General features: G+C 64.0%; 50 protein-coding genes (1 of these 50 running past the window's edge). 24 read left to right on the top strand and 26 right to left on the bottom strand.

Annotated features, from left to right (window positions below):
• Positions 1-1,485, top strand: partial view of a hydantoinase/oxoprolinase N-terminal domain-containing protein gene (locus tag NKH30_RS14185; RefSeq protein ID WP_352702080.1) — the 3' portion only. The gene continues 543 nt to the left of window position 1, outside the view; only the last 1,485 of its 2,028 coding nucleotides appear in the window; its start codon lies off the left edge, out of view; the stop codon is at positions 1,483-1,485.
• A gap of 128 nt (positions 1,486-1,613) precedes the next feature.
• A complete protein-coding gene (locus NKH30_RS14180) occupies positions 1,614-3,785 on the top strand; it encodes a malate synthase G (protein WP_352995890.1) in 2,172 nt (723 codons plus the stop codon).
• A 252-nt stretch (positions 3,786-4,037) separates the two neighbouring features.
• Here NKH30_RS14180 and NKH30_RS14175 read toward each other — a convergent pair whose 3' ends face one another.
• The 4 genes from NKH30_RS14175 to NKH30_RS14160 all read right to left on the bottom strand — a co-directional run bounded on the left by NKH30_RS14175 (position 4,038) and on the right by NKH30_RS14160 (position 8,283).
• Positions 4,038-5,567, bottom strand: a complete 1,530-nt coding sequence (locus tag NKH30_RS14175) for a YifB family Mg chelatase-like AAA ATPase (protein ID WP_352995888.1) — start codon at positions 5,565-5,567, stop codon at positions 4,038-4,040.
• 166 nt (positions 5,568-5,733) lie between these two features.
• Positions 5,734-6,675 (bottom strand): glutathione synthase, encoded by a 942-nt coding sequence (gshB, locus tag NKH30_RS14170; RefSeq protein WP_352491152.1) that lies wholly within the window; start codon positions 6,673-6,675, stop codon positions 5,734-5,736.
• Positions 6,676-6,892: 217 nt separating this feature from the next.
• Complete coding sequence (locus NKH30_RS14165) at positions 6,893-7,267, bottom strand: GtrA family protein (protein WP_352771437.1); 375 nt, start codon at positions 7,265-7,267, stop codon at positions 6,893-6,895.
• 8 nt (positions 7,268-7,275) lie between these two features.
• Positions 7,276-8,283: a glycosyltransferase gene (locus tag NKH30_RS14160; RefSeq protein ID WP_352472814.1), complete on the bottom strand. Its 1,008-nt coding sequence runs from the start codon at positions 8,281-8,283 to the stop codon at positions 7,276-7,278.
• 129 nt (positions 8,284-8,412) lie between these two features.
• Between NKH30_RS14160 and NKH30_RS14155 the strand changes: the two genes are divergently transcribed.
• From NKH30_RS14155 to NKH30_RS14130, 6 genes are all read left to right on the top strand, one after another.
• Complete coding sequence (locus NKH30_RS14155; RefSeq protein ID WP_352995885.1) at positions 8,413-10,215, top strand: GtrA family protein; 1,803 nt, start codon at positions 8,413-8,415, stop codon at positions 10,213-10,215.
• Between the two features lie 132 nt (positions 10,216-10,347).
• On the top strand, positions 10,348-11,115 hold the full coding sequence (locus tag NKH30_RS14150) for an SDR family NAD(P)-dependent oxidoreductase (protein WP_352995883.1): 768 nt from the start codon (positions 10,348-10,350) through the stop codon (positions 11,113-11,115).
• Positions 11,115-12,065 carry a 2-dehydro-3-deoxygalactonokinase gene (locus tag NKH30_RS14145; protein ID WP_502911474.1) on the top strand — a complete coding sequence of 317 codons (951 nt, stop codon included), beginning with the start codon at positions 11,115-11,117 and terminating at the stop codon, positions 12,063-12,065. The genes NKH30_RS14150 and NKH30_RS14145 overlap by 1 nt, the downstream gene beginning before the upstream one ends.
• On the top strand, positions 12,062-12,700 hold the full coding sequence (locus NKH30_RS14140) for a 2-dehydro-3-deoxy-6-phosphogalactonate aldolase (protein ID WP_352472811.1): 639 nt from the start codon (positions 12,062-12,064) through the stop codon (positions 12,698-12,700). Before NKH30_RS14145 ends, NKH30_RS14140 begins: the two co-directional genes overlap by 4 nt.
• Positions 12,700-13,581, top strand: a complete 882-nt coding sequence (locus tag NKH30_RS14135) for an SMP-30/gluconolactonase/LRE family protein (RefSeq protein ID WP_352449619.1) — start codon at positions 12,700-12,702, stop codon at positions 13,579-13,581. Before NKH30_RS14140 ends, NKH30_RS14135 begins: the two co-directional genes overlap by 1 nt.
• A 270-nt stretch (positions 13,582-13,851) precedes the next feature.
• On the top strand, positions 13,852-14,910 hold the full coding sequence (locus NKH30_RS14130; protein WP_352995879.1) for a D-alanine--D-alanine ligase family protein: 1,059 nt from the start codon (positions 13,852-13,854) through the stop codon (positions 14,908-14,910).
• On the opposite strand, the gene NKH30_RS14125 is transcribed toward NKH30_RS14130, so the two are convergent.
• The 6 genes from NKH30_RS14125 to dnaK form a co-directional block, all read right to left on the bottom strand.
• Positions 14,907-15,194, bottom strand: a complete 288-nt coding sequence (locus NKH30_RS14125) for a DUF1330 domain-containing protein (protein ID WP_023679856.1) — start codon at positions 15,192-15,194, stop codon at positions 14,907-14,909. The genes NKH30_RS14130 and NKH30_RS14125 overlap by 4 nt on opposite strands.
• Positions 15,195-15,364: 170 nt before the next feature.
• Positions 15,365-16,078, bottom strand: a complete 714-nt coding sequence (gene pyrF / locus NKH30_RS14120; RefSeq protein ID WP_352995877.1) for an orotidine-5'-phosphate decarboxylase — start codon at positions 16,076-16,078, stop codon at positions 15,365-15,367.
• A complete protein-coding gene (locus NKH30_RS14115) occupies positions 16,075-16,671 on the bottom strand; it encodes an NADPH-dependent FMN reductase (protein ID WP_352995875.1) in 597 nt (198 codons plus the stop codon). The genes pyrF and NKH30_RS14115 overlap by 4 nt, the downstream gene beginning before the upstream one ends.
• 60 nt (positions 16,672-16,731) lie before the next feature.
• Entirely contained in the window at positions 16,732-17,337 is a 606-nt protein-coding gene (pmtA, locus tag NKH30_RS14110; RefSeq protein WP_023679853.1) for a phospholipid N-methyltransferase PmtA, read from the bottom strand.
• 116 nt (positions 17,338-17,453) lie between these two features.
• On the bottom strand, positions 17,454-18,584 hold the full coding sequence (gene dnaJ / locus NKH30_RS14105) for a molecular chaperone DnaJ (RefSeq protein ID WP_023679852.1): 1,131 nt from the start codon (positions 18,582-18,584) through the stop codon (positions 17,454-17,456).
• A gap of 214 nt (positions 18,585-18,798) precedes the next feature.
• Positions 18,799-20,715, bottom strand: a complete 1,917-nt coding sequence (gene dnaK, locus NKH30_RS14100) for a molecular chaperone DnaK (protein ID WP_023679851.1) — start codon at positions 20,713-20,715, stop codon at positions 18,799-18,801.
• Between the two features lie 570 nt (positions 20,716-21,285).
• Between dnaK and NKH30_RS14095 the strand changes: the two genes are divergently transcribed.
• From NKH30_RS14095 to NKH30_RS14080, 4 genes are all read left to right on the top strand, one after another.
• On the top strand, positions 21,286-23,247 hold the full coding sequence (locus NKH30_RS14095) for a hypothetical protein (protein WP_352995873.1): 1,962 nt from the start codon (positions 21,286-21,288) through the stop codon (positions 23,245-23,247).
• Between the two features lie 10 nt (positions 23,248-23,257).
• Entirely contained in the window at positions 23,258-26,929 is a 3,672-nt protein-coding gene (locus tag NKH30_RS14090; protein ID WP_352995871.1) for a DUF7929 domain-containing protein, read from the top strand.
• 220 nt (positions 26,930-27,149) lie between these two features.
• A complete protein-coding gene (rpe, locus tag NKH30_RS14085) occupies positions 27,150-27,827 on the top strand; it encodes a ribulose-phosphate 3-epimerase (RefSeq protein WP_352472804.1) in 678 nt (225 codons plus the stop codon).
• A 40-nt stretch (positions 27,828-27,867) separates the two neighbouring features.
• Complete coding sequence (locus tag NKH30_RS14080; protein ID WP_352979564.1) at positions 27,868-29,391, top strand: malonate--CoA ligase; 1,524 nt, start codon at positions 27,868-27,870, stop codon at positions 29,389-29,391.
• 2 nt (positions 29,392-29,393) lie between these two features.
• Here NKH30_RS14080 and nagA read toward each other — a convergent pair whose 3' ends face one another.
• Genes nagA through NKH30_RS14060 form a run of 4 tightly spaced genes read right to left on the bottom strand, consistent with a single transcriptional unit; the run spans position 29,394 to position 33,251 of the window.
• On the bottom strand, positions 29,394-30,566 hold the full coding sequence (nagA, locus tag NKH30_RS14075; protein WP_352771457.1) for an N-acetylglucosamine-6-phosphate deacetylase: 1,173 nt from the start codon (positions 30,564-30,566) through the stop codon (positions 29,394-29,396).
• Positions 30,563-31,594, bottom strand: coding sequence for an SIS domain-containing protein (locus NKH30_RS14070; protein ID WP_352614239.1), 1,032 nt, complete (start codon positions 31,592-31,594; stop codon positions 30,563-30,565). Before NKH30_RS14070 ends, nagA begins: the two co-directional genes overlap by 4 nt.
• The gene (locus NKH30_RS14065; RefSeq protein WP_352472800.1) at positions 31,591-32,373 is read right to left on the bottom strand and encodes a GntR family transcriptional regulator; all 783 of its coding nucleotides are present in this window, start codon (positions 32,371-32,373) and stop codon (positions 31,591-31,593) included. Before NKH30_RS14065 ends, NKH30_RS14070 begins: the two co-directional genes overlap by 4 nt.
• Entirely contained in the window at positions 32,370-33,251 is an 882-nt protein-coding gene (locus NKH30_RS14060; RefSeq protein WP_352995869.1) for a glucosamine kinase nucleotide-binding domain-containing protein, read from the bottom strand. Before NKH30_RS14060 ends, NKH30_RS14065 begins: the two co-directional genes overlap by 4 nt.
• Before the next feature lie 199 nt (positions 33,252-33,450).
• Here NKH30_RS14060 and NKH30_RS14055 point away from each other — a divergent pair, with 199 nt between their 5' ends.
• The 7 genes from NKH30_RS14055 (at position 33,451) to NKH30_RS14025 (ending at position 40,221) form a co-directional block, all read left to right on the top strand.
• Positions 33,451-34,410 (top strand): N-acetylmuramic acid 6-phosphate etherase, encoded by a 960-nt coding sequence (locus NKH30_RS14055; RefSeq protein ID WP_352771461.1) that lies wholly within the window; start codon positions 33,451-33,453, stop codon positions 34,408-34,410.
• Between the two features lie 2 nt (positions 34,411-34,412).
• Positions 34,413-35,672 carry an ABC transporter substrate-binding protein gene (locus NKH30_RS14050; RefSeq protein WP_352449606.1) on the top strand — a complete coding sequence of 420 codons (1,260 nt, stop codon included), beginning with the start codon at positions 34,413-34,415 and terminating at the stop codon, positions 35,670-35,672.
• A gap of 238 nt (positions 35,673-35,910) precedes the next feature.
• Positions 35,911-36,834, top strand: coding sequence for a carbohydrate ABC transporter permease (locus NKH30_RS14045; protein ID WP_023718922.1), 924 nt, complete (start codon positions 35,911-35,913; stop codon positions 36,832-36,834).
• Between the two features lie 12 nt (positions 36,835-36,846).
• Complete coding sequence (locus tag NKH30_RS14040; RefSeq protein ID WP_023718923.1) at positions 36,847-37,686, top strand: carbohydrate ABC transporter permease; 840 nt, start codon at positions 36,847-36,849, stop codon at positions 37,684-37,686.
• Positions 37,683-38,150 carry a DUF4304 domain-containing protein gene (locus NKH30_RS14035; protein ID WP_352614241.1) on the top strand — a complete coding sequence of 156 codons (468 nt, stop codon included), beginning with the start codon at positions 37,683-37,685 and terminating at the stop codon, positions 38,148-38,150. Before NKH30_RS14040 ends, NKH30_RS14035 begins: the two co-directional genes overlap by 4 nt.
• A gap of 1 nt (position 38,151) precedes the next feature.
• The gene (locus tag NKH30_RS14030) at positions 38,152-39,207 is read left to right on the top strand and encodes a Gfo/Idh/MocA family protein (protein ID WP_352995866.1); all 1,056 of its coding nucleotides are present in this window, start codon (positions 38,152-38,154) and stop codon (positions 39,205-39,207) included.
• A 15-nt stretch (positions 39,208-39,222) separates the two neighbouring features.
• Entirely contained in the window at positions 39,223-40,221 is a 999-nt protein-coding gene (locus NKH30_RS14025) for an ABC transporter ATP-binding protein (protein WP_352971564.1), read from the top strand.
• 209 nt (positions 40,222-40,430) lie between these two features.
• On the opposite strand, the gene NKH30_RS14020 is transcribed toward NKH30_RS14025, so the two are convergent.
• The 5 genes from NKH30_RS14020 to NKH30_RS14000 all read right to left on the bottom strand — a co-directional run bounded on the left by NKH30_RS14020 (position 40,431) and on the right by NKH30_RS14000 (position 46,778).
• Positions 40,431-41,276 carry a fumarylacetoacetate hydrolase family protein gene (locus tag NKH30_RS14020; RefSeq protein ID WP_352995864.1) on the bottom strand — a complete coding sequence of 282 codons (846 nt, stop codon included), beginning with the start codon at positions 41,274-41,276 and terminating at the stop codon, positions 40,431-40,433.
• 166 nt (positions 41,277-41,442) lie between these two features.
• Positions 41,443-42,174, bottom strand: coding sequence for an SDR family oxidoreductase (locus tag NKH30_RS14015; RefSeq protein WP_352995862.1), 732 nt, complete (start codon positions 42,172-42,174; stop codon positions 41,443-41,445).
• Positions 42,175-42,352: 178 nt separating this feature from the next.
• Positions 42,353-44,725, bottom strand: coding sequence for an aldehyde dehydrogenase family protein (locus NKH30_RS14010; protein WP_352995860.1), 2,373 nt, complete (start codon positions 44,723-44,725; stop codon positions 42,353-42,355).
• A gap of 13 nt (positions 44,726-44,738) precedes the next feature.
• Positions 44,739-45,788, bottom strand: coding sequence for a deoxyribose-phosphate aldolase (deoC, locus tag NKH30_RS14005; RefSeq protein ID WP_352995858.1), 1,050 nt, complete (start codon positions 45,786-45,788; stop codon positions 44,739-44,741).
• A 162-nt stretch (positions 45,789-45,950) separates the two neighbouring features.
• On the bottom strand, positions 45,951-46,778 hold the full coding sequence (locus tag NKH30_RS14000; RefSeq protein ID WP_352771472.1) for a ferredoxin--NADP reductase: 828 nt from the start codon (positions 46,776-46,778) through the stop codon (positions 45,951-45,953).
• Between the two features lie 218 nt (positions 46,779-46,996).
• Between NKH30_RS14000 and NKH30_RS13995 the strand changes: the two genes are divergently transcribed.
• The 3 genes from NKH30_RS13995 to NKH30_RS13985 are packed head-to-tail and all read left to right on the top strand — an operon-like array spanning position 46,997 to position 51,513.
• Positions 46,997-49,081, top strand: coding sequence for a hydantoinase/oxoprolinase family protein (locus NKH30_RS13995; protein ID WP_352995856.1), 2,085 nt, complete (start codon positions 46,997-46,999; stop codon positions 49,079-49,081).
• 1 nt (position 49,082) lies between these two features.
• Positions 49,083-50,798: a hydantoinase B/oxoprolinase family protein gene (locus NKH30_RS13990; RefSeq protein WP_352995854.1), complete on the top strand. Its 1,716-nt coding sequence runs from the start codon at positions 49,083-49,085 to the stop codon at positions 50,796-50,798.
• Complete coding sequence (locus NKH30_RS13985; protein WP_352995852.1) at positions 50,770-51,513, top strand: hypothetical protein; 744 nt, start codon at positions 50,770-50,772, stop codon at positions 51,511-51,513. The genes NKH30_RS13990 and NKH30_RS13985 overlap by 29 nt, the downstream gene beginning before the upstream one ends.
• A gap of 27 nt (positions 51,514-51,540) precedes the next feature.
• On the opposite strand, the gene NKH30_RS13980 is transcribed toward NKH30_RS13985, so the two are convergent.
• The 4 genes from NKH30_RS13980 to NKH30_RS13965 form a co-directional block, all read right to left on the bottom strand.
• Entirely contained in the window at positions 51,541-52,197 is a 657-nt protein-coding gene (locus NKH30_RS13980; RefSeq protein WP_352820853.1) for a methionine ABC transporter permease, read from the bottom strand.
• Entirely contained in the window at positions 52,178-53,275 is a 1,098-nt protein-coding gene (locus NKH30_RS13975) for a methionine ABC transporter ATP-binding protein (protein ID WP_502911466.1), read from the bottom strand. Before NKH30_RS13975 ends, NKH30_RS13980 begins: the two co-directional genes overlap by 20 nt.
• A gap of 101 nt (positions 53,276-53,376) precedes the next feature.
• The gene (locus tag NKH30_RS13970) at positions 53,377-54,225 is read right to left on the bottom strand and encodes a MetQ/NlpA family lipoprotein (RefSeq protein ID WP_352995850.1); all 849 of its coding nucleotides are present in this window, start codon (positions 54,223-54,225) and stop codon (positions 53,377-53,379) included.
• A gap of 319 nt (positions 54,226-54,544) precedes the next feature.
• Positions 54,545-54,844 (bottom strand): DUF1236 domain-containing protein, encoded by a 300-nt coding sequence (locus tag NKH30_RS13965; protein WP_352473090.1) that lies wholly within the window; start codon positions 54,842-54,844, stop codon positions 54,545-54,547.
• 205 nt (positions 54,845-55,049) lie between these two features.
• On the opposite strand from NKH30_RS13965, the gene NKH30_RS13960 reads away from it, so the two are divergent.
• A complete protein-coding gene (locus tag NKH30_RS13960) occupies positions 55,050-55,835 on the top strand; it encodes a DUF1236 domain-containing protein (RefSeq protein WP_352814090.1) in 786 nt (261 codons plus the stop codon).
• Between the two features lie 105 nt (positions 55,836-55,940).
• Here the strand turns inward: NKH30_RS13960 and NKH30_RS13955 are convergent, their stop codons facing one another.
• Both NKH30_RS13955 and NKH30_RS13950 read right to left on the bottom strand, forming a co-directional pair.
• Positions 55,941-56,183: a polymerase gene (locus tag NKH30_RS13955; protein WP_352473088.1), complete on the bottom strand. Its 243-nt coding sequence runs from the start codon at positions 56,181-56,183 to the stop codon at positions 55,941-55,943.
• A gap of 247 nt (positions 56,184-56,430) precedes the next feature.
• Entirely contained in the window at positions 56,431-56,985 is a 555-nt protein-coding gene (locus NKH30_RS13950; protein ID WP_352473087.1) for a DUF4142 domain-containing protein, read from the bottom strand.
• A 236-nt stretch (positions 56,986-57,221) separates the two neighbouring features.
• Between NKH30_RS13950 and NKH30_RS13945 the strand changes: the two genes are divergently transcribed.
• Positions 57,222-57,389 (top strand): hypothetical protein, encoded by a 168-nt coding sequence (locus NKH30_RS13945; RefSeq protein WP_352995848.1) that lies wholly within the window; start codon positions 57,222-57,224, stop codon positions 57,387-57,389.
• Between the two features lie 52 nt (positions 57,390-57,441).
• Here the strand turns inward: NKH30_RS13945 and NKH30_RS13940 are convergent.
• The coding region (locus NKH30_RS13940) for a transposase domain-containing protein (protein WP_352995847.1) at positions 57,442-57,671 on the bottom strand (230 nt) is incomplete at its 5' end.

Here is a 57,671-nt window from a genome sequence, read left to right as displayed (position 1 = left end):
CCGGTCACCGCCAGCCACGAACTGTCGGCCAAGCTCGGCGGCCCGCGCCGGGCGCTGACGACATTGCTCAACGCCAGGCTGATCTCGATGATCGACCGGCTGGTCGCGGCAACGGAAGGCTTTTTGGCCGCGCGCAACATTGCCGCCCCGCTGATGGTGGTGCGCGGCGACGGCGCTCTGGTCTCGGCTGCCTTTGCCCGCCAGCGGCCGATCGAGACCATCCTGTCCGGCCCGGCCGCCAGCCTCGTCGGTGCCCGCCACATGACCGGCCTCGACGATGCCGTGGTCTCCGATATCGGCGGCACCACCACCGATGTCGCCGTGCTCGACAAGGGCCGGCCGCGGCTTGATCCGGAAGGCGCCACCGTCGGCGGTTTCCGCACCATGGTCGAGGCCGTCGCCATGCGCACTTTTGGGCTCGGCGGCGATTCCGAAGTGGCGCTGGAGGACGGCGCGCTCAGCCCGAAGATCCTGCTCGGCCCGCGCCGCCTGGTGCCGCTGGCGCTGGCCGGCTTGATGCATGGCGAGGCCGTCACATCAGAGCTCGAACGCCAGCTGCGCGCGCCCAACCCCGGCCGCATGGATGGTCGGCTGGCGGTGCGCACCGGCGTGCCGGAGCGGCTGGCGGCCGGACTGACCGGTGCCGAAGCCAAGCTTTACGAGCTGATCGGTGCTGTGCCGCAGGCTCTAGACAGATTGCTGACCTCGAACGCCCAGAACGCCACCTTGAACCGGCTGGTGTCGCGCGGGCTGGTGCATGTCGCCGGCTTCACGCCGTCGGATGCGGCGCATGTGCTGGGCAGGCAGGCCAATTGGGATGCGGCCGCGGCGCGTCTGGGTGCCGAGCTGTTCGCGCGCAGGCGCGACGGCCGCGGCCAGTTCATCGCCGCCTCGCCGGAGGCGATCTCGGAACGGGTGCTGACCGCGCTGACCCGCCTGTCGGCCGAAGTCATCCTCGAAACCGCCTTTGCCGAGGACGGGCTGGATGGCGCTGCGACCGTCGCCCATGCCCTGGTCCAGCGCGCCGTCGACGCGCATCCCGGCATCGCCCGCTTGAGCGTCGCGCTCGACCGTCCGGTGATCGGCCTCGGCGCCTCGGCGCCGCTGCATTATGCCGGTCTGGCCGAGCTGGTCGGCAATCGATGCGTGGTGCCGCAGGATACCGATGTCGCCAACGCGCTCGGCGCCGTCGTCGGCCAGGTCCGGGTATCGGCCGAGGCGCGGGTCAGCCAGCCCAAGGAAGGGCTATTCCGCGTCGCCTCAGGCGAAAGCGTGCGCGATTTCAACGACGAGGCGGCGGCAATCGCCGCGGCGGAGAAGGATGTGCGGGCGATTGCCGCCGGGCGGGCGAAGGACGCCGGCACCGACAGCGCCGAGATCGAAATCGCCAGCGAATACCGCGTCTCCACCGTAGAGGGCCAGCGCATGTTCATCGAGGCGCACGTCGTGGCGGTGGCGTCGGGACGGCCAAGGATTGCGGTGTGAGCGCGTAATCGCCCTCCTCAAGGGGGAGATCGGCAGCGAAAACGCCCTACCTTCACCCTGAGCTGAATTGACCCTGCCACCGTGACATGCCAAAGGCCCGGCCTAGCCTTTCGTCTGGAGAAGCCCTGATGACCGATCGCGTCGAGATCGCCGGATTGCGGATTGCCCGCGAGCTTCATGATTTCGTCGTGAACGAGGCGCTGCCGGGCACCGGCATTGAAGCGGAGGCATTCTGGAGCGGTTTTTCGGCGATCGTCCATGATCTCTCGCCAAAAAATCGGGCGCTGCTCGAAAAGCGCGATGCCATGCAGGACAAACTCGACCGCTGGTATCGCGACAATGGCGCGCCCGTCGACATGGAGGCCTACACGAGCTTCCTGCGCGAGATCGGCTATCTCCTGCCCGAGGGGCCGGCGTTCAGCGTGACCACCGAAAATGTCGACCCGGAAATCGCTTTGGTTGCCGGGCCGCAGTTGGTGGTGCCGGTGATGAACGCGCGTTATGCGCTGAATGCTGCCAATGCGCGCTGGGGCTCGCTGTACGATGCGCTCTACGGAACCGACGTCATCCCGGAGACGGACGGCGCCGAGCGAGGCAACAAATTCAATCCGGCGCGCGGCGCCAAGGTCGTCGCCTGGGTGAAAAGCTTCTTCGACGAGGCGGTGCCGCTCACGACAGGCAAATGGGCCGGCGTCAACGGGCTTTCGGTCGCCAACGGCATGTTGCGGCTCGGCGAGGGTGCCGGCGCCACCACGCTTGCCGACCTCAGACAGTTTGCCGGCTATCGCGGCGATGCCGCCGACCCTGAAGCCGTGCTGCTCACCAAGAACGGCCTGCACATCGAAATCGTCATCGACCGCAACAACCAGATCGGCCGCACCGATCCGGCCGGCATTGCCGATGTCGTGCTGGAATCGGCACTGACCACCATCCAGGACTGCGAGGATTCGATCGCCGCAGTGGATGCGCAGGACAAGGTGCTGGTCTACCGCAACTGGCTCGGCCTGATGAAGGGCGACTTGGCGGAGGAGATCACCAAGGCCGGCAAGAGCTTTGTCCGCAGGCTCAACCCCGACCGCACCTATACCGCGCCCGATGGCGGCACGCTGACCTTGCCCGGCCGCTCGCTGATGCTGGTCAGGAATGTCGGCCACCTTATGACCAATCCGGCGATATCGGACCGCGACGGCAACGAGGTGCCGGAAGGCATCATGGATGCGGCGCTGACGGCGCTGATCGCGCTGCATGACATCGGCGTGAACGGGCGCCGCGCCAATTCTCGCGCCGGCTCGATGTACATCGTAAAGCCCAAGATGCACGGGCCCGACGAAGTTGCCTTCGCCGTCGAGATTTTCGACCGCGTCGAGGCGCTGCTCGGCGTGCCCAAAAACACCATCAAGATGGGCATCATGGACGAGGAGCGGCGCACCACCGTCAACCTCAAGGAGGCGATCCGCGCCGCGAAAGAACGCGTCGTCTTCATCAACACCGGCTTCCTCGACCGCACCGGCGACGAGATCCACACCTCAATGGAGGCCGGCCCGATGATCCGCAAGGGCGACATGAAGCAGGCCGCCTGGATTGCCGCCTACGAAGCCTGGAACGTCGACATCGGGCTGGAATGTGGGTTGGCCGGCCACGCCCAGATAGGCAAGGGCATGTGGGCGATGCCCGACCTTATGGCGGCGATGCTGGCCGAGAAAATCGCGCATCCCAAGGCCGGCGCCAACACCGCCTGGGTGCCGTCGCCGACGGCGGCGACACTGCACGCCACGCACTACCACAAGGTCGATGTCCACGCCGTCCAGGCGGCGCTGAAGAGCCGGCCCAAGGCGAAACTGGACGACATCCTGTCGGTGCCGGTAGCAAGGCGGCCGGACTGGTCGCCTGAAGACGTCCAGAAGGAACTCGACAACAATGCGCAAGGCATTCTGGGCTATGTCGTGCGCTGGATCGACCAGGGCGTCGGCTGTTCGAAAGTGCCTGACATAAACGACGTCGGCCTGATGGAGGACCGCGCCACGCTGCGCATCTCCTCGCAGCACATCGCCAACTGGCTGCATCACGGCGTCTGCACCCCCGAGCAGGTCATGGAGACGATGAAACGCATGGCGGCGATCGTCGACCGCCAGAACCAAGGCGATCTGCTCTACCGGCCGATGGCGCCGGATTTCGACAAGTCCATCGCCTTCCTCGCCGCCTGCGACCTGGTCTTCAAAGGCCGCATCCAGCCCAACGGCTACACCGAGCCAGTGCTGCACGCACGGCGGCTGGAGCTGAAGGCGCGGGATAACGGCTGAACCGAAAGCAACGATGCACGCCGGCCAAGGGTAAGCGCCGGCGTCCCCCTCCCCCTTGAGGGGTGGGTGGGCCGAAGGGCCGGGTGGGGTCGCCAATGCAGTGCGCCAACCCAATTCTGACGGTGCGCCTTAGGAGGAACATCGCAACGCTCCGCACCTCGGCCGGTTTCGAAATGCGACAGGCCGAGCGTCTCACCGGCGACCCCACCCGGCCGCTTCGCGGCCACCCTCCCCTCAACGGGGAGGGGAACGTCACGCCGCCTGCGCCATCCGTTCCGAGCTCATGCGGTAGGAAATCGCTTCGGCCAGATGGATGCGGCCGACCGTCTCGCTGGCCTCGAGATCGGCCAGGGTCCGCGCCACCTTCAAGACGCGGTGATAGGCTCGTGCGGAAAAGCCGAGCTTTTCGCTGGCGTCCCTGAGCAGCGACAGGCCGGCGGCATCGGGCATGGCGATCTCCTCGATGACTGACGGCGAGCAATGGGCGTTGGTGGTGGCGGTCGCGCCGAGCCGCTCGAAGCGCTCGCGCTGGATCGTACGGGCGCGGGCAACACGTAGTGCGACGGCGGCACTTTTCTCGGCCCGGTCCGGCCGGATCAGATCGCTGGCCGAGACCGCCGGCACCTCGATCCTGAGATCGATACGGTCGAGCAGCGGGCCGGAAATGCGCGCCTGGTAGTCGGTGCGGCAGCGATCGCCGCGCAGGCAGCGATAGCCCGGCTCGCCGGCCATGCCGCAACGGCACGGGTTCATCGCCGCGACCAGCTGGATACGCGCCGGATAGGTGACGCGATGATTGGCGCGCGCAATCATGCAGTCGCCGGTCTCGAGCGGCTGGCGCAGTGCATCGAGCGCCTGCGGCGAGAATTCGGGGAACTCGTCGAGGAACAGCACGCCGTGATGGGCAAGCGAGGCCTCGCCCGGCCGCACGCGCAGACCGCCGCCGACCATCGCCGCCATCGAGGCCGAATGATGCGGCGCGCGGAACGGCCGCCGGTCGGTGAGTTTTCCTTCGCGGAGTTCGCCGGCCACCGAGGCGATCATCGAGACTTCGAGCAATTCCTTGGGCGCCAGCGGCGGCAGGATCGACGGCAGCCGCTGCGCCAGCATCGACTTTCCCGACCCCGGCGGTCCGACCATCAAAAGATTGTGGCCGCCGGCGGCCGCCACCTCCAGCGCCCGCTTGGCGGTCTCCTGGCCCTTGATGTCGGCGAGGTCGGGCAGGTCGCGCGCCGCGGCATGGATGCCGGCTTCCGGCCGCGACAGAACCTGCGTACCGCGAAAATGATTGGCGATGGCGATCAGGCTGCGCGGCGCCAATATGTCGAAATCCTTGCCGGCCCAGGCCGCTTCCGGCCCGCAGGCGAACGGGCAGATCAAGCCCTTGCCTTCGGCGTTGGCACCGATTGCCGCCGGCAGCGCGCCGGCCACCGCGGCAATGGTTCCGTCGAGCGACAATTCGCCAAGCACGACATAGCCGGCCAGCATGTCGCCCGGAATGGCGCCGAGCGCCGCCATCAGCCCGAGCGCGATCGGCAGATCGTAGTGGCTGCCTTCCTTGGGCAGGTCGGCGGGCGCCAGATTGACGGTGACCTTCTTCGACGGCATCGACAGGCCGGATGCATGCAGCGCTGCCTGCACCCGCTCGCGGCTTTCGGCGACAGCCTTGTCGGCCAGCCCGACGATGTGCATGTTGACCTTGCCCGGCGCGATCATCACCTGCACGTCGACCGGCACGGCCTCGATGCCCTGGAAAGCAACCGTGCGAACCCGCGCCACCATGTCTTCACCCGGATGCAGGCTTTGCCCCAAGCCTTTGCGATCATGCCGCGAACGGCGTCACCGGAGACAACCACAGATTTCCGGCGAAGGCAAGAACATTTGGGGAACAGCTGAGCGCCACGGCTGCAATGGTCCGGAACGCGGCCGCTTCCAGAAGCAATGTACGCTAGTTGCGCTTCTCCTCCACGGCATCCCAGAACAGGCTGGCGATGTCGGCGCCGCCGAAGCGCTGCACTTCGCGTATGCCGGTCGGTGAGGTCACGTTGATCTCGGTCATGTAGTCGCCGATGACGTCGATGCCGACGAGGATGAAGCCGCGCTCCTTCAGCGCGGGGCCGATGCGGGCACAGATCTCGCGTTCGCGTTCCGTCAATTCGGTCTTTTCGGCGCGGCCGCCGACATGCATGTTGGAGCGCGAATCATGCTCGGCCGGCACGCGGTTGATGGCGCCGACAGGCTCGCCGTCAATCAGGATGATGCGCTTGTCGCCACCCCGCACCTCCTTGAGGTAGCGCTGCACGATGTAGGGTTCGCGGAACAACTGGCCGAACATTTCGAGCAGCGAGGCGAGGTTGCGGTCGGCCTCGTGCAGGTGAAAGATGCCGGCGCCGCCATTGCCGTAGAGCGGCTTGACGATGATATCGCCGAACTCCTTGCGAAAGGCGGCGACCTCGAGCGGGTCCTTGGTGATCAGCGTGTCCGGCATCAGGTCGGGAAATTCGGTGACGAAGATCTTTTCCGGGCTGTTGCGCACCCAGGCCGGGTCGTTGACCACCAGCGTCTTCGGATGGATGCGCTCGAGGATATGCGTGGTGGTGATGTAGTTCATGTCGAAGGGCGGATCCTGCCGCAAAAGGATGACGTCCATCTCCGCAAGGTCGGTGCGCACCTTCTCGCCCAGCGAATAATGGTTGCCCTTCTCGTCGCGGACCTGCATCGCCTCGATACGGGCAAACACCTTGCCTTCGCGCAGCGACAGCCGGTCGGGCGTGTAGTGGAACAGCTGGTGCCCGCGCCGCTGCGCTTCCAGCGACAGCGCAAACGACGTGTCGCCGGCAATCGACACGGTAGAGATGTGGTCCATCTGGACGGCGACTTTCAGGGGCATGGGTGCTCTCCGGCGCAGTTGCAACAAACGTGCGTCCACCCGGACGCACATACGCTCCAACACTTTGAATCCATGCATCGTGCTTTCCGAAAATCGTTTCCGATTTTTCGGGCCGATGCATCGACGAGAGCGATATAAGGAAATCGGCGGCCTCTGCCAATCGGCCAAGGTCATGATGAGGCTGCGCTTCTGGCGCAGACCCCAATGCGATGTGCGTTCAGCGGTCGAAGACCAGCTTGGAATAGCCGAGGAAGGACAGCGCCATGGCAACCAGCGAGGCGACCGCAAGGGCGACGAGCGGCGGCACCATCGGCAGCGCGAACAGCATGGCGCAATAGACGAGATAATTGACGAGGCTGGTGGCGATGCCGACGCCGCCATAGCGTGCGCCCTCTTGCGCGACGCCGCGGCTGGAAGGCGAGAAGGTCAGATGGCGATTGATCAGCCAGGTGACGGACAGGGCAAAACCGATCGAGATGATGCGGGCTGCGAAGGGGCCAAGCGGCGTTGTCGCCAGCACCAGCCAAAGCGCCGCCGCGTCGGCGACGAAGCCGATGCCGCCGGCGACCATGAAGCGGGCGAGGCGTCCCATTTAGGGCTCTAAGCCGCCCGTGGGGTCTTGCGCGGTCCGGTCTTCAAAGTCGCGAGCGCACTTGCGCGTTCGCGTTCGACGCGGCCGGAAGGCATCGACAGATAGAAGATGCGCTTCTGCTCGGCCCGGCCGCGCGACACCGAATCGAGGATTACCCCGGTCACCGCCGCCAGCATCGACAGCAGCAGCAGCCCGACCGACAGCACCCACGTCGGCATGCGCGGCACAAGCCCGGTTTCGGCGAACTCGATCAGCACCGGCGCCATCAGAAACAGGCTTGATGCCAGGAAGAACACCGAAAAAGCGCCGAAGAAACGCAGCGGCTGCGTCTCCTTCATCAGCATGGCGAACATCCACAGGATCTTCGCGCCGTCGCGAAAGGTCGACAGCTTCGACGAGGAGCCTTCCGGCCGGCGGCCATAGTCGAGTCCGATCTCGCTGACCGGCAATTTGAGCTGCGAGGCGTGCACCGACATTTCGGTCTCGATCTCGAAACCGCCGGAAACGGCGGGAAAACTCTTGACGAAGCGCCTGGTGAAGGCGCGGTAACCCGAGAAGATATCGGTAAAGTCCGAGCCAAATAAACGTTTGTAGAGGCTGTTGAAGATGCGGTTGCCGAAGGCGTGGCCTGTCCTGCCGGCGTCGTTGGCGACACCGCGCCTGGTGCCCACCACCATGTCGGAGCGCTCGGTCAGCAGCGTGTTGATCAGTTGCGGCGCGTCCTCCGGCGCATAGGTGCCGTCGCCGTCGGCCATCAGGTAGATGTCGGCCTCGATGTCGGCGAACATGCGGCGCACGACATTGCCTTTGCCCTGGCGCGGCTCGCGCACCACGATGGCGCCGGCGGCGCGGGCTCGGAGCGCCGTCAGGTCGCGCGAATTGTTGTCGTAGACATAGATCGCTGCGGCAGGCAGCGTTTCGCGAAAGCGCCGCACCACTTCGCCGATCGTCAGCTCCTCATTGTAGCAAGGCAGGAGCACGGCGATGCTCGGCTCATGGCGCACTTCTTGTGGCATTTTCGTCTCCGGATGCCTTGTGAGGCCCCTGACCGCTCAAACGCCGGCCTCGCTCGGGCGGCTTTACTATTTATTGAAGCTGTTAAGGCTAGGTTTAAACCGCACCGTATTCCTTCCAAAGGTCCCGATATGAGCACAGCCGACGATGGCGCCTCCATTTGGAGGTCCGATATCGCGCTGGCGCTGCTCGCCACGGCGCTGGCGCTTGCCGTCAATGCCTTTGCCGGCTTCCCGGCACTGACCAATGCCGGCGGCGACAACGACAATCTGCTGCGCCTCGTCGAAGTTCGCGACATGCTGGCCGGCCAAAGGTGGTTCGATCTCCACCAGTACAGGATGGGCCTGGAAGGCGGTTTCGTCATGCATTGGTCGCGGCTGGTCGATGCGCCGATCGCCGCCATCATCATCGCCGTATCGGCCCTGACCGGCAGCGCGGCCTTTGCCGAGAATGTTGCGCAAGTGCTGTGGCCGGCGCTGCTCTTCTGCCTGACCGTATTTTTCACGGCTCGCGCCGCGCGCAGCTTTGCCGGTGACAGCGCCGTGCTGCCCGCTGTCGTGATCGGCGCTGCCGCACTGTATTTCCTCGGCATTTTTTCGCCTGGCGCGCTCGATCACCACAATGTCCAGCTGATGCTGAGCATGGCCAGCCTGAGCCTGTTGCTTGAAGCGCCAACGCGCAGGCCGGCGGCATTGCTCTCCGGCCTGTGCACCGGATTGATGCTGGCCGTCGGCATGGAGGTCGCGCCTTATGTGGCCACCATCGGCGCCTCTGTTGCCATGCTGTTCGCCCTCGGCGCCAATGGCGAGAGGCTGATCGCCAGGGATTTCGGCCTCGGCTTTGCCGGCGTCTCCGCTCTCGTCTTTGTCGCCACCATTGCGCCGTCGGCCTGGGGTCAGGCGCAATGCGACGCCTTCTCGACCGTGCAGTTCGTCGTCGGGTCGATTGCCGGAACCGGCCTTGCGGCGATAGCGTCGATCGAGCCGGCCGGCCGCACGCGCCGATGGCGGTTCGCCTCGCTTGGCCTGCTTGCCCTGGTATTGGCCGCTGTCATCGTCTTTTTGTTCCCACAATGCCTGGCAGCGCCCTATGCCAACCTCGATCCGCGCCTCAAGGAGCTATGGCTTGATCACATCGACGAGGCGCAGTCGCTGTTCAAGCTGCTCGCTGAAGATCCGGCCGGGGTGGTGGCGCGCTATGCCACGCCGCTCATCGCGCTCGTGCCGATGGCGCTTCGCCTTGGCCGTGGCGGCTGGCGGCGGCAGGACAGCCTTGTCGGCGCGCTGCTTGCCGTGGCCTTCATCGTCAGTGCCTGGCAGGTGCGCGGTTCGACATTCTCGATCGCCTTCGCTGTCATCCCGCTTGCCGCCTGGATTGCCAAATGGCGTCAACGGGCAGAGGTCAGCCCGTCGCGCGGCGTGGCGCTGCGCATGGCCGCCGTCTGGCTGGTTTCAGTGAATGCCGTCTGGACTGGGGCTGCCGCGGCAACCTCGGTCGCCTTCGAGGACAGCAATACCGCCGCCGATGATGGCGACGGCGCCGATGTCGCTTGCCAGCGCATGGCCTCCTTTGCGGCACTCGGCCGCCTGCCCGGCACCACCGTTCTGGCAATTTCCAATCTCGGATCGCCTATCCTGGCCTATTCCGGACATCGCGTCTTCGCCGGGCCTTATCATCGCAATGTCGCCGGCAACCTGCTGGCGCTCGATGCCTTCCTTGGGTCCGATGCCGATGCCAGGACCATCCTGGCGGATCATCACGTCGGCCTCGTCGCGCTGTGCCCCGGCAGCGCCGAAAGCAAGCTCCTCGCAGCCGAGGCGCCGGCAGGCTTTCTTGCCGGGCTGATGCGCGGCAGCGTGCCGGAATGGCTTGAGCCGGTTGCCGGGACCAGCGGAGCCGCCGTCGAATTGTACCGCGTCCGGCTGGGCAGCTGATCGATCGGCGGCCCGTGCGGCCTTTTGTCGGACATAAGTCCTGATAATCCACTCTTTCGCCCTTGCCCGCCCGACATGGCTGGATAGGATGCGCGCCGGCCGACCGAGATCATTGGACCGGGAGAGAATTTCATGATGCCATCGGCACGCTTTGCCGACCTCGAAGGCGCTTCGGTGCTGATCACCGGCGGCGGCTCCGGCATTGGTGCTGCCTTGACAGAAGGCTTTGTCCGCCAGGGGGCAAACGTCGCCTTCATCGATATTGCCGACCGTGCGAGCCTGGCGCTGGCCGATCGGTTAGAGAAGGAGCTGGGTCGGCGGCCGCTTTATCTCAAGACCGACATACGCGACATCGAGGCGTTGCGGCTATCGGCGGCTAAAGCCGCCAAGGCGCATGGCGACGTGACCGTGCTGATCAACAATGCCGCGCAGGATGACCGCCATGCCGTCGAAGACGTCACGGTGGAGTTCTGGGACAACAACCATGCCATCAACCTGCGCCCGCATTTCTTCAGCGCACAGGCGGTGGCGCCGGGCATGAAGCGGGCCGGCGGCGGCTCGATCATCAACTTCACCTCGACGTCGTTTCTCATCAACCATCCCGATATGCCGGCCTACACCGCCGCCAAGGCCGGCATCGTCGGTCTCACCAAGGGTCTTGCCGGCAAGCTCGGCGTCGACGGCATCCGTGTCAACGCGATCGCGCCCGGCTGGGTGATCACCGAGCGGCAGAGAAAGCTCTGGGTCACCGAAGAAGCGCTCGCCGCTCATGTCGCCAAACAGTGCATCAAAGAGGTGATGCAGCCGGAAGACATTGTCGGCACCGTGCTGTTCCTGGCGTCGGATGCCTCACGCATGCTGACCGCGCAGATGCTGATCGTCGATGGGGGGTTCCTGTGATCTCATCGAGCAAGGCAGCTTCCGTCGCGGCCGTCGACTGGGGCACCACCCGCATGAGGGTCTGGCTGCTCGACGGCGCCGGCAAGGTTCTCGCCGAGCGGCGCGGCGATGACGGGCTGATCACCGCCCAGGCTAAAGGATTTTCGTCCATTCTCGAAGGGCATCTGGCTGCCCTGGGTGCTCCCGAGGCGCTGCCGGTCATCATTTGCGGCATGGCCGGTTCGCGCCAGGGCTGGCTGGAGGCACCCTATGTCAGCGTGCCGGCGCCGATCGGCGCTATTCTCGCCGGCGCTGCCCGCATTCCCGGCCAGCGCCGTGATATCCGCATCGTGCCTGGCCTTGCCCAACGCCTCGCCGATGCACCTGACGTCATGCGCGGCGAGGAAACCCAGCTTGCCGGCGCCGGTTTGCCGGCAAAAGGACGCCACCTCGTCTGCATGCCTGGCACCCATTCGAAATGGGTGCTGGTCGAGGACGGCTCTGTTGCCGGTTTCGGCACCTGGCCGACCGGCGAGCTGTTTTCCGTGCTGGCCGCGCACTCGATCCTGCGCCATTCGCTGGGCGAGCCGCCGAAGCCGGTTGCCGCCGAAAATCCATTTTTCCGGGAGTGGTGCCTGAAGGCGTTGGCCGAAGGCGGTGACATCGGTTCAAGACTGTTCTCGATCCGCGCCGCCAGCCTGCTGCAGGATCTGAAGCCCGAGGATGCCGCCGCGTGCCTGTCCGGCCTGCTGATCGGCGGCGAGATCGCTTCGGCAAATCGCCGTTATGGGGCGAGTGCCGTGCCCGTCGTGCTGATCGCGTCGGGCGCACTCGGCAAGCTCTATGCCGAGGCGCTCGGCCTTGCCGGGCTCGCGGTCAGGGTGGTCGACGCCGACGAGGCGGTGCGTGCCGGTCTTGCCGAAGCCGCGCGCGAAAATGGCATGATCGCCGGAAATGGAGTTGCCGCATGACCGAAACCGCACCTTTTCCAAAGCTCGAGCGGGGTCTGGTCGCCATCCTGCGTGGCCTCAAGCCAAGCGAGGCGGTGGCGATCGGCCAGGCGATCTTCGGCGCCGGTATCGAAGCGATCGAGGTGCCGCTCAACTCTCCCGATCCTTACGCCTCCATCGCCAGCATTGTCGGAGCGCTTCCTCCAACGGCCTTGGTCGGTGCCGGCACGGTGCTCAGCGCCGCCGATGTCGACGGCCTGCACAAGGCCGGCGGGCGGCTGCTGGTCAGCCCCAATATCGATGCCGAGGTCATGGGCCGGGCCATGCACTACGGCATGGTGACGATGCCCGGCGTGTTCACGCCGACCGAGGCATTTCAAGCAATCCGGCTCGGCGCCTCGGCATTGAAATTCTTCCCGGCGAGCGTGCTTGGCGCGGCAGGCATTTCGGCGATGCGCGCGGTGCTGCCGGCCAGTGTGCTGGTCGGCGCGGTCGGCGGCGTTTCAGATAAGGATTTTGCCGGCTACAAGGCAGCCGGCGTCAGCGTCTTCGGTCTTGGCTCCAGCCTCTTCAAGCCGGGCATGAGCGTCGACGAAGTGGCAGCGCGAGCGAAAGCCGCAGTTCAGGCCTGGGACGCGGCGTTTGGAGCGGCATGATGAGCGAGACCATTGTTTCGGTTTTTTCCGACCATGTCTGCCAACTCGGCGAGGGACCAAGCTATGACCCTGCCACCGACACGCTCTACTGGTTCGACATCGTCAACGGCCAGCTCCTCGAACAGCGCCTGTCGGGCGGTGCTGTCAAAATCCACGAGCTCGGTCAGATGGCCAGCGCCATCTGCATCATCGACGACCAACGCCAGCTGATCGCCACCGAGACCGGTCTGCATGTCCGCGACGTCGCGACCGGCAAGCTGACGCTGCACACGCCGATCGAGGCCGACAATACGGTCACCCGCTCGAACGATTCACGCGTTCACCCTTGCGGCGCGCTGTGGGTCGGCACCATGGGCAAGGGCGAGGAGAAGGGTGCCGGTTCGATCTACTGGTTCTTCAAGGGCGAGCTGCGCCGGCTCTATGCCGACGTCACGGTGCCCAATTCGATCTGCTTTTCCGAGGATGGGACGATCGCCTATTACACCGACACCAGCACCGGGCTGTTGATGCGCGTCGGCTGCGATCCGGTGACCGGACTGCCGGTTGGCGAACCGAAGGTCTTCGTCGACCACCGTTCGGCCAAGGGCTATATCGATGGTTCGGTGCTCGACCGTGACGGCATATTGTGGAACGCCTGCTGGGGCGGCAGCGTCGTCGAAGCCTATGGACCCGACGGCAAGCTCGTCCGTTCGGTGGCGATGCCGGCGACGCAGCCTTCCTGTCCGGCTTTCGTCGGCAGGAATGCCGACCGGCTGGCGGTCACCTCCGCCTGGTCGGGCAAAAGCGAGAAGCAGCGCCTGCTCGACCCGCAAGCCGGCATGACATTCATGCTCGACATTCCAGTCAATGGTCGCTTCGAGCCACGCGTGCTGATTGGCTAGACCATGATCCCGAAAAGTGGGAACCGGTTTTCGGAAAAGATCATGGTCAACCAGGAAGATGGCGCCGTTGCTGTCGTGCAGGCGTCCGGCTGACGTCGGTTCCGCGAAAGCCGAATGCATTCGCCGTGCGATGCTAGAACGGTTCATCGTTTCGCGGGAACGCTGAAACGCTCTATCTCTTTGTTTTGACGCAATTCCGGACGGAAAACCGTTTCACACTTTTCCTGGAATTGCTTTAGGCAATCGTGCTGCCGGGAAATCGTTTCGATCATGTCAAGCCGCGAGCCGAAGCTGATCCTTGTCTACGAGCCAGAAAAGGCTTGCTTCGATCGCCTGGTCGCCGATAACCACGTGCCGGAGCGTGCCGCCGAAATCGCCTCCTATCTGGCGCAATCGACCGACTTCGCTGCTGAATTCGACGCACTTGCCGCCGCTTGCCAGAAGCGCGGCCTGTCATTTGCGCCGGTGGCGCTCGACGACGCCGCAAGAGTTCTCGGCGGCGAGGATCCGAAGACCACGCTAGTCTGGACGCTGACCGACGGCATTGCCTATTTCCGCGGCGGCGCGGCACCGGCTCTGGCACGGCTGAATGGCGTGAAGGCGATCGGCGCCGACGATGCGCTGTTCGCGCTCTGTCAGGACAAGTTCCGGTCCGGCGCCGTGCTCGGCGCGCTTGGCCTGCCGATGCCACGGGCGGGCCTTGCCCGTGACGGCGCCTGGCTGGTCGCGCCACCGGCCTCGCCCGCCGGCTGGTTCGTCAAGCCGAACCGGCTCGGCGCCAAGATCGGCATCTGGCCGGATTCGCACTGCCACGATCTCGGCCATGCGCTGGAGCTTAGCCGGCGCGTCTTCGCCGCCTATCGCGACGATGTCATCGTCCAGCCCTATGTCGCCGGCCGCAACGCGCGCGCCAGTTTTCTCGGATTGAGGCCGGATACCGGCGTCGAGGCGCTGGGCATCGCCTTTGTCGATTCGGGCGGCGATTTCCAGACCATGCCGGACAGCTTGGCGCTTTACGGCGATACCGGCGCAGCGGCGAAAGCTGCGGGAAAATATACCGAGCCGGTGCTGCTGCCGGTCGCCGGCAGCCAGCCTGAAGCCGATGCAAGAATCCGTCGCATCGCCGAACGCCTGATGGTCGGGCTTGGCCTGCGCGACGTCTTTTCCATCGACCTCCGGGTCGAAGCCGACGACAGCGTCCACCTCATCGAGTTCGAGGTCTGCCCCGGCCTGCCCTGCTTCGATTTCCGCGATTACTGTCGCCAGCAATGGGGCTTGAGCCTCGCCGACGCGATGGCGGAGGCAGCGGCGAACCGGCTTCTCGCCTAAATCCCCTCGACCAGCACGATTTCGCCCTCGGCCACCTTCTGGCGGATCGCGACGGCGCGCTGGTATTCGGGCGAGTGGTAGCAGTCATGCGCCGCCGCAAGCGACGGAAACTCGATGATCACGTTGCGGTCGCGGCCCGGCCCCTCGGCCTTCTCATGCGCGCCGCCACGCGCCAGGAACTTGGCGCCGAAGCGGTCGAAGGCCGGTTTGGCGGCTGCGACATAGTCCTTGTAGCCTTCCGCATCGCGCACGTCGACGCGAGCGATCCAGTATCCCTTGGGCATGGTATTTCTCCTGGTTTTTGGCCGTGCGCGGACCGATGTTGAAAGTCGCTCCGGTGAGATGGCTGGGGGTGTTTTCGAGTGCCGGAGCGGAGCGTACTTAAAGTACGTGAGCACCGGAAGCGGAGAAAACGCCGTCAGACGGCTGCAGGAGCAAGTTTCGGAATTGGTCCTCAGGCCGAGCGCATTTCATCGAGGATCGCTTCCGCCGCCGCCCGCCTGTCGGCCGCTCCGACGATCGGCCGGCCGATGACGAGATGGCTGGAGCCGTTGCGGATCGCCTGCGCCGGCGTCACCACCCGTTTCTGGTCGCCATGGTCGCTGCCCTTCGGCCGGATTCCCGGCGTCACCACGGCCAGGTCGGGGCCGACGATGCGGCGCACCGCCTCGGCTTCTTCGGCCGAGCAGACGATGCCGCCCATGCCGGCATGCAGCGCCTGCTCGGAGCGCCTCAGCACCAGTGTATGCGGATCATACTCATAGCCGGCGTCGATCACGTCCTGCTCGTCCATCGAGGTCAGCACGGTGACCCCGAGTAGGCAAAGGTCGCTGCCCCTGGCAGCCTCGACCGCCGCCTTCATCGTCTTCGGATAGGCATGGATGGTCAGCATGCTCATGCCCATCCTGGCGATGTTTTCGACCCCCTTGGCCACGGTGTTGTCGATGTCGAGCAGCTTCATGTCGAGAAAGATCCTGGTGCCGCCGCTGGCCAGCTCGCGGGCGAAGTCGAGCCCGCCGGCAAAGGCGAGCTGGTAACCGATCTTGTAGAAGGAGACGATCCCGTCGAGCTCGCGCACCGCCTTATCGGCTTCCTTCAGCGTCGGCAGGTCGAGGCCGACGATCAGCCTTTCCTGCATCGTGTCGGCATGGGCGGCGTCCGGGATCATGCCTCGATCCGCGTCGACAGCATGCGCGAGGTTTCGATCAGCGTTCGGCATAGGTGCTCCATCGATTGGCGTAGTCTCTCGTCCCGGAAGTTGCCCTCGTCGTCGAAGGCGTTGCCGCCCTCCGGCACCGAGCATTCCGGTGTCACCACCTCCATCCGGCAGCGCACCAGAACGGCGCGCAGATGGTTGATGCAGCGTATCCCTCCGAAGGGTCCGTTGGAAGACGAGCAGAGGCCGGCGACCTTGCCGGCAAGCGGCCTGAACGTCCGGCCGCCATCCTTGCGCAGCTGGCTCACCCAGTCGATGCTGTTCTTGAGCAACGGTGGAATGGAGCCGTTATATTCGGGCGTCGCGATCAGCAGCCCGTCATGGGCGGCGATCATCCGGCCGAGCTTGAAAGCATTGTCGGGAATGCCTTCTTCCTTTTCCAAATCCTGGTCGAGGATCGGCAACGGATAGTCGGCGAGCGAGATGCGGGTCACCTCGGCGCCCTGCATGGCAAGTTCCTTCTGTGCCACGTCGGCGGTCCTGCCGCTATAGGCGCCGCTGCGCACCGAACCGGCGACGACGAGAATTTTCGGGATCACAGCCATGGGTCTGCCTTGTCACCCGATGGGTATAAGACAAGTGCTATTCAAACCCAACGCTTCAATTCATGCGGCCCCGCGTCGGTAGATCCAAAGCTGCGTCGGCGGAATGTTGCGGATGACGAAATGGAAATGCTCGACCGTATAGTCGCCGCGGCCCGGCGGGATCGGCGACAGCGGCCCGTAAGTCAGCTGCACGATCGGCCGGCCGGCCGGGATACGGTCGAGCAGGCTCTCGACATAGGCGATGCGCTGGGCGACAGGGAAATTGAGCAGCGGCACCCCCGATATCACGGAATCGAAGATCAGGTCGCGCTTGTCGCCAAGCGTCGCGTCGAGATTGAAGGCGTCGCCCTCGATGACGTTGACGCCTGGATAAAGCTGGCGCAGATGGCGCACGAAATCAGTGGAATATTCGACCGCGTAGAGATTCTCAGGCTTTATGCCCTGGGCGAGGATGGCGCGTGTGATGACGCCTGTACCGGGCCCGACCTCGAGCACCGGCAGGCCGGATGTCGGATCGACGATCGAGGCCATCTTGCCTGCGGTGATGGAACTGGTCGGGACGATCGAACCGACCGCCTTCGGCTTGTCGATCCAGCCCTTGAAGAACTTCAGCTCGTCATCGAACTTTTCCGCCAGCGTCTTTCGCAGTCCGGGACTACGCGTCATCGAAAGTCCTCCTCAACGCTCCCTCGGATGCTACTTAGCAGTTACGAGGTGCAAGACAAGGCGAATCCCCGGATAAGGTGTTGATGACGCTCGGGAAGCGTTTCCAGGGATCAGCTTCAGTGCTCGCCGAACGTCTCGAAAAAGTCTTTCATGCGGGCGAAAAATCCGCTCGACTGAGGCGAATTGTCCTTTGAGGAAAGCTGCTCGAATTCCTCCAGCAATTCGCGCTGACGGCGCGAAAGGTTCTGCGGCGTCTCAACCACGGTCTGGATGTAGAGATCGCCGATATTGGGCTGGCGAAGCACAGGCATGCCCTTGCCCTTGAGGCGGAACTGGCGACCGTTCTGGGTGCCCTCCGGCACCTTCACCTTCGTCTGGGTACCGTCCAGTGTCGTCACCTCGAACGAGCCGCCAAGCGCTGCCGTCGTCATCGAGATCGGCACCTTGCAATAAAGATCGGCCCCGTCGCGCTGGAAGAATTCGTGCGGCTTGACCGCGAGGAAGATGTAGAGATCGCCCGACGGGCCGCCGCGCAGGCCGGCCTCGCCCTCATTGGCCAGCCGGATGCGGGTGCCATCCTCGATGCCGGCAGGGATGTTTACCGACAGCGAGCGCTCCTCGGTGACACGGCCCTGGCCGGCGCATTTCGGGCACGGATCCTTGATGGTCTGGCCGCGCCCCTGGCATTGCGGGCAGGTGCGCTCGATCGAGAAGAAGCCTTGCGTGGCGCGCACCTTGCCGTGGCCGTTGCACATCGAGCAGGTGACGGGCTGGGTGCCAGGCTTGGCGCCGCTGCCCGAGCATTCCGAGCAGGAAATCGAGGCTGGCACCCGAATCTGCGCGGTCTTGCCGGAAAATGCCTCTTCCAGCGTAATTTCCATATTGTAGCGCAGGTCGGCGCCGCGCTCGCGGCCGCCGGACGAGCGGCGCTGGCGCCCGCCCATCATGTCGCCGAAAATGTCTTCGAAAATGTCGGCGAAGCCGCCGGCGCCAAAGCCTTGCGCCCCGCCATTCATACCGCCGTGCTCGAAGGCGGCGTGGCCGAAGCGATCATAGGCGGCGCGCTTCTGCGGGTCCTTCAGTGTCTCGTAGGCTTCGTTGATTTCCTTGAACTTGTGCTCGCAGGCATGGTCGCCTGGGTTGCGGTCGGGATGGAACTGCATGGCGAGCTTGCGAAAAGCGCTCTTGAGCTCCTTCTCGTCGGCGCCCTTTTGCACGCCTAGCGTTTCGTAAAAATCAGCTTTCATGTTTTCCCGCAGTCCGGATAGTCAACGTCTTGAAGCATCGTTGCGTCGTTTGCCGGCACGCTGTTCCGATTTAGGTGTGATGGAGCCGCGATGCCAGTGTCTACGAGGCTTTGTCCGCATTTTTTCGGGCAGCTCAGCGTTTTTTCCGGCAAAGGGTTGCAAAAAAGCCCGGCTGTGCGCCGGGCTTTTTCCCTTACCTGTACCGTCAGGCGGTTCAGGCCGACTTCTTCTTCTCGTCGTCTTCGTCGATTTCCTCGAAGTCGGCATCGACGACGTCACTGTCCTTGGCGGCATCAGCCTTGGCGTCGGCCTCGGCGGCTTCCTTCTGCGAAGCCTCGTACATGGCCTGGCCGAGCTTCATCGAGACTTCGGCGAGCGTCTGCGTCTTGGCCTCGATCTCGGTCACATCGTCGCCTTCGGCAGCGGTCTTCAGCGCCGCGATCGCATCGGCAATCGCCGTGCGGTCGGCCTCGGAAACCTTCTCGCCGTATTCCTTCAGAGACTTCTCCGAGGAATGCACCAGCGCCTCGGCCTGGTTGCGGGCCTCGACCAGCGCGCGCCGCTTCTTGTCGGCTTCGGCATTGGCCTCGGCGTCCTTGACCATCTTCTCGATGTCGGCGTCCGAAAGGCCGCCGGACGCCTGGATGCGGATCTGGTGCTCCTTGCCGGTGCCCTTGTCCTTGGCCGAGACGTTGACGATGCCGTTGGCGTCGATGTCGAAGGTGACCTCGATCTGCGGCACGCCGCGCGGCGCAGGCGGGATGCCGACCAGATCGAACTGGCCGAGCGCCTTGTTGTCGGCGGCCATTTCACGCTCGCCCTGGAAGACGCGGATGGTCACCGCCGACTGCGAATCCTCGGCCGTGGAGAACACCTGGCTCTTCTTTGTCGGAATCGTCGTGTTGCGTTCGATCAGCCGCGTGAATACGCCGCCCAGCGTCTCGATGCCGAGCGACAACGGCGTCACGTCGAGCAGCAGCACGTCCTTGACGTCGCCCTGCAGCACGCCGGCCTGGATAGCGGCGCCTAACGCGACGACCTCATCCGGGTTGACGCCCTTGTGCGGCTCCTTGCCGAAGAACTGCTTCACGATCTCCTGGATCTTGGGCATACGGGTCATGCCGCCGACCAGGACGACTTCGTCGATTTCGCCGGCCTTCAGGCCGGCATCCTTGAGCGCCGCCTTGCAAGGATCGATCGTGCGCTGGACGAGATCCTCGACCAGGCTCTCGAACTTCGCCCGCGTCAGCTTCAGCGTCAGGTGCTTGGGGCCGGTGGCATCGGCGGTGATGAAGGGCAGGTTGATTTCGGTCTGCGTGGTGGACGACAGCTCGATCTTGGCCTTTTCAGCCGCTTCCTTGAGGCGCTGAAGGGCGAGCTTGTCGTTCCGCAGGTCGATGCCCTGTTCCTTCTTGAACTCGGCCGCCAGATATTCGACCAGACGCATGTCGAAATCCTCGCCGCCGAGGAAGGTGTCGCCATTGGTCGACTTCACCTCGAACACGCCGTCGCCGATTTCGAGCACCGAAATATCGAACGTGCCGCCGCCAAGGTCATAGACGGCAATCGTCTTGCCTTCCTTCTTGTCCAGTCCATAGGCAAGCGCGGCCGCCGTCGGCTCGTTGATGATGCGCAGCACTTCGAGGCCGGCGATCTTGCCGGCATCCTTGGTCGCCTGGCGCTGGGCGTCGTTGAAATAGGCCGGAACGGTGATGACTGCCTTCTCGACCTTCTCGCCGAGATAGGCCTCCGCCGTTTCCTTCATCTTCTGCAGGATCATCGCCGAGATCTGGCTAGGCGACTGCTTCTTGCCGCCGGCCTCGACCCAGGCGTCGCCATTGTCGCCCTTGACGATCTTGTAGGGGACAAGCTTCTTGTCCTTCTCCGTCACCGGATCGTCGTAGCGGCGGCCGATCAGGCGCTTGACCGCGAAAATGGTGTTCTCAGGATTGGTAACCGCCTGGCGCTTGGCCGGCTGGCCGACGAGGCGCTCGCCGTCGCTGTTGATGGCGACGATGGAAGGGGTCGTGCGGGCGCCTTCCGCATTCTCGATCACCTTGGATTCCTTGCCGTCCATGATGGCGACACAGGAGTTGGTTGTTCCCAGATCGATACCGATTACTTTTGCCATTTCTCTAATCTCTCCGCTAAGCAGGCTCTCAGGACCCGTACAGGCGTTCCGACGAAAGCCCCTGTTCACAAGAAATTCCGCTCCGGCAACCGGCATTCGGCGCTGGACGGCTTGGCGCGTATATAAGAACAGGCTGCGTGGCGCGCAAGCATTCTGCGCAAGGCGTTCACCATTCATCGCGGTTGATCGGATTCGGGACCGGCAGGCCCGTATTTTCCGACGGTGATCCAGCCGGCCCGGCCCCGGCCCATGAACCTTTCCGCCTCGCCCCGCGACTGACGCTCAGGTGCCGCGTGGTGCGGCCCCGGAAAGGAAAGCCCCATGACCACAGATCCAGAGGCTCCATGGTCTCCGGGAACAGCAGGAGCTCAGCGCGACCATCGCCTTCGGGACCGGGTTGATGCGCTGGGCTTTTCGCCGGTTCCGTTGACCCTGCGCGGACGCAGGCGTATCGTGACGTTGAGGAAAGCAGACAATTCGATCAGGGATGAACGTGCCGGAACGCCGCGCCTTGCCCTGATTTGCGCGCCGGGACCGGATGTTTCTCCCATGACCTGTGGGGGGAGATCCATGTCTTGCGATCACGGCGCGTTCGTGCGCTCTCGTGCCGGCCGTTTGCGCCGCGCCATCCAGGCTGCCAGCGGATTGTCGATCCTGGCGCTCGCCGCTGGGCTCTGGCTCGGTGGCTCGGCCCAGGCTCAGGAAACCCGGATCATCTATCCCGGCTCGATGGCAGTGACCGGATTCTCCGGCACCATCATTCCCAATTTCGAGGAAGGCCTGCCGCCGGGCGTCGATCCCGTCGACGAAACCTTCATCGACACGGCGCGCGCGACCTTGCGCATCTTCGACGTCTCAAGGCTGGGCGGGCCGGCGTCTGGCCAATTGGTCTTCACCCCGCCACCGTTCGAGGTCACAGCCGGGCAAATCGGCCAGGTGTTCGGCATCACCTACGACGACGGCGTGCGCGACGGCGTCCCATCGGCCATTCCAAACCTCTATGCCGGCGCCACGTCGCTGCACGGCATCCGCATAGTCACGCCAGACGGCGACGCCGACGGCCGGCCGGAGCGGCAGCGCCGCGGCACGGCTGACGCTGTCTTCATGGACGGCCAGTTCGGCACCGAAAACGGCGGCGGCCCCGGAACGATCTGGAAGATCGACGGCATCACCGGCGCCGTCTCGAAATTCGCCGATATCGACGCCAATAGCGGTCCCGGCATCGGCGACGTCACTTTCGACAATATCCACCGCCAGTTCTTCGCCAGCGATCTCGACACCGGCCTCATCCACCGCATCGACGCCAATGGCGCGCTGCTCGACACGTTCGACCACGGCATAGCCGGTCGCCCGGCGCACGGGCTTGCCGCCGTTGCCGACGACGGCTCGGTGATTGACATCCAGGGTGCTGCCTTCGACAGCGAGGACCCCGACAGCTGGGGCTACACGCAGGACGAGCGCCGCGTCTGGTCGGTCGCCTATCGTGGCGGCCGGCTCTATTATTCGGTCGGTGATAAGGCGGAGATCTGGTCGGTAGGCGTTGCCGGCGACGGCAGTTTCGCCGGCGACCCGCGCTGGGAACTGACGGTCAAGGCCGACAAGGATTACGCGGTCACCGACATCGCCTTCGACAACGAAGGCTTCATGTACCTGGCCCAGCGCGGCCCGATGGAGAACCGCTACGACTACAGCCAGTTCGCCGATTCCGGCAAGGGTGAGGTCATCCGCTACTGGCGCGAAATTCCGGACGATCCGGCGACGGAATCGGCCTGGGTGGAAGTGCCGCAGGAATATGCGGTCGGCTTCCCGCAAGACAACCGACAGTCGGCCGGCGGCCTCGACCTGCAATATGGCTACGATGCCGAAGGCAATCTCGATACCGGCGTCTGCACCGACACGCTGGTCGATACCGGCGACAAGTTGCGCGACAACCCGGAGCTTGCCGAACAACTCGCAGCCGGCGGGCCGCTCGCCGTGCACGGCGTGCAAATCAGGCCGACGTCACTGGCCAAGCCGGCCGACATGCCGCCTTTCGGCTCGTGGTTCGTCGACTTCGACAATTATTTCGAAGACCCGGAAGTCGAAGGCCATGTCGGCGACGTCGAGGTCTGGCGCCCCTGCGAAGGCCGTGCCGGCTATTACGAGCAGGTGCCGGGCGGCTATCTGCCACCGTTCTATCCGCCGGACTTTCCGCCCCCCGGCAATCTGCCTCCTTGCCTCGATGTCGAGGATGTCAGGTATTTCTGCACGCCCTCCGGCCTCGAGGCCGAACTCTATCTCCATGACCATGCCGGCTTTGGCGGCGATTCGATCAAGGCTCTGTCCAGGACGCCTGGCGTTGGGGTGACTTCACCTCTGTCGCATGCGCCCGGCGCGCCGTACACGATCGGCATCACCGGCCATTACCCTGGCGATACGGTCGATGTCGGGCTCTGCTTCTACAGGCAGTCCGATAGCGACAAGGGTGGCTACTACCCTTGCTGCAAGATGACCTTGCCGCTCAGAACCCCAGCCGTCAGCTGCGAACCGTGAGGAGGGGAAGATGAGCAATCTCGCATTTTTCCCGCCTGCGACAAGCAGCCAATCAACCGGCAAACAATCATTCGTCATCGAGACCATCGTGAAACCCCTGTCACTCGCCAGGCGCGGTGTGCGCTGGCTGATGGCGGCCGGTATCGCGGTCGCCATGCTGAGTCCGCTGCAAGGCTTCGCTGAAGACCTTGCTCCGGCCAAGACCAAGCCTGCCGATGCGGGCACTGTCATTCCCGATACCAAGCTCGATTTCGACAATCCTCGCATCGTCAATCCGGAGCCGGGCCGGGTCGTGCCCTTCTTCACCAAGAAAGGCACCCAGCGAGGCTGCGACTATGTCGTTTATTCGCTGAGCTTTGGCTTGCGCGGCAATCCGCAGGGTTTTGCCAGCCCCGGCCTCGCGGCCATGCTGAAAAAGGTCAGGCTCGATTTCAGGGACCAGCTCCCGCACGGCCTGCGCATCGTCGGCGTATATGTGACCGGCGACGGCACCGATGCGTCCGGCGGACCGCTGCCCGGTGCTGCGATCAGCAGTTCGGCTGGCCCGGACGATACCGCGACGGTGTCCGATTTCCGGATTTCCGCCAGCGATCTCGACGGCAACGGCGCTGCGAACGAGCGCGCCGTCACCTTCCAGATCACCGCCAAGATCGACCATGCGGCGTTTCCGTCGCCGACGATCGTTCACAACCAGGGCCTGGTCAAGGTTAGCCGCGAACGCGGCGCCGGCATCGAAATCCCGTCGCAGGACCCGGGCAAGCCGGACGACGGCAATTACCTCACGGGTGCAAAGACCTCGATCAAGATCGACGTCACCAACTGCAACCCGCCGCCTCCACCTCCCGGCAAGGGATGCTTCAAGGTGGAGCGAGGCACGGTTGATTGCGTGCCCGGCGGCGGCGCCTTCATCTACCACATGCCGGTCGGCCCGGAGATGGCTGGCAAATGGGTGCAGCTTTCGACGACGACACCCGGCATCCCCATCATTCCCGACACGCAATTGGTGCCGGCGGGCGGCGGTGTGCTCAATTGGAAGATCGTCGGCGCTTCACCCGGCGACGTCATCCACATCATCGTCACCGGTGTCGAAACCTATGCCGGCCCGAGGGAGGGCTGGGGCCTGTGCTGTACGCAGACTGTCGATATCGTCATCCCGCGTGATCAGCGCTGCCCACCGAAGGACAAGGAACCGGATCTGAAAGTCGAAAAGCGCGCCGACGTGCAACGTTGCACGATGGGTGGCGGCTGCGACTTCACCATCAGGGTCACCAATGTCGGCGATGCACCCTACCACGGCAAGATCGTGCTCAACGAAGTCACCCTGCCGGCTGGCTCCACCCTCGATTCAGGGCCGAACCCGCCTTGGGTCTGCGCGCCTGGAACCACCCCGATGATTTGCACTCATCCGGTGACCACGCTCAATCCGGGTGCCTCTGTCGACCTCAAGCTCGGCTTCAAGCCGGCCGCAGGCTGGCGAGGCAGCGCCTTGCGCAACTGCGCCACTTACAATTACGGCGCCAGCGGCAAGCCGCTTTTCGGCAGCCAGCAAAACGATCGCGGCTGTGCTTCGATCCCGGTCTGCCGGCGTGGCGATCGTGATCGCAACTGCCGGCCGCCGGTGGAGAAGAAGGTCGACCTGATCCTGAAGAAGCGCGCCCGCACCGAATTCTGTTCGGCCGATGGCGTCTGCACCTTCGTGGTCGACATAATCAACAATGGCAGCGTCCCCTATAATGGGCCGCTGACGGTCGTCGATACCTATCCGGGCGGCGTGCCGGCATCCTCGACCTTCGGCCCGACGCCGCCATGGACATGCGGACCGAACGGCCCCGGCCAGTTCCGCTGCGACAATGCCGGCATCGTGCTGTTGCCTGGCGCCTCGACGCCGATCTTCGTCAGGGCGGTGATGCCGGCCAACTACCGGCCCGACAGTGTCGAGAACTGCGCCGAGGTGAAAGCTATTCCCGGTGAGAACGACATCACCAACAACAGGGCCTGCGCCAAGGAACGCATCCGTCATCCGAATGCCGGCCAGCCGGCCCTGCGCATCACCAAGGTTTGCAATGGTTCGCTGGCCGGTGCTGCGGTCGTTTCCTGCCGCATTACCGTCATCAGTCTCGGCACCACTGCCCCGACCGGTCCGGTACGGGTCAACGATGCCGCGACGCTGATAGCCGGCGGAGCGCCGGTCCAGATCCAGACCGTCACCCCAGACGGCGCGGAATGGGCTTGCGGACCGGTTCCGGCCAATGCGCTGTCGTGCCAGATTCCCGGCGCCGTCATGACGCCTGGAACCAGCCGCCATTTCGACGTGACCGTTGCCGCGAACGGCGAATTCGAGAACTGCGCACGCGGCTCCTACGGCCCGGCTCCGGGAGACGACATCGTCTATCCGATCGGCCAGGCCTGCGCCAAGGGCAGCGGCGCCTCGACCATCCGCGTCGAGAAGACCGGTGATGCCGAGTGCAAGCCCGGCCAGCCCTGCTCGTTCGAGATCACCATCACGAACGATGGCGCGAGCGCCTTCTCCGGTCCGGTTCGCCTCGGCGATGCGATCGGCGTCGAAGGCCTCGGCCGGCTGGAAGGCGTTGCGATCACCTCGATCGATCCGCCCTTCGGCTGCTCGCCGGAGCCGGCAATCTTGCCTCTGTCCTGCATCGCCCAACTGACGCTCGGCGCCGGGGAAAGCCACCTGCACACGGTGACCGTGATCATTCCGGACGATGGCCGTCTGGCCAATCTGCAGGGCACTGTCAACGGCCAGAACTGTGTCGGCGTGCTGTCCCCGAACACGCCGGTGCAAGGCGGTGGCGACGTGCTGTCCCGCGGTGCGGCCGACGTGCAGGGTGATCGCGGCAAGGCCTATGCCTGCCATCCCTTCACCATCAGGAATGAGGTGAAGAAGGAATGCTCGCAAGGCTTCGTCATGAACGACGCCGGCAACTGCGTCTGCCCGCCCGGCACGACCTTCCGCAATGGCCAATGCTCGTCCGGGGGCGGCACGGTCATCGTGCCGAAGCCAAAACCTTGCGTTCTGCTCAAAGGCCAGATCCGTACCGAAGACGGACGCTGCGTCTGTCCGCGCGGAACCGAGCTGGAGAACGGCGCTTGCGTGGGCAGCAAGCCGCAGCCCGAGCAGTGCACCATCCGTGGCCAGATCCACGACGCTGCCGGCGATTGCGTCTGCCCGCGGGGCACCGAAGTCAAAGGCAATGCCTGCCGGCCAATCCAGCCGAAACCCGAGCAGTGCACCATTCGGGGCCAGATCCATAACGCCGCAGGCGATTGCGTCTGCCCGCGGGGCACGGAAGTCAGGGGCAATGTCTGCCGGCCAATCCAGCCGAAGCCGGAGCAGTGCACCATCCGCGGCCAGATCCACGACGCCGGAGGCGATTGCGTCTGCCCGAAAGGCACGGAAGTGCAAGGCAATGCCTGCAGGCGCAAGAAGCCTGTTGTGGTGGAGTGCTCGATACCTGGTCAGATCCACAACAAGCGTGGCGTCTGCGTCTGCCCGCGTGGGACAGAGCTGCGCGACGGCGCCTGCCGCAAACCGCGGCTGGAGTGCGCACCGGGCGCGCGGCCGATTAATGGCCAGTGCCAGCCGATCCGCAAACCGAGCCTGCTGCTGAATCCAGATGTTCTTCAGCAGCTGCCAAGGCGCAAGCCGCAGCTCGAGCAATAGGATCGCACGCGAACTTCAAAACGGTGATCATTCGATCAAGAAAACCCCGCCGGAGCGATCCGGCGGGTTTTTCTTTGGCTGGCAGATGAAAGAGCAGCGAAAACCTGAAGCCGTGGCATCAGCGGAAGGACAAACCGGCTTCCACTTTCCGGACTCGACTCATGGTCTAGGCAGGCGATACAGAGGGGCCGTAAACCGAGGCGTTCGGGGAGACCGCGTCATGAGCAAAAAAACCCTGATCGCGCCATCGGTGCTGGCTTCCGATTTCTCGAAGCTCGGCGACGAGGTCGAGGCGGTGGCGGCCGCCGGCGCCGACTGGATCCATCTCGACGTCATGGACGGGCATTTCGTCCCCAACATCACCTTCGGGCCGCCGGTGATCAAGGCGATCCGCAACCGCACCAAGGCTTTCTTCGACTGCCATCTGATGATCGCCCCCGCCGACCCCTATCTGGCCGCCTTCGCTGAGGCCGGGTGCGACGGCATCACGGTGCACGCCGAAGCCGGGCCACATCTCGACCGGTCGCTGCAAACGGTCAAAAACCTTGGCAAGAAGGCCGGCGTGTCACTCAACCCCGCGACACCGGAGACGATGATCGAATACGTGCTCGACCGGCTCGATCTTATCCTGATCATGACGGTCAATCCGGGCTTCGGCGGCCAGGCCTTCATTCCGGCGATCGTAGACAAGGTGAAGCGGGTGAAGGCGCTGATCGGTGACAGGCCGATCCGGATCGAGATCGACGGCGGCATTTCGCCGGAAACTGCGCCCCTGGTCACCGCCGCCGGCGCCAGCGTGCTGGTCGCCGGTGCGGCCATTTTCAAGGGCGGCAGCGTCGCAGCCTATCGGGCAAACATCGAGGCAATCAGGGCAGCGGCGGACAAGGCGGCCGGCTGACCGCCGCCGTTCGGCCGGAGACAGCCGCTCGGGGGGACTTTTGAGCAACCATCTGTTCGATGCTTTCCGTGCCCGGATGCCCACGCCCGGACGCCTGTTGATGGAGGCAGAGGACGGGCGCTCGATCAGCTATGGCGAAATGCTGGCGCGCTCCGCTCAACTGGCACATGTGCTGTCGCAGCTGGGCGTCGAAGCCGGCGACCGCGTCGCCGTTCAGGTCGAGAAGAGCCCGGAGGCCATTTTCCTCTATCTCGCCTGTCTGCGTGCCGGCGCGATCTTCCTGCCGCTCAACACCGCCTATACGCTGACCGAGCTCGACTATTTCTTCAGGGATGCCGAGCCGCGACTGATCGTCTGCGACCCGGCGCGAGTGACCGAGATCGGCGCTTTGGCGCAGACCTCGGGCGCTGCGGTCGCGACACTCGGCAGCAAGGGCGAGGGTTCGTTGACCGATCGGGCCTCTGAGGCGGCCATGGACTTCCACGACGTGGCGCGCGGACCGGACGACCTTGCTGCGATCCTCTACACATCCGGCACCACCGGCCGTTCGAAAGGCGCCATGCTCAGCCACGAAAACCTCGCCTCCAATGCGCGGGTGCTGGTCGACCTCTGGCGCTTCACTGCCGCAGACGTGCTGATTCACGCGCTGCCGGTTTTCCATACGCATGGCCTTTTCGTCGCCACCAATGTCGTCCTGATGGCCGGCGCCTCGATGCTGTTCGAAACCAAATTCGACCCGGCCCGCATCGTCTCGCTGCTGCCGCGCGCCACCGTGCTGATGGGCGTGCCGACATTCTACGTCCGCCTGCTGCAGCAGGACGGTTTGAACCGGCAAGCGGCGAAAAACATCCGCCTGTTCATTTCCGGCTCGGCGCCGCTTTTGGCCGAGACGCACAGAGCCTGGCGAGAGCGCACCGGCCACGCCATCCTCGAGCGCTACGGCATGACCGAGACCAACATGAACACGTCGAATCCTTATGATGGCGAGCGGCGTGCCGGCACGGTCGGGTTTCCCCTGCCCGGCGTCTCCCTGCGCATCACCGACCCCGAGAGCGGCGAAACACTTGCCAAGGGCGATGTCGGCATGATCGAGGTGAGGGGTCCCAATGTCTTTTGCGGCTACTGGCGCATGCCGGAAAAGACCAAAGCGGAGTTCCGTGACGACGGTTTCTTCATCACCGGCGATCTCGGACTGATCGATGCTGACGGCTATGTCCACATCGTCGGCCGCGGCAAGGACCTGATCATTTCCGGGGGCTACAATATCTATCCAAAGGAAGTCGAGAGCGAGATCGACGCGCTGCCTGGCGTCGCCGAAAGCGCTGTCATCGGCGTTGCCCATCCGGATTTCGGCGAAGGCGTCACCGCTGTCGTGGTGAGGGCGCCGGGCTCGACCATCAGCGCCGCAGGGATCGTCGAGGCCATCGCCGGGCACCTCGCCAGGTACAAGCATCCGAAACGGGTGATCTTCGTCGACGAACTGCCGCGCAACACGATGGGCAAGGTGCAGAAGAACCTGCTGCGCGAAGCCTACAAGGACCTCTATACGTCCAAAGCCGGCTAACCCTAACGAGCAGGGCTGCCTGCAAAAACCCTGGCACCATCGATCCAGACGCTTTTAATGTCCAGATCGTCCGACAGCGAAACGATGTTGGCCGCGGTACCGTTGGCGAAGCGCCCGAGCCGGTGCGACTGGCCGATCGCCTGCGCCGGATAGAGCGAGGCCATGCGCAAGGTTTCGTCGAGGTCGAGGCCGACGACGCGGTGCATGAAGCGCACTGCGGAAATCATGTCGAGGTCCGCGCCCGCCAACGTGCCGTCGGCAAGTGTCAGCCTGCCATCCTTGCGGTGGATGGTGCGGCCGTTCAGCGTGAACGAGGTCATGTCGGTGCCGATCGTCGCCATGGCATCGGTAACGAGCAGGATCTTGCCCGGCCCCTGCTTGGCGCGCAAGGCGATGGCCATGGTGGCCGGATCGACATGGATACCGTCGGCGATGATGCCGGCATAGAATGTGCCTGTATCGATTGCGGCGCCCGCCAGCCCCGGCTCGCGATTGCCGATCTGGCTCATCGCATTGAACAGATGGGTGACCACCGTTGCGCCGGCCTCGGCAAAGGCGCGAGCCGTGGCATAGCCGGTATCGGAATGGCCGATGCTGACGACAATGCCGGCCTTGCTAAGCGCCGACACCTGGCTGGCCTCGACGGATTCGGGCGCCACCGTCGTCAGCAGCACGGGCAGGTCTTTCCGTGCGGCGATCAGCATCGTCTGGTCGGAGTCTAGCATCGGCCGGATCAAAGCCGGGTCATGTGCGCCCTTGCGGGCGATCGACAGATGCGGCCCTTCGAGGTGCAGGCCCAGGAACCCCGGCACCTTCCTCCGTGCCGCCTCGGCTCCGGCCGCAGCCGCCGCGGCGGTGATCTCGGACGTGTCGGTGATCAGCGTCGGCAACAGCGCCGCCGTGCCGAAGGGTGCGTGCGCCCGGCAGATGGTCTCGATCGAGGCGACGTCCGGATGGTCGTTGAGCATGACGCCGCCGCCGCCATTGACCTGCAGATCGACGAAGCCAGGCGCCAGCATGCCGCCGCCGGTCTCGATACGCGCAACATCGGATGGAATGGCACCGGCGGCAACAATGGCCTCGACGAGGCCGTCGCGCACGACAAGCGCCGCATTGTCGTGCCAGTCCTCGCCATCGAAAATCCGGGCGCCAGTCAGGGCAAAACGGTCGCTCATAGGGTTTCCGTTACCTTGCGCAGATTGGGCGGCGTGTCGGGGTCGAGGCCGCGATGGCGGGCAAAAGCCTCGACGAAACCATAGAACGACACGATCAGCGTCAGCGGGTCGGTCAGCGGATGACCGGTTGCGACATGCGGCAGGCGCTGAGCGCTCTTTGCCTTGTTCGACGTCACAAAGACGGCAGCGCCCTTGCCGGCCAGGCTGTCGGCGGCATCGGCCACCGATGGCTCGGACGCATCGCGAGCAGCCAGCGCCAGCACCGGGAAACCGGGACCGACCAGCGCCAGCGGGCCGTGCATGACCTCGGCGGCACTATAGGCTTCCGCATGCATGGCGCAGGTTTCCTTGAATTTCAGCGCCGCCTCGTTGGCGATCGCCGCCGACGGGCCGCGGCCGAGAATGAACAGCGACTTTTGCGTCTCCAGCGCCCCGGCCAGCGCCATCCAGTCGCAGGCGATCGCCTTGCGAAAATGCTCCGGCAAGCGCGCGAGCGCCACCAGGAGTTTCTCGTCGCCGGTGCAATGCGCCATCAAGGCGAGTCCTGCGACGGCTGAATTGACGAAGGTCTTCGTCGCCGCGACGCTGCGCTCCGGTCCGGCCAGGATGTCGATCGCGTAGTCCGAAGCCCGCGCCAGCGGCGAATCGGCGGTGTTGGTGATGGCGACGGTCAGCGAACCGCCGGTCCTCGCCGCTTGCGCCATTGCAACGATGTCCGGGCTCTTGCCGGACTGCGAGATCGCCAGGCAGGCCGAGCCGCCCAGCTTCAGCTTGGCGCCATAGATCGAGGCGATCGACGGGCCGACCGATGCAACCGCCAGCCCGGCGGTCAACTCCACGGCATATTTCATGAAGGTCGCGGCATGGTCGGACGAGCCGCGCGCCACGGTGACGACGAAATTCGGGTCGCGCTCGCGAATGCCGCGTCCAGCTTCCGTCAGCACCGCGGCCGAGCCATCGAGCAGACGGGCGGTGGCCTCCGGGATCTCCTCGATCTCGCGCCGCATATGGGTCGTTGTCGCGGTCATGGCCGGCCCTCTTCGCCCGGCCCGCTCAGCCGGAGTTCGGCGACAAAATCATAGGCGTCGCCCCTGTAGATGGAGCGGGTAAACTCGATCACCTTGCCGCTCGCCAGATAGGAGATACGCTCGATGTGCAGGCCGGCAATGCCCGGCGGTACTTCCAGCAGCTGTGCGTCGCTATCGCCGAGATTGGTGGCGGAAATGCGCTGCACCGCCCGCACCGGCCTGTTGCCGGTCTTTTCCAACGCGGCGTAGAGCGACGAACCAATCGCCGCCGGATCGGGCAGCACGCTTGTCGATAGCGAGGCGCGCTCGATCGCCAGCGGCGTGTCGTTGGCGATACGAAGGCGCGCCACGCGCGCCACCAATTCGTTCGACGCCAGGCCGAGCACCATCATCTCGTCGGGCGACGGCGGATAGAGGCCGCGGTCGAGCCAAGCCGAACGCACCGCCATGCCGCGCCGTGCCATGTCCTCGGTAAACGAGGTCAGCATCGACAGCGACTGCTCGACGCGCTCCATACGTGGCGCAACGAAGGTACCGGAACCATGGCGCTGGACGAGGATGCCGCCCTTGACCAGGTCCTGCACCGCCTTGCGCACGGTGACGCGCGAAATGTCGGCCTTGCTAGCGATGTCGCGCTCGGAAGGCAGCGCATCGCCAGGTCCGATCAGCCCGCGTTTGACGGCATCCTCGATACTCTTCCTGAGCTGCAGATAGAGCGGCGCGCCACTCTGCGACGATTGTTTCAGCGCCGCGAATATCTGGTCGGCGGCCTCACTCATCGAGCTGCCTCCGCCGTGTTTGCGAAAATCCGAGCCGCCATCTGAACCGCGCCGCCCAGCGCGTCGTCCAGCGGCGGTTTCAGCAGCGCCCGGTAGCGGGCCGACAGGCGCGGCGCGTAAAGCGGCGCCAACCCGCCGAGCAGGCAGAGCGGATCGCCGCCGCCCAGGTCGAGCACGCCAAGCGCTGCTTCGACATCGGCGACCGCCTTGTCGAGGATCCAGATAGCGACGACGTCGCCTTTTTCGGCATGTTCGAACACCTTGGGCGCGAAGCCGCCGAAATCGCCGGGCTTGGCGTTGGTGGTGAATTCGACCAGATCCTCGGGATTGTTGCGGAAGATGGCGAGCATGGTCTCCGTCAGCGGTGATCCCTGGCGGATGCCGTCATAGGCGAGCAGCGTCTGCTCGAGCAGGTCGCGGCCGATACGGGCGCCGCTGCCCTGGTCGCCGACCTGGAACCCCCAGCCGCCGATGGCGCGCGACTTGCCTTGTTTGCGTGCCATATAGGCGGTGCCCGTGCCGAGGATGGCCATGGCGCCGTCGCCGGAGCCAACCGCGCCTTCCAGCGCGATCTCGGCGTCGGTCTCGACACGGCTGATGCGAAACGGCAGGATCGCTTCGAGCTGCTGCCGGTAGGTGCCGACATTGGCGCCGGCAAGACCGAGAACGGCCGGAGTTTGCGGGATCAGTGCGGGATCCCTGCCCGCGGCGACAAAGGCCTGCTGCGCTGCGTCGACGATGTTCGTCCTGGCGCCGGTGAGATCGGTTCGGATGTTGGCGGCACCGCTTTTGGCGCGGCCGAGGACGATGCCGTCGGCCGTTGCAAGAGCCGCCCTGCAGGTGGTGCCGCCGCCATCGATGCCGAGCACGAATTTCACGCGATTTCTCCTCCGGGCGGATAATACCAATAAAATACCAATAGCCAAGGATTAATTTCCGTTTCAAAAAAGTTAAGGCGTAGTTTGTTGGAAAATCAGCCAATTTCGTTCGCAAGCCTGCACTGCCGCAAGGATTTCATTAATGCGTGTGGACAAGTGGTATTTTTTTGGTATGGTTTTCTCGATTGGAGGAAAGCGGATGGCCGAAACGCGCACCGAAGCGCTTCACCAGAATGCCGAGGGACTGGATATCCAGGCCCCGGAAGCCGTCCTTTCCTCTTTGGCCAACGCACAGATCGAGGCCGCCAAGGCCGTGCACGGCGCCATTCCTGCCATTGCCGCGGCAGCCGAAATCATCGCAAGCAGACTGAAAAGCGGCGGCAAGCTCGCCTATGCGGCTGCCGGCAGTTCGGGCCTGATGGCACTGGCCGACGCGCTTGAGCTGCCGGGCACTTTCGGCATCCAACGCGACCGCATCGCCATCCTGATCGCCGGCGGCGACGAGGCCTTCAAGACACTGGCCGGCGGGCCGGAGGACGACACCGAGGAAGCTTCGGCAGCAGTTGCCGCCGCCCGCATCGGCAAGGGCGACTGCCTGATCGCCGTCTCGGCCAGCGGCTCGACACCTTATGCAGTCAGGGCGATCGAGGACGCCAGGCGCCGCGGTGCGGCGACCATTGCCATCGCCAACAACAGGGATGCGCCGCTGTTGCGGCTGGCCGACATCGCCATCATGCTCGAAACGCCGCCGGAGCTGATTGCCGGCTCAACGCGCATGGGCGCAGGCACCGCCCAGAAGATCGCGCTCAACATGCTGTCGACGCTCGCCGCCATCCATCTCGGCCATGTCCATGACGGCTACATGGTCAACCTCATGGCCGACAACATCAAGCTGCGCGACCGCGCCGCACGCATCGTCGCCGCCGTCAGCGGGCGCGACAAGGACGAGGCGGCGCGCCTGCTCGAAAGGAGCGGCGGCGTCGTCAAGACCGCTATTCTGCTCGCCGCCGGCGCCGCCAGCGCCGATGCAGCCGAGAAGATATTGGAAGGGACTGGCCACAAGCTGCGGCCGGCCCTTTCCGCGATCGAGGGGAGCAAGGGGCGCAATGCCTCTGTTCTCATCAAAACCGAACCTGAAAAAGGTCAACAGGGAGACTGAGCATGACAACGAAGCTACTGACGGCACTTCTTCTCGGCACCAGCATTCTCGGCTCCGCCGGGGTGGCTTATGCCGACGACGTAACGCTCAACATCGAAAGCTGGCGCGGCGACGACCTTGCCATCTGGAAGGACAAGCTGATCCCGGCCTTCGAAGCCAAGAACCCGGGCATCAAGGTGGTGTTCGCGCCGTCGGCGCCGACCGAATATGACGCCGCCCTCGGCGCCAAGCTCGCCGCCGGCTCGGCCGGCGACCTGATCACCTGCCGCCCGTTCGACAAGTCGCTGGAACTCTTCAAGAAGGGCAACCTCGCCGACATCTCGACCCTGCCCGGCATGGAGAACTTCTCCGACGTCGCCAAGGCCGCCTGGCAGACCGACGACGGCAAGTCGAGTTTCTGCGTGCCGATGGCCTCCGTCATCCATGGCTTCATCTACAACAAGGACGCCTTCGACAAGCTCGGCATCAAGGTGCCGGAGACGCGCGACGAATTCTTCGCCGCGCTCGACAAGATCAAGGCCGACGGCACTTACATCCCGATGGCGATGGGCACCAAGGACCTCTGGGAAGCGGCGACCATGGGCTACCAGAACATCGGCCCCAACTACTGGAAGGGCGAGGAAGGCCGCCTGGCGCTGATCAAGGGCGAGCAGAAGCTGACCGATCCGCAGTGGGTCGAGCCCTTCAAGGAACTGGCCAAGTGGAAGGACTACCTCGGCGACGGCTTCGAGGCGCAGACCTATCCGGACAGCCAGAACCTGTTCACGCTCGGTCGCGCCGCCATCTACCCGGCCGGCTCGTGGGAGATCGGCCTGTTCAACACGCAGGCGCAGTTCAAGATGGGCGCCTTCCCGCCGCCGGTGCAGAAGGCCGGCGACACCTGCTACATCTCCGACCACACCGACATCGGCATGGGCCTCAATGCGGCCTCGAAGAACGCGGATGCGGCCAAGACCTTCCTGTCCTGGGTGGCCTCGCCGGATTTCGCCACCATCTACGCCAACGCGCTGCCGGGCTTCTTCAGCCTGAACAACACCCCGGTGAAGATGGAAGACCCGCTGGCCCAGGAATTCGTCTCCTGGCGCGGCAAGTGCAAGTCGACGATCCGCTCGACCTACCAGATCCTGTCGCGCGGCACGCCGAACCTCGAAAACGAGACGTGGGTTGAATCGGCCAACGTCATCAACGGCACCGACACGCCGGAAGCTGCCGCCAAGAAGCTGCAGGACGGCCTCGACAGCTGGTACAAGCCGGCGAAGTAAAGCGCGGCGAAGCGTTGTCTCCCCCCTCGAGGGGGAGATGTCGCCGAAGGCGACAGAGGGGGTCGGTCGAGGCAGACTGCGGCTTGATCGCTGCTGGAAAGCACGGTCGAACGACGATGGCGTGCTCCTCTGCCGACCCCACCCGCCTCGCTTTGCGAGGTACCCTCCCCTCGAGGGGGAGGGAGGCGCCGCGCCCTTTGGCGGCAATAGCAAGACCTGATCGGCGGGGACCGAACGCATGGCCGCAGCACCGAAAAGACCGTTCCGTTGGCATATCGGCGTTTTCCTGGCGCCGGCGCTGCTGGTCTATACGGCGATCATGATCCTGCCGCTGGCCGGCACGCTGCAGCTGTCGCTGTTCCGCAACATCAACCAGTCGCAGGTCTTCGTCGGACTGGAAAATTTCCGCATGCTGTTCGGTGATCCCAACTGGTCGGTCAATTTCTGGAACGCGCTCAGGAACAATGTCTGGTTCTTCATCATCCACATGCTGGTGCAGAACCCGATCGGCGTCCTTTTGGCCGCACTTCTGTCCAGCCCCAGGCTACGGTTTTCCGCCTTCTACCGCACGGCGATCTTCGTGCCGACGATCCTGTCTTTCGTCATCGTCGGCTTCGCCTGGAAGCTGATCCTGTCGCCGCTATGGGGCGTGGCGCCGCATATGATGGACCTTGTCGGCCTGAAAAGCCTGTTCACGCCCTGGCTCGGCAAGGCGCAATATGCGCTGACCGCGCTCAGCCTGATCTCGGTGTGGCAGTTCGTCGGCATCCCGATGATGCTGATCTATGCGGCACTGCTGTCCATTCCCGAAGAGGTGATCGAAGCGGCCGAATGCGACGGCATCACTGGGATGGCGCAGTTCTGGAAGATCAAGCTGCCGCTCATCCTGCCGTCGATCGGCATCATCTCGATCCTGACCTTCGTCGGCAACTTCAACGCTTTCGACCTGATCTACACCGCGCAAGGCGCGCTGGCCGGGCCGAACTATTCAACGGATATTCTCGGCACCTTCCTCTACCGCGCCTTCTTCGGTTTCCAGCTGCAGGTCGGCGATCCCAACATGGGCGCGGCGATCGCCACGATGATGTTCCTGATCATCCTCGGCGGCGTCTGCGTCTATCTGTTCCTCGTACAGACGCGCTTGCGTCGCTACCAGTTTTAGGGGAGCGCGACCATGAGCACCGCAACCCGCTCGCTGCCCCGCACCATCGGCGCGCATGCGATCCTTCTGACCTACACCGCAATCGCGCTGTTTCCGGTGATCCTCGTGATCATGAATTCGTTCAAATCGCGCGCAGGGATTTTCGGCGCGCCGCTGACGCCGCCGACGCCAGGGACCTTCGACCTGATCGGCTACACCACGGTGATCGGCCAGGGCGACTTCATCCACTATTTCCAGAACAGCCTTGTCGTCACCGTCGCCTCGCTGTTCTTCGTGCTTTTGTTCGGTGCCATGGCTGCCTTCGCGCTGTCGGAATACCGCTTCCGCGGCAATTCGCTGATGGGGCTCTATCTGGCGCTCGGCATCATGATCCCGATCCGCCTCGGCACCGTCGCCATCCTGCAGCTGATGGTGGCGAGCGGGCTGGTCAACACGCTGACGGCGCTGATCCTGGTTTACACGGCGCAGGGCCTGCCGCTTGCCGTCTTCATCCTGTCGGAATTCATGAAGCAGGTCTCCGACGACCTGAAGAACGCCGGCCGCATCGACGGGCTATCGGAATACACCATCTTCTTCCGCCTGGTGTTGCCGCTGGTCAGGCCATCTATGGCAACGGTCGCCGTCTTCACCATGATCCCGATCTGGAACGATCTGTGGTTCCCGCTGATCCTGGCGCCGTCGGAGGAAACCAAGACGGTGACGCTCGGCGCGCAACTGTTCCTCGGCCAGTTCGTCACCAACTGGAATGCCATCCTGGCGGCACTGTCGCTGGCGATCATGCCGGTGCTGATCCTCTACGTCATCTTCTCGCGGCAGCTGATCCGCGGCATCACTTCGGGAGCGGTCAAGTGAGTGAGGGTCGGGACGCGATCAGTCGAGGCCTCACCGAGTCGGCAATCCGCCACAGATTCCGCGGCGTTCGCAAAACAAACTATTATCGCGAATGGCCGGAAACGGTCTGTCTGCTTAACCTTCAGAAGTCTGCCTGGGGACCGCAGTTCTATCTCAATGCAGCTGTCTGGCTGACTCGGTTCGGGATCGAGCGTCGACCGAAGGAATACAACTGTCATATCGTCTGGCGTGTCAACTCCCTGATGGTTAGCGAGCAATCCAAGGCATTCACCGAGGCGCTGGATCTGGATCGTCCGTTGCCGGACGACCGGAGGTCTTCTCTGATCAAAGAGGGAGTCGATACATACGGGTTCGGACTTCTGGCACGTTGTGAAAGCGAAAAGGCTGCTCTGCAGATCGCCAGTGAGTATGGATCGAGTATTAGGATGGACCTGAAAGCCCGCGCTCTACTAAAGGCAAACTGAAATGGACCAACCCCTTCGCGTTGTCATCGCCGGCCTCGGCAATATGGGGCGCAGCCATGCGTTGGCGTATCACACCAATCCGGGATTCCAGATCGCCGCGCTGGTCAACCGCTCCGATGTGCCGCTGCCGGAAGGGCTTTCGACCTACGCCATCCGGCGTTCCTTCGACGAGGCGCTACGCGACGAAAAGCCCGATGTCGCCTGCATCGCTACCTATTCCGACAGCCATGCCGACTATGCGGTCAGTGCATTCGAGGCCGGCTGCCATGTCTTCGTCGAAAAGCCGCTGGCAACGACGGTCGCCGATGCAAAGCGCGTGGTCGCGGCAGCCAAGGCCAACGGCAAAAAACTGGTGATCGGCTACATCCTGCGCCATCACCCGTCCTGGATCCGGCTGATCGCCGAGGCGCGCAAGCTCGGCGGCCCTTACGTGTTCCGCATGAACCTCAACCAGCAATCCTCCGGCCATAGCTGGGAGACGCACAAGCAGTTGATGCAGACGACATCGCCGATCGTCGATTGCGGCGTGCATTATCTCGACGTGATGCTGCAGATCACCGACGCCAGGCCAGTCGAGGTGCGCGGCATGGGGCTGAGGCTGAGCGACGAGATCGCGCCGTCAATGTACAATTACGGTCATCTGCAGGTGCTATTCGACGACGGTTCGGTCGGCTGGTACGAGGCCGGCTGGGGGCCGATGATTTCGGAGACGGCTTTCTTCGTCAAGGACGTGATCTCGCCCAATGGCTGCGTGTCGATCGTCATGAAGGAGGGTGTCAGGTCCGACGACATCGACACCCACACCAAGACCTCGACCATCCGCCTGCACAGCGCGGCGACCGGAGCCGACGGCAAATTCGCCAAACCGGACGAAATGCTGTCGATGCAAGGCGAGCCCGGCCATCAGGACCTCTGCGACCTGGAACAGGCGTTTGTGCTGAAGGCGGTCCGCGAGGATCTGGACTTGACCCGTCACATGGACGACGCGGTGAAGTCGCTCGCCGTCTGCCTTGCCGCAGACGAGAGCGTGCGCAGCGGCCTCGCCGTGAAACTCTAGAACAGGGACGACGCCGTGGGCTCGCTGAATATCGAGAATGTCAAAAAGGCCTTCGGGCCGGTCGAGGTGCTGAAGGGCATCAACCTCGAGGTGACGGATGGCGAGTTCGTCGTCTTCGTCGGTCCATCCGGCTGCGGAAAGTCGACGCTGCTCAGGGTCATTGCCGGGCTGGAGGACTCAACCTCGGGCCGCGTGGTCATCGACGGTGCGGACGTCTCCGCAACGCCGCCGGCCAAGCGCGGTATCGCCATGGTGTTCCAGACCTATGCGCTCTATCCGCATCTGACGGTGAAGAACAACATGGGCCTCGGCCTCAAGCAGGCGGGCACGCCGGCGGCCGAGATCGACCGCCGCATCGGCATCGCTTCCTCGATGCTGTCGCTGGAGCCCTACCTCTCGAGGCGGCCGGCCGAGCTTTCCGGTGGTCAGCGCCAGCGCGTCGCCATCGGCCGCGCCGTGGTGCGCGAGCCCAAGCTTTTTCTGTTCGACGAGCCGCTGTCGAACCTCGACGCCGCACTGCGCGTCAACACCAGGCTGGAGATCGCGCAATTGCATCGCCGGCTGAAGGCCACGATGATCTATGTCACCCACGACCAGGTCGAGGCGATGACACTGGCCGACAAGATCGTCGTGCTGAACGCGGGAAAGATCGAGCAGATCGGCGGACCGATGGAGCTTTACAATTCGCCGGCAAATGAATTCGTCGCCGGCTTCATCGGCTCACCGAAGATGAACTTCGTCGACGGGGCCAGGCTTGGCGAGACGGCCAAGACCATCGGTGTCCGTCCCGAGCACCTGACCGTCGATCCGAAATCCGGTGCCTGGAAAGGCACGGTTGTCCATGCCGAGCATCTTGGCGCCGACACCAATCTCTATCTCGACTGCCAGAAGGCCGGTTTGATCACAGTGCGCATCTTCGGCGTCTATAACGCCGAACCGGGTGCCACGCTCTACGCGACGCCGGATCCGGCAAAGACATACCGGTTTGGGGCCGATGGGAAGGTGCTGAAATAGCGCAGGTGCCGACTCCCCTTCTCCCCTTGTGGGAGAAGGTGGCCGAGCGAAGCTCGGTCGGATGAGGGGTGTTGGACGATCGCTACGCTGAAGGCGTAAGCGACGGAAATCCTTCGATGTTTTCTCGTCGCGTTTCTTCCAGCACCCCTCATCCGTCTCGGCGCTGCGCGCCGATCCACCTTCTCCCACAAGGGGAGAAGGAAGAGCGCCTACGCATCCGCCTTGAACGTCTGCTTCTGGATGCCCAGCCCTTCGATACCGAGCTCGACCACGTCGCCGGGCTTCAGGAAGACCGGCGGCTTCATGCCGAGGCCGACGCCGGGCGGCGTGCCGGTAGAGATGATGTCGCCCGGGTGCAGCGACATGAACTGGCTGAGATAGGAGACGAGATAAGCGACGCCGAAGACCATGGTCTTGGTCGAGCCGTTCTGCATGGTCTTGCCGTTGACCGTCAGCCACATCGGGATGTTCTGCGGGTCCTTGATCTCGTCCTTGGTCACCAGCCACGGGCCGATCGGCCCGAACGTGTCGCAGGACTTGCCCTTGGTCCACTGGCCCTGGCGCTCGGCCTGGAAGGCGCGCTCGGAGACGTCGTGCGCGACGCAATAGCCGGCGACATAATCCAGCGCCTCGGCCTCGGTGACATACTTCGCAGTCTTGCCGATCACCACGCCGAGCTCGACCTCCCAGTCGGTCTTCACCGAGCCGCGCGGGATCAGCACGTCGTCGTTCGGCCCGACAATAGCCGAGCTTGCCTTCATGAAGATGATCGGCTCCGGCGGCACGGTGGCGCCGGTTTCGGCAGCATGGTCGGAATAGTTGAGACCGATGCAGATGAATTTGCCGGTGCCGGCGACGCAGGCGCCGATGCGTGGCTTGCCGGAAACCGCCGGTAGCGTTTTCGGATCGAGCTTCGACAATGTCTCGAGCGATGCCGGATCGAGCGTCTTGCCGGCAATGTCGGTGACATGGGCGGAGAGGTCGCGGATCGTTCCATCCGCATCGAGCAGGCCGGGGCGTTCGCTCCCCGCCTCGCCATAGCGCAGCAGTTTCATGCAGTTTTCTCCCAGTTGCGACCAGAGGCCGTTTGCAAACTCGCTCCGCTGCGGCGAATGGCGTGGGTTTCGAGAACCGGAGCGGAGCGTACTTAAAGTACGTGAGCACCGGAAGCGCAGAAAGCCGCGTCAGGCGCCCGGCGGAGTAGGGTTTTCAAATGGCCTCTTAGATCGACCAGCCACCGTCGATATTATAAGCCTGCCCCGACGTATAGGTGGCGCCGGCCAGATAGACGGCGAGGTCGGCGATTTCCTCGGGCGTGCCGAGGCGGCCCATCGGCTGGCGCGCGATGAAGGCGGCGCGAGCTGCTTCGTAGTCGCCCTGCGCATGCATGCGGTCCTGCAGCGACGGGCTTTCGACCGTGCCCGGACAGATCGCATTGCAGCGTATGCCCTTGCCGACATAGTCGGCGGCGACCGACTTGGTCAGGCCGATGACGGCTGCCTTGGTTAGGCCATAGACGAAGCGGTTCGGCACGCCCTTGGTCGAACTGGCCAGCGACGCCATGTTGATGATCGAGCCGTCGCCGCGCTCCAGCATGCCGGGCAGCACGGCGCGGATGGTGCGGATCATTGAGCGGACATTGAGATCATAGGCAAAGTCGAGGTCGCCGTCGTTCATCTCGAGGATCGAGCCGGAATGGACGAAGCCGGCGCAGTTGAACAGCACGTCGACGGCGCCGATCTCGGCAAACGCGGCGTTCACCGCCTCGTCGTTCAGCACGTCGAGCTTGCGGGTCTTGATACCGGGCGTCTTGCCGAGGTCGGCGAGCACCACCTCGTTAATGTCGGTGGCATGGACGACGGCGCCGGCCTTGGCGAAAGCCAGCGCACTTGCCCGGCCGATGCCTTGCGCCGCCGCCGTGACGACAACGATCTTGCCTGTCAGATCCGCCATGCTTCTCTCCTCGCCCGTCTGTGATCGTTCGGCTTTTTACCGGCACAAGGCCGGGGCGCAATGTGCCAGCCGGGCAGTACCATCCCGCCTGTTTCGATATTCGCCCTGCCAACCAAATGTTTTTTCTCGGTAAAGAACATTTGTTGGCCCGTCAAGCCCGGACGTCCCTCCGGGACACTCAGTCGCCGTAGGGCACCCAGACGTTCTTGACCTCGATCGCACGGCGCAGCAAGGCATCGCCGGCTGCTTCGTTCGAGGGCCAGTCGAGGCTGTGGCCGTTGCCGGTCCAGACGCGTTTGAGATTGCCGATGGACTCGGCCTCGGCCTTGGCGCAAGTCTCGGCATCGGCGAACACCCAGAGCCCGTCGACATCGTCATGCTTGGCCAATACGCCGGCAAGTTCGGCGCTACGGCCGGTAACGATATTGATGGCGCCTGCGGGAACGTCGGAATATTCGATGACCTGGTAGAGGTCGGTGGCAAGCAGCGGGTATTTTTCGGATGGCACTGCGACTACGGTGTTGCCCATGGCAAGCGCCGGCGCCACCAGCGAGATCAGGCCAAGCAGAGGCGCATTGTCCGGCGCGATGATGCCGACGACGCCGACTGGCTCGTGCAGCGCCAATGTGACGGCGCGGGCCGGCGGCTGGTGGACGCGGGCCTCGAATTTGTCGGCCAAGCCGGCATAGAGGAAAAGGCGCTCGATCGACAGCTCGACCTCGTCACGCGCCGCCTTGGCGGTCGCGCCGGTGAGCTGGGTCAAACGGGCGGCAAACTCGTCTGCGCGGCCGGAAAGGTTTTCGGCCAGGTAATAGAGCACCTGGCTGCGGTTGTAGGCGGTCGCCTCCGGCCAGGCCTTGCAGGCGCGCGCGGCCGCGACGGCGTCACGGATATCCTTGCGGTTGCCGAGACCGATCTCGCCGGCAAGCTTGCCCTTGGCGCTGGCGATGGCGAAGGAATAATTGCCGTCCGGCCGGACCTGCTTGCCGCCGATGAACAGCTTTGCCGTGCGGTCGATGGCGCCACCTTCCGCCTGCTCGACAGGTTGGGCCGAAGACGTTGCCGGTTTGATGATCGGGCCGAGCGGCAGTTTTGCCGAGAGATATTCGAACATGCCCTCGCGCCCGCCTTCACGGCCAAAGCCGCTCTCGCGGTAGCCGCCGAAGCCGCAGGAGGCGTCGAACATATTGGTGCCGTTGACCCAGACGACGCCGGCCTTCAATTGCGGCGCGACGTGCAGGGCAAGATTGATGTTCTCACTCCACACCGAAGCGGCCAGGCCATAGCGTGTGTTGTTGGCGAGCTCGATCGCTTCCTCGGTGTTGCGGAAGGTCATGGTGGCGAGCACCGGCCCGAACACCTCTTCCTGTGCCAGGATGTTAGCCGGCGAAACACCTGTCGCCAGCGTTGGCAGATGGTAATAGCCCGCGGCGGGCAGTGCCGAGTCCGGCTGCCAGCAGATCGCGCCCTGCTTGGCGCCTTCGGCGATCAGGCCCTTGACGCGATCGAGCTGAGTCAAATCGACCAGCGGGCCGATATCGGTGTTCTTGTCGAGCGGACTGCCGACGCGCAGCCGGCTCATCCGCGTCTTGACCTTGGCGACGAAGGCGTCGGCGATGCCTTCTTGCACCAGAAGGCGCGAGCCGGCACAGCACACCTGGCCCTGGTTGAACCAGATGCCGTCGACCAGACCCTCGACGGCGCTGTCGAGGTCGGCATCCTCGAAAACGACGAATGCCGACTTGCCGCCAAGCTCCAGCGACAGTTTTTTGCCCGAGCCGGCAGTGGCCTTGCGGATGATCTTGCCGACCTCGGACGAACCGGTGAAGGCAATCTTCTGGACGCCGGGATGGTTGACGATGGTCGCGCCCGCCTCCGGCCCGCCCTGGACGATGTTGACGACGCCCTTCGGCACGCCGGCGCGTCCGCAGATCTCGGCAAACAGGATCGCGGTGAGCGGCGTGAATTCCGCGGGTTTGAGCACCACGGTGCAGCCCGCAGCGAGCGCCGGCGCGATCTTCCAGGCGAGCATCAAGAGCGGGAAGTTCCACGGGATGATCTGGCCGACGACGCCGACGCCCTTGTGGCAGGGAAAATCCCTGTCCAGCGCCTGCGCCCAGCCGGCATGATGGATGAAGTGGCGGATCGCCAGCGGCACGTCGATGTCGCGGCTTTCGCGGATAGGCTTGCCATTGTCGATCGATTCCAGCACCGCGAACAGCCGTTGGTGGCGCTGCATGGCGCGGCCGATGGCGTAGAGCACTTTGGCGCGTTGATATCCGGTGCTGGCGCTCCATTTCGGCAGCGCTTTTGTGGCCGCCGCAACCGCCGCGTCGATATCGGCGGCACCGGCATCCGACACCTTGGCCAGCAGCTTTCCCGAGGACGGATCGCTGGTGTCGAAGGTTTTGCCTCCGCTGGCTGCCTTCCAGTCGCCGCCGATGAACAGCGCTTTGCCGAAATCCCGCGCGGCAAGCCACGCATCGGCCTCGTTGCGCGCCTCCGGCGCCGGGCCGTATTCCATGGCGTGATAGCGTTCGAGGATGTTCATGAAGTGCTCCGAATCACGCCATCGCGTGGCGATGATTGGCCGAGTAGTGGCCGGTCAGATGATGCTCGAGCTGGCGCTCGATATCGGTCAAAAGGCTCGATGCTCCGAAACGGAACAGCTCCGGCTCCAGCCACGGCCGGCCCAGTTCTTCTTTCATCAGCACCAGCCAATCGAGCGAGGCTTTTGCCGTGGAAATGCCACCGGCCGGCTTGAAGCCGATGAGATAGCCGGTTTCCTCGAAATAGGCGCGGATAGCGCGCACCATGGCAAGGCCGACCGGCAGCGTCGCGTTGACGCTTTCCTTGCCGGTCGAGGTCTTGATGAAATCTGCACCCGCCATCATCGCCACCATCGAGGCGAGCATGACGTTGCGCAGCGTGGCGAGGTCGCCGGTACCGAGGATCACCTTCAGATGCGCCTCGCCGCAAGCGGCGCGCATCGAGACGATCTCGTTATAAAGCTCCTGCCATTTCGCCCCGAATACCAGGCCGCGCGGGATGACGACGTCGATCTCGTCGGCGCCGTCGCGGACCGATGCTTCGATCTCTTGCAGGCGCGTCGAAAGCGGTGCAAGGCCATGCGGGAAGGCGGTCGAAACGGCGGCGACATGGACGCCGCTGCCGCGCAGCGCTTCTACGGCGGTGGCGACGAAGGGATGATAGACGCAGACCGCCGCCGGGCGGATCTTTTCACCAGTAATGCCCAGCCCCTCGACGATGTCGCGACGGAACGGGTTGACTGCCTTGGCACAGAGCCTGCGCACGCGCTCTTCCGTGTCGTTCGAGTTCAGCGTCGTCAGGTCCATGCAGGCGACGGCGCGCAGCAGCCAGGCCGCCTGGTTACCGGCCTTGATCGAGCGTCTTTTGGTCAGGCTGGCGACGCGGCGTTCCAGCGCCGAGCGGTTGACGCCGCGCATCGATTCCATGAAGCCGAGATCGAGCCTCATGCCGGGATTGCGAGCAATGCCATGGGCTTGCGGCATCGGCGCATTGGGGGCGGCGCGCGCCGGCAGCGGCGTGATCTTGGACGTGCCGAGATCGGTTTCGCGGATTGTGCTGCTCATCTCCTGCCCCTTGTTCAGCGACTTATGCCGAAGATAGACCGTGAAGCAGCGCTTCACGAGTCCTTCAAGCAGTCATAGCGGAAAAAGGCGGTCAAGGCAGCCGATTTTTGACCGCATGATCAAAATCAGGGTCTCGAACCAGTGGACGCTGAGCTGCGCGTCTCAGCCGACGAAGGCGCGCTCGACGACGAAGCTTGCCGGATGGTGCAGCGAGCCTTCCTGGAAGCCGAGGCTTTCGGCCAGTTCCTTGACGTCCTTGAGCATATGCATCGAGCCGCAGATCATGATGCGGTCGGTCTCGGGATTGAGCCTGTCGATGCCGAGATCGGTGTAGAATTTGCCCGAGCCGATCAGCGCGGTGATGCGGCCCATGCGCACGGAGGTCTCGCGCGTCGTCGAATTATACAGCGTGACGCGGCCGCCGGTCAGTTCGCCGATCAGCGGGTCCTTCTCAAGCGCTGTCACCAGCTCCTGGCCGTAGGTGAGCTCGGCATTGTCGCGGCAGGTATGGGTCAGGACCACCTGCTCGAACTTCTCATAGGTGTCGGGATCGCGCAGCAGGCTGGCGAAGGGTGCGATGCCGGTACCTGTCGAGATCATGAACAGGCGCTTGGCCGGCGTCAGCGCGTCGACCACCAGCGTGCCGGTCGACTTCTGCCGCATGATGACTGTATCGCCGATCCCGATTTTCTGCAGCTCCGAGGTAAGCGGGCCGTCCGGCACCTTGATCGAGAAGAATTCGAGTTCGTCGTCCCAGGACGGGCTGGCGATCGAATAGGCGCGGAACACTGGCTTCTCGGCATTGGGCAGGCCGATCATGACGAATTCGCCGGAGCGGAAGCGCAGCGACTGCGGCCGGGTGATGCGGAACGAAAACAGCCGGTCGGTATAATGCTTCACCGAGACCACGGTTTCGGCATAGACATTGGCCGGTATCGGGAACTGCAGCGGCCGGGCGCCGGCTGTGTTGAACGCGGATGTGGTGTTCATCAAACCTAACCTTCTGGGCCGGCTCAGCGCCGGCGCCAAATCTCCACCTGCGCGCCCGAACCGGTCAGGTTCCAGCGTGCCGTTTGCACACTCCGAAGCGGTAAGCTCTTGTGTCCGGAATTTATTAGTATACAAACGATATTTGCGTCAAGACGCCACCGTAAAACAGCTTTCCAAACTAAGGCATCTAGGCAGTTCGGGCATTTCGGGTTTCGACAATGGGACAGAATTTTTCGGCGCAAGCGCTGGATTCAACTGGCGGCGTCGTCGCCGGCATAGATGTCGGCGGCACCTTTACCGACCTGCTTCTGATCGACGGCCGTGACGGTGGCCGGGTGCACATCGCCAAGACCCCGACGACAGTCGACAACCAGGCGTTCGGCGTCGTTTCGGCACTTGGCGCCACCGGATTTCCGGTCGACGGCATCGACCTCATCGTGCACGGCACGACGACCACCACCAACGCGGTGCTGGAGCGCCGGCTGGCCAAGACCGGCATGATCACCACGCGCGGCTTTCGCGACGTCATCGAGCTTGGCCGGCGGACACGGCCGCAGGCCTATGGCATGACGGGCACCTTCGTCCCGATCATTCCGCGCAATCTGCGGCTCGAAGTGTCGGAGCGGGTCGAGGCCTCGGGCGCGGTGCGCATCCCGCTCGACGAGGCCGAGATGCGGACAGCGATTTCACAACTGATCGCAGCCGGCTGCGAATCCCTGGTCATCCATTTCCTGCATTCCTACGCCAACCCGGCGCATGAGCGGCGCGCCGCCGAGATAGCGGCCGAGCTTTGGCCGAACGGCTACATCACGACAGGCCACGCCCTGCTTTCGGAAGCGCGCGAATTCGAGCGCGGGGTGACCGCTTCGGTCAACGCTTCGGTGCAGCCGATCCTCGAACGCTATGTCGAACGGCTGCGCAAGGAGCTGGCTGCAAAAGGCTACGCCCGCGACTTTCTGATCATGAACGGCAATGGCGGCATGATCTCAGCCCGCTTTGTCACACGTGAGTCGGCCAAGACCGTCATGTCCGGCCCCGCTTCCGGTGTCATTGCTGCCGCCTATACCGGAAAACGCGCCGGCTTCGAAAATCTGGTCACCTACGACATGGGCGGCACCTCAACCGACGTGGCGCTGATCCGCAACGCCGAGCCGGCGGTGTCGAACGAGATCGAGATCGAATATGCGATGCCGATCCACGTGCCGATGGTGGCGGTGCATACGGTCGGCGCCGGCGGCGGCTCGATCGCCCGCGTCGATGCGGCCGGCCTGATCCAGATCGGCCCGGAAAGCGCCGGCGCCAATCCCGGGCCAATCTGCTACGGACGCGGCGGCTTGGAGCCGACCATCACCGACGCCAATCTGGTGCTTGGCCGGCTGGCGCCGAAAAAGCTGCTTGCGGTGGAAAACCCGGTCACCGTCGAACGGGTCACCGGCATATTCGAGGACAGGATCGGCCAACCTACCGGCCTGTCCGGCGTCGAGGCGGCGGGTGCGGTGCTGCGGCTCGGCAACGTGAAGATGGCCGGCGCCATTCGCATGGTCTCGGTGTCGCGCGGCCACGACCCGCGCGATTTCGCGCTGTTCGCCTTCGGCGGCGCCGGGCCGCTGCATGCGACGGCACTGGCGCGCGAACTAGGCCTGCCGAAAGTGCTGGTGCCGGCGCGGCCGGGCATCACCAATGCTCTCGGCTGCGTCGTCGCCGATCTGCGCCATGATTTCGTCAACACGGTCAACCAGCCGGTGGCCAGTCTCGATGAAACCCAGCTCCACGAGACATTGGAACGGCACCGAAACGAAGGCGAGGAGCTGATCGGCAAGGAAGCGGTGAAGCCGGAAGCAATCCGTTTCACGCATTCCGCCGACATGCAGTTCGTCGGCCAGACGCATATCATAAACGTGCCGCTGCCGTCGTCTGCGATGACACGCGAGGGACTGCAGCAACTGTTCGAGAAGGCCTATTTCGCCCGCTTCAAGGTCGAGCTACCCGAGATCCGCGCCAATCTGGTCAATCTCAACACCTCGGTCACCGGCGTGCGGCCGACCATCGATCTGTCCCGGCTGATCGATCCGGCTGGGCGCGCCAAAACGCTCGAAGAGGCGCGGCGCGAAATCCGGCCGGTCTGGTATGGCGGGCGCTGGTACGATACGCCGGTCTACAGCAGGGAAAAGCTGCCGCTCGGCGCAGTCATCATGGGGCCGGCGATCCTCGAACAGATGGACGCGACGACTGTGCTGGAGCCCGGCGACCGGGCGCGATCGGATGCCGACGGCAACATCATCATCGATATCGGCGAGGCCTGAGATGGAAAAACTCGACGCCATCACCCTTTCGGTCATCCAGGCGGCGCTACAGCAAGTCTGCGACGAAATGGACCTGACATTTTCGCGCGCCGCGTTCTCGCCTGTCATCGCCGAGGCCAATGACCGTTCGGATGGCATCTATTCGGCGCTCGATGGTTCGCTGATCGCGCAAGGCAGCCAGGGCCTGCCGGTGTTCGTCGGCGTCATGCAGTATTCGACCAAAACCGTGATCGAGATGATCGCCGACGGACGCTGCCTGCCGCCCGAGCCGGGCGATATCTACATCGTCAATGATCCCTATCTCGGCGGCACCCATCTCATGGATGTGCGCTTCGCCATGCCGGTCTACCGCGACGGCAGGATATTCTGCTGGCTTTCGAACACCGGCCATTGGCCCGACATTGGCGGTTCGGTGCCGGGCGGATTCTCCGCCTCGGCAACGGCGGTCGAGCAGGAAGGCCTGCGGTTGCCGCCGGTGAAACTGTTCAAGAAGGGCGTGCTCGACCCTGAGATCTACGCCATCATCTGCTCCAACATCCGTGTCGCCGACCAGCGCATTGGCGATATCCGCGCGCAGGCGGCGGCACTGCTGATCGGCCAGGACAGGTTTAGCGGAATCCTGGATCGTTACGGAGATGAAACGGTCGTCGATGCGATCGCCGAACTGCGCCGCCGCGCCGCTGAACAGATGCGCGTCAACATATCGGCCATTCCCGACGGGATCTATCGCTCACAGGCCTTCGTCGATTCAGACGGCGTGGTAAACGAGCCGCTGATCATCGCGCTGGCAGTCGAGAAACAAGGCGACACGCTCAGCTTCGACTTCTCGGGCTCATCACAGCCCTGCGCCGGGCCGATGAACAGCGTTCTGGCGACGACCTTGTCCTCGGTGTATCTCGCCATGCGCCATATTTTCCCGGACGTGCCGATCAGCGCCGGCGCCTTCGAACCGCTGATCGTCAAGCGGCCGGAAGGCACCTTCCTCGACGCCAAATATCCGCGCCCTGTGTCGGGCTGCGCGGCCGAGGTTTCGCAGCGCATCGCCGAGGCGGTGTTCGCGGCGATGGTGCAGGCCCTGCCGGACAGGGTGACGGCGGCTCCGGCTGGCTCCAGCGGCAATTTCGCGCTCGGCGGCAACGATCCGGTCCGTGGCCGCGATTATGTCATGTACCAGATCTCCGGCGGCGGTTATGGCGGCAATGCCGGTCACGACGGCCTGACCAATGGCTGCTCTACCATCGGCATCTCCAAGTCGCCGCCGGTCGAGATCATGGAGCAGGCCTTCCCGGTGCTCTACCGGCATTATGCGCTGCGCGAAGGCTCGGGCGGCGCCGGCAAGCACCGCGGCGGGTTTGGGCTCGCCTATGAGGTAGAGATCCTGCGCGGCGACGCCCGCGCCTCTTTCGTCATGGATCACGGCCGCTTCGGCCCGCAAGGCGCGCTCGGCGGCAAGGACGGCGCGGTCAACACGGTCACCGTGTTCCGCAACGGCGAGGAACATGTGCCGCCGCACCTCTCCAAGGAACAGGACATCGCGTTGAAGGCAGGCGACCGCGTGCGCGTCGGCACACCGGGCGGCGGCGGCTACGGCGATCCGTTGCAGCGCGATCCGCAATTGGTCGCTCGGGATGTCAAGCTAGGGTACTATACCGCCGAGCAAGCCAGGGACCTGTTCGGAGTCGTAGCGGATGAGCAACCCAAATCCCCTGGAGGCTGATCTCTCGTCTGAACTGGCCCACGCAGTCGAACGCGTCTATGCCGCTTTCGAGTCTTATCCATCGCCCCGCCACCTGCATGGCTCGCCGTACAAGGATTTGGAATCGATCTTTCGAGGAGTATCCAGTGGTCCGCTTCGGGAGCTCAGTGGTGAAAACCTCGGCGCCTATGCCGGATCGGCCATATGGACGGTCGGCGACGTCGATGACTACCGGCACTTTCTGCCGAGAGTGCTTGAACTTGCCATCCAAGGCGAACCTTCGATGGGGTTCGACGCCAACGTGATTGCCGCAAAGCTCGAAAGGACCTCCTGGCGTGATTGGCCGTTGGAAGAACAGCAGGCTGTCGAGGTGCTGTTTCAGGCTGCCTGGCGAAAAGCGATGACCATGCATCCCGATGAAGGGAACGCGGTTCCCTGGCTGGAGGGCATAGTGCTTGCCGGAATGGATGTAGCAGCTGCATTAGCGGCATGGCGTGATAGCCCTTACCCGGAGGCCATGTTGCACTGTGCGGACTTGATTACCGGCAACATCAAGACACTCGATAAGGGGCACGTGATCTTCAGCGAACAGGTCACCACATGGCTTCTATCCGACAGTCTCGCCTGGCACTTGTTCACCGTCGCGGTCGAGGCTCCCTTGCGCCCCGACGATCGCGAAAAGCTCGCTTGGGCCAGCGAGACCATCGAGAACAATCTGAACTTTCCCGGAAATTAAAGGCGTTGATTGGCCGCGGTTCGCCGGTCACGCTCTGTGGTCCAGCCTCGCGACCAGCCGGTCGCCGGCCCACTGGATGCCGCAGACCAGGACGATCAGGACGATGACCACGGCGATCATGACGGATGTCTCGAAGCGCTGGTAGCCGTAGCGGATGGCGAGGTCGCCGAGACCGCCGGCGCCGATGGCACCGGCCATGGCCGAGGCGCCGATCAGCGTCACCAGCGTCACCGTGAAGCCGGCGACGATGCCGGGCAACGCTTCCGGCACCAGCACCTCGCGAATGATCGTCCAGCGGTTGCCGCCCATGGCGCGTGCTGCCTCGATCAGCCCATGGTCGACCTCGCGCAGCGACACTTCGGCGATCCGGGCATAGTAAGGCGTCGCCGCGATCGACAGCGGCACGATCGCTGCCCAGGTGCCGATCGAGGTGCCGACGATCAGCCGCGTCACCGGGATCAGCGCAACCAGCAGGATGATGAAAGGCACCGAGCGGAAGCCGTTGATGACAGCGCCAAGCGCGCGGTTCACCCACAGGTTTTCGGCGATGCCGCCGCGGTCGGTGGCGACCAGCGCCAGGCCGAGCGGCAGCCCGAAAACCAGCGAGACGAGGCCGGAGGCGGCCGTCATCAGGATCGTTTCCCAGATTGAACGGACGAGAAGCTCAAACAGAACCGGCGACATGGCCAAGCACCTCCACCCGCGCTTGGCGGGCTTTCAAGAACGCGATCACCTCTGCCAGGTGAGCTTCATTGCTGCCGGCGACCGCCACGAACAGTGTCCCGACAGGCTGCTGCTGGACGTGATCGATGCCGCCATGCACGAGGCGGAACGAGCCGGGAACTGCCGAGGCAAGATCGGACAAAAGCGGGCTTCGGGCGGCCTCACCGGCCACGTCGATCCTGAGGATCGCCTCCACGCCGGCGTTCTGCGTTAGCCGGCTTGCGATCTCCGCCGGCAATTGCGGCCGGATGCCGCCGAGCAGGCTTTGTGTGATCGCCGATTTCGGGTCGGCAAAGACCGACCACACCGGCCCTTGCTCGACGATCCGCCCAGCGTCGATCACCGCGACCCGGTCGGCGATCGAGCGGATCACCTCCATCTCATGCGTGATCAGCAGGATGGTCAGGCCGAGCTGCCGGTTGATGTCCCTCAGCAAGGCGAGGATGGAGCGCGTCGTCTCCGGGTCGAGCGCCGAGGTCGCTTCGTCGGACAAAAGTAGCGCCGGGCGCGCCGCAAGCGCCCGGGCAATGCCGACACGCTGCTTCTGCCCGCCCGACAGCGACGCCGGATAGGCTTTCGCCTTCTCCGACAGCCCGACGAGCTCGAGCAGCTCGGCGGCGCGCGCCAGGCGTTCGGCCCTGGGCCGGCCTTCGATCTTGAGCGGCAGCGCTACGTTGTCTTCGACCGTCTTGGCAGACAGCAGGTTGAAATGCTGGAAGATCATGCCGATACGCCGGCGCAGCGGTTGCAATTCGCGCTCGCCGAGCCGGCTGATGTCGCGGCCTTCAATGAAGACCTGTCCTGTATCCGGCCGCTCCAGGCCGTTCAGGCAGCGTATCAGCGTCGACTTGCCGGCGCCGCTGCGGCCGATGATGCCGAGGATCTCGCCCTGGCGCACGCTGAGCGATACGCCGTCCAGCGCCGCCGTCGCGCCGAAGCGGCGCTTCAGCTCGATGAGGCGCACGACGTCGTTCGGTCCGGCGGAACGGCTGCCGGCGGGATGCATGACTTCGGCAGCCGTGGCGAAATGCTGGTTCATGAAAGTTCCTGTATTGGTGTCCCGCAAAACGCGATCGCGGTCCGCGTTGGAGCGCGGACCGCTTTATCATGCCGGGCTTCAGCGCCAAGTCGAGCTCGGCATCAATAGGCGCTGATGCCGGTTCCCTTGTAGACTCGGTCGAATTCGGCCTTCACCTTTTCGTTCTGGTAGGAGGCGACCAATGTCTTTACCCAGGGCTGGTTTTCATTGCCGGCCTTGACCGCGATGAAGTTGCGGTAGGGATTGTCGGCCACCGCCTCCTGGGCGATGCGGTTCTCCGGTGTGAGGCCGCTTTTAAGCGCCCAATCCGTGTTGACCACGGCCCCGTCGAGGTCTTCCACCGAGCGCCCGACAATCCCGGCGTCAAGCTCCTTGACGACCAATTTCTTCGGGTTTTCGGCAATGTCGGTGGTCGTCGCCAGAATGCCGGTGCCTTCCCTGAGCTTGATCAGACCTTCGCTCTGCAGAACGCGCAGTGCGCGGCCCTCATTGGACGGGTCGTTCGGCACGCCAATGACGGCGCCTTCGGGCAGGTCGGCAATCTTCGTGTACTTCTTGGAATAGAGGCCGATCGGCCAGACCCCGGTATAGCCGACCGGGACGATGTGATAGCCCTGCGCCTTGATCTGGTTGTCCAGATAGGGCTTGTGCTGGAAGGCGTTGGCGTCAATTTCGCCACGCTCGAGTGCTTCATTCGGCTGGGTGTAGTCGTTGAACACCACGGTCTCGATCGTCAGCCCCCTCTCCGCCGCCTGGGCGGTGACGACGCGCCACACATCCTCGTCCTCGCCGCTCATGATGCCGACCTTGACCGCCGTCTTGTCTTCGGCGAACGACGGCGCAGCAAGGCCGACAATCCCAACCGCCGACGCGAAAAGTACAGCCAGACCGGCGCGCCGGTTTATACTTGCGGAGAGAAATGAGTGCAAAGTGTTGGTGTTCCCAGACATGATCTATCCCGTCGGTTCTGAAGTCGTTGCGGCCAGGCGGAGTGCCAAGCCTTGCTGGCATCATCGGGAATGCTGACCGCCGGATCAAAGCACCGTATTTCCCGCGAGATGCGAAGCCAGGAATATTCTCTCAAAGTTTCGGGCCTGGCGAGCACAGGGCGTGCTGGGATCATGCGTTCTAAGCCAATGCTGGTTCAGAAATTGTCCGGACCTCGTCTCCGCTATGAGGCCCGCCGTGCTTCGAAACGGCGGGCCTTTCTGCGTCGGGATGTCGACAATGCTGGACGCGCCGCATGTCCCTTCAAAGCGACGCGCTTGCTCACTCGATGACCTTTACAATCCTGCGCGTGCCAGGATCGACCAGGACGGTCCGATTGTCGACGACGACATAGCGGTATTTGACGTCGGGAACCTCATGAAGCTCGACGGTATCGGGCAGGGTCGAGCCGACATTGAGCTCCACGCCGGGGAGCTGGACGGACGCCAGAGGCTGCTTTTTCACATACTCGCGTACGATCGTCTCCTGCTGCGGTTCGATGACCACGTCCTGAGCGGCAGCGGCGCCGACACCCGCAAGCAGCAAAAACCCAGCCGCGGCCGCGGAAAGATGCATTCTCATGATTGTCTCCTTTCCTCGTGAGCCACCTCTGCGCTGCGCCGCGTCATGCCGTTCGCAGCGGGGTCGCTATAGGCCGGTAACGTCATCAGGTGGAGCTTGTTCCGCCACTCGGATCGCTTGCCGTTTCCCTTCCATTAGTTTGGAACAAAGTTTTTTAGACGCAGTTTTGCGGGGTGAAGGGACGCGTTTTCCAAGGAGATCTCTCATGAAAGGCGTTCTGATCACCAGCATGTTAGCAATCAGCGTCAGCTGCGGGGCCGCACTTGCCCAGACGCAGCAGTCGACCGACGATCAGTCCGGCGCCAATTGTGCAGCCGGCACTGCCAATTGCCAGAACGGCGCCAAGATGGGCGAGCAGGCTCAGGGCAAGGCCGGCGCCACCACTGATCAACAGGCGCAGGGCAAACCGAAGCTGAAGACCGGCGAGCAGGCTCAGGGCAAGGCTGGCGCTACGACTGAGCAGCAGGCCACGGGCAACACGAAGATGAAGACTGAAGAGCAGGCCCAAGGCAAGGCTGGCGCCACGACTGACCAGCAGGCCACGGGCAACACGAAGATGAAGACCGAGGAGCAAGCCCAGGGCAAGGCTGGAACCACCACCACCGAGCAGGCTCAGGGCAGCTCCAAGATGCAGACCGAAGAGCAGGCTCAGGGTAAGGCTGGGACCACGACCACAAACCAGGCTCAGAGCAATACTTCTACCCAGCAGGACCAGAGTTCGACCGCTTCCATCAGCAATGTGACCGTTGAGCAGAAGACAGAGATCACTCAGGTCATCAAGGAGACGAACGTCCAACCCGTTTCCAACGTCGATTTCGACATCTCCGTCGGTGTCGAGGTCCCGCGAAAGAAGGTCCGGCTGCATCGCCTGCCGGCGCGCATCGTCAAGATCGTTCCGGCTTACGAAGGCTATGAGTATTTCGTGCTCGCCGACGGCCGGATCGTCATCGTCGACCCGAATACCTACAAGATCGTGATTATCCTGACCTAGTCGTGGCCAGACGGTCTACCGTGGGTTGATTCACCAAAAAAGCCCGCCGCCCGAGCTGCGCGGCGGGCTTTTCCGTACCCAGCTCCAGCGTCTGCAAATCGCAAATCAAGGTCCGTCCTCGGGGCGAGGAGTGAGCACGGTATGATCGATGGTGTCGGGCAGGCAGGGACTGGGCAGGCAGCTTGTTCGGACTGACGCGGTGGTCATGGCATCGATATCCGTAACCAGCACCATTCTCGCGTAGTGCCGCGGCCACAGCGGCTCTCCAAACAGGACGAAGACGCCGCCAATCATCAAGGCCAGCAACATGAGTGCCGTAACATTTGCAAATATCTCGCCGTAGCGCATGAAGGCAGCCTGTCCCGTTCGGAAAGCGATTTCAGCCTGTGACAGCGGCGACCAGGACGGCGCCGAAAGCCGGCGCTACTATCCTTGACGCCCCGCGAACGCCGCCTTCCATTGGATCCTCCCCGAACAAGCCGGGTAAATAACGGCACTCTCGGTGCTTTGTTCCCGGCCGTGTGGCCGGACGACAACCGCGTCACACAGGCCGTGTGTGGGGCGGCCTTTCGTTTGCAAAAGGCACTCTTCGCTCTCATTGATGTGCGGCAGCGAGGTCCTTGACGTGACGTTCGTGCATTTGCAGCACCGGCAGCGTCTTCTTGGCAAACTCCTTCATCGCGGGATCGTCGCCGGAATTCGCGTAAGCGGAAAACAGCGCCACCGCTTCCTTATGCGCCTGGGTCTGCATGTCGATATATTTCGATTGGAAACTGTCCCCGCTGGCCTCCTTGAGTTGGTCGAGCAGCGCCTGGTGCTTGGTGTCCAGCGACGGGCCGGCCGGCGCGGTGGCCGAAGTCGTCTGCCCCTTGCTGAGCGCCGCCTTGAAGTCCTCGCCGGCCTTGGTATGGTCCGTGACCATCTGCGCCGCGAAGGCCTTCACATCGTCAGCCGTCGCCTGCGTCTGCGCAAGTCGGCTCGATTCGATTTCAAATGTATTGGCGATGGGCACGGTCTTGACGAATGTCGCGGTGTCAACCTTGCTCATGGTGTCGGTCGTCAGCGGCGTCAGCGTCGCCGATTGGGCAAAAACAGCCAAAGGCGCGCCGGCCATCATCGCTGCCGCAGTGATGGATAGAAGCGTTTTCATGGGGGTTCTCCGAGGCTGATGTCATCCCTTCGATGGCTCAACGCGGAAGCTGCGACGAGGTTGCCTGGTCGCAGTGGCCACAGCCGCCGCGAGCCAAACAAATGATTTAAATAAAGGACGCCGGCTGGGTCCTGCAAAGTGCAACGCAACCCGTAGGACCGTACGGAATCGTACAAGCTCTTTCGCTTTGCCGCAGTCTTGCTATCGTCTGCCGGGACAGATGGGTGGAGGCTTCCGTGGGGCAGATCAAGTCGCCGCTTGGAATCGGTATTGATACCGACAAAGCCGTTCATATCGTCATGGCCGACTACAATTCGGGCGACATTCTCTCGACCACTGTCGTCATAGCCGATTTGCGCAAACGCTTTCCCTGGTTCGTAAGCGCTATTTTCGCTGCACGTTGACGCGGGGGCTTTCGACGGATGGCCTTCGAATCGGGAACGGTATCTGGTCTGATCAGGCTGCTGTTACTTTGGCGAAGTTGAAGGGCAGCAGATCCTCGATGGCTGCGTTCTCGGGGCGCTGAGGTAGTTCAGTGAGGACGTGGCGCAGCCACGCTAACGGCTCGACGCCACAAGCGCGACAGGTCAACATCAGGCTGTAGATGACGGCGCTGGCCCTGGCTCCGTCGACGGTATCGCTGAACAGCCAACTTTTCCGGCCAGTGGCAAAGATTCTGATGTCAC

Origin of the sequence: Mesorhizobium sp. M1273, from assembly GCF_040318195.1 — a bacterium.
Lineage (GTDB): Bacteria > Pseudomonadota > Alphaproteobacteria > Rhizobiales > Rhizobiaceae > Mesorhizobium.
The sequence above is the reverse complement of the archived record's forward strand: the minus strand, read 5'-3'. Positions and strand labels throughout refer to the sequence as shown.

Bases quoted from the DNA above. Each gene is read 5' to 3' on its own strand.
- NKH30_RS14180 (WP_352995890.1), top strand. From the start codon at position 1,614: ATGACCGATCGCGTCGAGATCGCCGGATTGCGGATTGCCCGCGAGCTT.
- NKH30_RS14175 (WP_352995888.1), bottom strand. From the start codon at position 5,567: ATGGTGGCGCGGGTTCGCACGGTTGCTTTCCAGGGCATCGAGGCCGTG.
- gshB (WP_352491152.1), bottom strand. From the start codon at position 6,675: ATGCCCCTGAAAGTCGCCGTCCAGATGGACCACATCTCTACCGTGTCG.
- NKH30_RS14165 (WP_352771437.1), bottom strand. From the start codon at position 7,267: ATGGGACGCCTCGCCCGCTTCATGGTCGCCGGCGGCATCGGCTTCGTC.
- NKH30_RS14160 (WP_352472814.1), bottom strand. From the start codon at position 8,283: ATGCCACAAGAAGTGCGCCATGAGCCGAGCATCGCCGTGCTCCTGCCT.
- NKH30_RS14155 (WP_352995885.1), top strand. From the start codon at position 8,413: ATGAGCACAGCCGACGATGGCGCCTCCATTTGGAGGTCCGATATCGCG.
- NKH30_RS14150 (WP_352995883.1), top strand. From the start codon at position 10,348: ATGATGCCATCGGCACGCTTTGCCGACCTCGAAGGCGCTTCGGTGCTG.
- NKH30_RS14140 (WP_352472811.1), top strand. From the start codon at position 12,062: ATGACCGAAACCGCACCTTTTCCAAAGCTCGAGCGGGGTCTGGTCGCC.
- NKH30_RS14135 (WP_352449619.1), top strand. From the start codon at position 12,700: ATGAGCGAGACCATTGTTTCGGTTTTTTCCGACCATGTCTGCCAACTC.
- NKH30_RS14130 (WP_352995879.1), top strand. From the start codon at position 13,852: ATGTCAAGCCGCGAGCCGAAGCTGATCCTTGTCTACGAGCCAGAAAAG.
- NKH30_RS14125 (WP_023679856.1), bottom strand. From the start codon at position 15,194: ATGCCCAAGGGATACTGGATCGCTCGCGTCGACGTGCGCGATGCGGAA.
- pyrF (WP_352995877.1), bottom strand. From the start codon at position 16,078: ATGATCCCGGACGCCGCCCATGCCGACACGATGCAGGAAAGGCTGATC.
- NKH30_RS14115 (WP_352995875.1), bottom strand. From the start codon at position 16,671: ATGGCTGTGATCCCGAAAATTCTCGTCGTCGCCGGTTCGGTGCGCAGC.
- pmtA (WP_023679853.1), bottom strand. From the start codon at position 17,337: ATGACGCGTAGTCCCGGACTGCGAAAGACGCTGGCGGAAAAGTTCGAT.
- dnaJ (WP_023679852.1), bottom strand. From the start codon at position 18,584: ATGAAAGCTGATTTTTACGAAACGCTAGGCGTGCAAAAGGGCGCCGAC.
- dnaK (WP_023679851.1), bottom strand. From the start codon at position 20,715: ATGGCAAAAGTAATCGGTATCGATCTGGGAACAACCAACTCCTGTGTC.
- NKH30_RS14095 (WP_352995873.1), top strand. From the start codon at position 21,286: ATGTCTTGCGATCACGGCGCGTTCGTGCGCTCTCGTGCCGGCCGTTTG.
- NKH30_RS14090 (WP_352995871.1), top strand. From the start codon at position 23,258: ATGAGCAATCTCGCATTTTTCCCGCCTGCGACAAGCAGCCAATCAACC.
- rpe (WP_352472804.1), top strand. From the start codon at position 27,150: ATGAGCAAAAAAACCCTGATCGCGCCATCGGTGCTGGCTTCCGATTTC.
- nagA (WP_352771457.1), bottom strand. From the start codon at position 30,566: ATGAGCGACCGTTTTGCCCTGACTGGCGCCCGGATTTTCGATGGCGAG.
- NKH30_RS14070 (WP_352614239.1), bottom strand. From the start codon at position 31,594: ATGACCGCGACAACGACCCATATGCGGCGCGAGATCGAGGAGATCCCG.
- NKH30_RS14065 (WP_352472800.1), bottom strand. From the start codon at position 32,373: ATGAGTGAGGCCGCCGACCAGATATTCGCGGCGCTGAAACAATCGTCG.
- NKH30_RS14055 (WP_352771461.1), top strand. From the start codon at position 33,451: ATGGCCGAAACGCGCACCGAAGCGCTTCACCAGAATGCCGAGGGACTG.
- NKH30_RS14050 (WP_352449606.1), top strand. From the start codon at position 34,413: ATGACAACGAAGCTACTGACGGCACTTCTTCTCGGCACCAGCATTCTC.
- NKH30_RS14045 (WP_023718922.1), top strand. From the start codon at position 35,911: ATGGCCGCAGCACCGAAAAGACCGTTCCGTTGGCATATCGGCGTTTTC.
- NKH30_RS14040 (WP_023718923.1), top strand. From the start codon at position 36,847: ATGAGCACCGCAACCCGCTCGCTGCCCCGCACCATCGGCGCGCATGCG.
- NKH30_RS14030 (WP_352995866.1), top strand. From the start codon at position 38,152: ATGGACCAACCCCTTCGCGTTGTCATCGCCGGCCTCGGCAATATGGGG.
- NKH30_RS14020 (WP_352995864.1), bottom strand. From the start codon at position 41,276: ATGAAACTGCTGCGCTATGGCGAGGCGGGGAGCGAACGCCCCGGCCTG.
- NKH30_RS14015 (WP_352995862.1), bottom strand. From the start codon at position 42,174: ATGGCGGATCTGACAGGCAAGATCGTTGTCGTCACGGCGGCGGCGCAA.
- NKH30_RS14010 (WP_352995860.1), bottom strand. From the start codon at position 44,725: ATGAACATCCTCGAACGCTATCACGCCATGGAATACGGCCCGGCGCCG.
- deoC (WP_352995858.1), bottom strand. From the start codon at position 45,788: ATGAGCAGCACAATCCGCGAAACCGATCTCGGCACGTCCAAGATCACG.
- NKH30_RS14000 (WP_352771472.1), bottom strand. From the start codon at position 46,778: ATGAACACCACATCCGCGTTCAACACAGCCGGCGCCCGGCCGCTGCAG.
- NKH30_RS13995 (WP_352995856.1), top strand. From the start codon at position 46,997: ATGGGACAGAATTTTTCGGCGCAAGCGCTGGATTCAACTGGCGGCGTC.
- NKH30_RS13990 (WP_352995854.1), top strand. From the start codon at position 49,083: ATGGAAAAACTCGACGCCATCACCCTTTCGGTCATCCAGGCGGCGCTA.
- NKH30_RS13985 (WP_352995852.1), top strand. From the start codon at position 50,770: ATGAGCAACCCAAATCCCCTGGAGGCTGATCTCTCGTCTGAACTGGCC.
- NKH30_RS13980 (WP_352820853.1), bottom strand. From the start codon at position 52,197: ATGTCGCCGGTTCTGTTTGAGCTTCTCGTCCGTTCAATCTGGGAAACG.
- NKH30_RS13975 (WP_502911466.1), bottom strand. From the start codon at position 53,275: ATGAACCAGCATTTCGCCACGGCTGCCGAAGTCATGCATCCCGCCGGC.
- NKH30_RS13970 (WP_352995850.1), bottom strand. From the start codon at position 54,225: ATGTCTGGGAACACCAACACTTTGCACTCATTTCTCTCCGCAAGTATA.
- NKH30_RS13965 (WP_352473090.1), bottom strand. From the start codon at position 54,844: ATGAGAATGCATCTTTCCGCGGCCGCGGCTGGGTTTTTGCTGCTTGCG.
- NKH30_RS13960 (WP_352814090.1), top strand. From the start codon at position 55,050: ATGAAAGGCGTTCTGATCACCAGCATGTTAGCAATCAGCGTCAGCTGC.
- NKH30_RS13955 (WP_352473088.1), bottom strand. From the start codon at position 56,183: ATGCGCTACGGCGAGATATTTGCAAATGTTACGGCACTCATGTTGCTG.
- NKH30_RS13950 (WP_352473087.1), bottom strand. From the start codon at position 56,985: ATGAAAACGCTTCTATCCATCACTGCGGCAGCGATGATGGCCGGCGCG.